Origin of the sequence: Streptomyces sp. NPDC018019 (genome assembly GCF_044327805.1) — a bacterium.
GTDB lineage: Bacteria > Actinomycetota > Actinomycetes > Streptomycetales > Streptomycetaceae > Streptomyces.
On sequence record NZ_JBIRGD010000011.1, the window covers coordinates 1 to 54,981 of the forward strand.

55 protein-coding genes and 2 pseudogenes (1 of these 57 only partly in view) are annotated in these 54,981 nt (G+C 71.0%); 25 read left to right on the plus strand and 32 right to left on the minus strand.

Translation table 11 applies throughout. From position 1 onward, the window contains the following. The 3 genes from ACH4FX_RS19505 to ACH4FX_RS19515 form a co-directional block, all read right to left on the minus strand. A partial coding sequence (locus tag ACH4FX_RS19505) for an ArsR/SmtB family transcription factor (RefSeq protein WP_398480527.1) occupies positions 1 to 248 on the minus strand: 248 nt, incomplete at its 3' end. A gap of 713 nt (positions 249 to 961) precedes the next feature. Further along, positions 962 to 1,465, minus strand: a complete 504-nt coding sequence (locus ACH4FX_RS19510; RefSeq protein ID WP_398480529.1) for a hypothetical protein — start codon at positions 1,463 to 1,465, stop codon at positions 962 to 964. Then, a complete protein-coding gene (locus ACH4FX_RS19515; RefSeq protein WP_398480531.1) occupies positions 1,462 to 2,142 on the minus strand; it encodes an alpha/beta fold hydrolase in 681 nt (226 codons plus the stop codon). Before ACH4FX_RS19515 ends, ACH4FX_RS19510 begins: the two co-directional genes overlap by 4 nt. A 532-nt stretch (positions 2,143 to 2,674) precedes the next feature. On the opposite strand from ACH4FX_RS19515, the gene ACH4FX_RS19520 reads away from it, so the two are divergent. After that, a complete protein-coding gene (locus ACH4FX_RS19520; protein ID WP_398480533.1) occupies positions 2,675 to 3,100 on the plus strand; it encodes a hypothetical protein in 426 nt (141 codons plus the stop codon). Positions 3,101 to 3,362: 262 nt separating this feature from the next. On the opposite strand, the gene ACH4FX_RS19525 is transcribed toward ACH4FX_RS19520, so the two are convergent. The 6 genes from ACH4FX_RS19525 to ACH4FX_RS19550 all read right to left on the minus strand — a co-directional run bounded on the left by ACH4FX_RS19525 (position 3,363) and on the right by ACH4FX_RS19550 (position 9,389). Next, positions 3,363 to 4,412 (minus strand): response regulator transcription factor, encoded by a 1,050-nt coding sequence (locus tag ACH4FX_RS19525; protein WP_398480535.1) that lies wholly within the window; start codon positions 4,410 to 4,412, stop codon positions 3,363 to 3,365. Positions 4,413 to 4,739: 327 nt separating this feature from the next. Beyond that, entirely contained in the window at positions 4,740 to 5,081 is a 342-nt protein-coding gene (locus ACH4FX_RS19530) for a hypothetical protein (protein WP_398480536.1), read from the minus strand. A gap of 233 nt (positions 5,082 to 5,314) precedes the next feature. Continuing rightward, entirely contained in the window at positions 5,315 to 6,595 is a 1,281-nt protein-coding gene (locus ACH4FX_RS19535) for an MFS transporter (protein WP_398480538.1), read from the minus strand. A gap of 203 nt (positions 6,596 to 6,798) precedes the next feature. Beyond that, complete coding sequence (locus ACH4FX_RS19540; RefSeq protein WP_398480938.1) at positions 6,799 to 7,950, minus strand: oxygenase MpaB family protein; 1,152 nt, start codon at positions 7,948 to 7,950, stop codon at positions 6,799 to 6,801. A gap of 58 nt (positions 7,951 to 8,008) precedes the next feature. Beyond that, positions 8,009 to 9,082: a polyprenyl synthetase family protein gene (locus tag ACH4FX_RS19545; RefSeq protein WP_398480540.1), complete on the minus strand. Its 1,074-nt coding sequence runs from the start codon at positions 9,080 to 9,082 to the stop codon at positions 8,009 to 8,011. Then, complete coding sequence (locus ACH4FX_RS19550) at positions 9,075 to 9,389, minus strand: polyprenyl synthetase (protein ID WP_398480542.1); 315 nt, start codon at positions 9,387 to 9,389, stop codon at positions 9,075 to 9,077. The genes ACH4FX_RS19545 and ACH4FX_RS19550 overlap by 8 nt, the downstream gene beginning before the upstream one ends. A 375-nt stretch (positions 9,390 to 9,764) precedes the next feature. Between ACH4FX_RS19550 and ACH4FX_RS19555 the strand changes: the two genes are divergently transcribed. After that, on the plus strand, positions 9,765 to 10,598 hold the full coding sequence (locus ACH4FX_RS19555) for a hypothetical protein (protein WP_398480544.1): 834 nt from the start codon (positions 9,765 to 9,767) through the stop codon (positions 10,596 to 10,598). A gap of 116 nt (positions 10,599 to 10,714) precedes the next feature. On the opposite strand, the gene ACH4FX_RS19560 is transcribed toward ACH4FX_RS19555, so the two are convergent. Together ACH4FX_RS19560 and ACH4FX_RS19565 are read right to left on the minus strand one after the other, a co-directional pair. Then, positions 10,715 to 10,879 (minus strand): DUF6506 family protein, encoded by a 165-nt coding sequence (locus ACH4FX_RS19560; protein ID WP_398480545.1) that lies wholly within the window; start codon positions 10,877 to 10,879, stop codon positions 10,715 to 10,717. Positions 10,880 to 11,000: 121 nt separating this feature from the next. Further along, positions 11,001 to 11,606 (minus strand): annotated as a pseudogene (locus tag ACH4FX_RS19565) (helix-turn-helix domain-containing protein); the annotation flags it as partial. Between the two features lie 49 nt (positions 11,607 to 11,655). Here ACH4FX_RS19565 and ACH4FX_RS19570 point away from each other — a divergent pair. Both ACH4FX_RS19570 and ACH4FX_RS19575 read left to right on the plus strand, forming a co-directional pair. Further along, positions 11,656 to 12,096, plus strand: a complete 441-nt coding sequence (locus ACH4FX_RS19570) for an SAM-dependent methyltransferase (protein ID WP_398480547.1) — start codon at positions 11,656 to 11,658, stop codon at positions 12,094 to 12,096. Positions 12,097 to 12,123: 27 nt separating this feature from the next. After that, a complete protein-coding gene (locus tag ACH4FX_RS19575) occupies positions 12,124 to 12,441 on the plus strand; it encodes a DUF664 domain-containing protein (RefSeq protein WP_398480548.1) in 318 nt (105 codons plus the stop codon). A 223-nt stretch (positions 12,442 to 12,664) separates the two neighbouring features. Here ACH4FX_RS19575 and ACH4FX_RS19580 read toward each other — a convergent pair whose 3' ends face one another. The 4 genes from ACH4FX_RS19580 to ACH4FX_RS19595 form a co-directional block, all read right to left on the minus strand. Beyond that, positions 12,665 to 13,654 carry a phospholipase gene (locus tag ACH4FX_RS19580; RefSeq protein ID WP_398480549.1) on the minus strand — a complete coding sequence of 330 codons (990 nt, stop codon included), beginning with the start codon at positions 13,652 to 13,654 and terminating at the stop codon, positions 12,665 to 12,667. Positions 13,655 to 13,781: 127 nt separating this feature from the next. Next, positions 13,782 to 14,590, minus strand: a protein-coding gene (locus ACH4FX_RS19585) for an IS5 family transposase (protein ID WP_398480551.1) whose coding sequence is annotated in 2 segments (ribosomal slippage) — positions 13,782 to 14,240 and positions 14,243 to 14,590 — 807 coding nt in all. Because the reading frame shifts where the segments join, the coding sequence is not laid out codon by codon here. Between the two features lie 107 nt (positions 14,591 to 14,697). Next, positions 14,698 to 14,937: a hypothetical protein gene (locus ACH4FX_RS19590; RefSeq protein WP_398480553.1), complete on the minus strand. Its 240-nt coding sequence runs from the start codon at positions 14,935 to 14,937 to the stop codon at positions 14,698 to 14,700. A gap of 227 nt (positions 14,938 to 15,164) precedes the next feature. Continuing rightward, complete coding sequence (locus ACH4FX_RS19595; protein WP_398480555.1) at positions 15,165 to 15,353, minus strand: hypothetical protein; 189 nt, start codon at positions 15,351 to 15,353, stop codon at positions 15,165 to 15,167. 308 nt (positions 15,354 to 15,661) lie between these two features. Here ACH4FX_RS19595 and ACH4FX_RS19600 point away from each other — a divergent pair, with 308 nt between their 5' ends. The 4 genes from ACH4FX_RS19600 to ACH4FX_RS19615 all read left to right on the plus strand — a co-directional run bounded on the left by ACH4FX_RS19600 (position 15,662) and on the right by ACH4FX_RS19615 (position 17,837). Continuing rightward, positions 15,662 to 16,171, plus strand: coding sequence for a DUF4232 domain-containing protein (locus ACH4FX_RS19600; protein WP_398480557.1), 510 nt, complete (start codon positions 15,662 to 15,664; stop codon positions 16,169 to 16,171). Positions 16,172 to 16,401: 230 nt separating this feature from the next. Continuing rightward, a complete protein-coding gene (locus ACH4FX_RS19605) occupies positions 16,402 to 16,956 on the plus strand; it encodes a hypothetical protein (RefSeq protein ID WP_398480559.1) in 555 nt (184 codons plus the stop codon). A 345-nt stretch (positions 16,957 to 17,301) separates the two neighbouring features. Continuing rightward, the gene (locus ACH4FX_RS19610) at positions 17,302 to 17,598 is read left to right on the plus strand and encodes a hypothetical protein (protein WP_398480561.1); all 297 of its coding nucleotides are present in this window, start codon (positions 17,302 to 17,304) and stop codon (positions 17,596 to 17,598) included. Beyond that, positions 17,598 to 17,837, plus strand: a complete 240-nt coding sequence (locus ACH4FX_RS19615; RefSeq protein ID WP_398480563.1) for a hypothetical protein — start codon at positions 17,598 to 17,600, stop codon at positions 17,835 to 17,837. The genes ACH4FX_RS19610 and ACH4FX_RS19615 overlap by 1 nt, the downstream gene beginning before the upstream one ends. A gap of 115 nt (positions 17,838 to 17,952) precedes the next feature. Here the strand turns inward: ACH4FX_RS19615 and ACH4FX_RS19620 are convergent, their stop codons facing one another. Together ACH4FX_RS19620 and ACH4FX_RS19625 are read right to left on the minus strand one after the other, a co-directional pair. Continuing rightward, positions 17,953 to 18,660: a B3/4 domain-containing protein gene (locus ACH4FX_RS19620; protein ID WP_398480940.1), complete on the minus strand. Its 708-nt coding sequence runs from the start codon at positions 18,658 to 18,660 to the stop codon at positions 17,953 to 17,955. Positions 18,661 to 18,927: 267 nt separating this feature from the next. Then, positions 18,928 to 19,764, minus strand: coding sequence for an EamA family transporter (locus ACH4FX_RS19625; RefSeq protein ID WP_398480565.1), 837 nt, complete (start codon positions 19,762 to 19,764; stop codon positions 18,928 to 18,930). A gap of 115 nt (positions 19,765 to 19,879) precedes the next feature. On the opposite strand from ACH4FX_RS19625, the gene ACH4FX_RS19630 reads away from it, so the two are divergent. The 3 genes from ACH4FX_RS19630 (at position 19,880) to ACH4FX_RS19640 (ending at position 21,856) form a co-directional block, all read left to right on the plus strand. After that, positions 19,880 to 20,464, plus strand: coding sequence for a helix-turn-helix domain-containing protein (locus ACH4FX_RS19630; protein ID WP_398480567.1), 585 nt, complete (start codon positions 19,880 to 19,882; stop codon positions 20,462 to 20,464). A 212-nt stretch (positions 20,465 to 20,676) separates the two neighbouring features. Continuing rightward, positions 20,677 to 21,162, plus strand: coding sequence for an OsmC family protein (locus ACH4FX_RS19635; RefSeq protein WP_398480569.1), 486 nt, complete (start codon positions 20,677 to 20,679; stop codon positions 21,160 to 21,162). A 190-nt stretch (positions 21,163 to 21,352) separates the two neighbouring features. After that, on the plus strand, positions 21,353 to 21,856 hold the full coding sequence (locus tag ACH4FX_RS19640; RefSeq protein ID WP_398480571.1) for a peptidoglycan-binding protein: 504 nt from the start codon (positions 21,353 to 21,355) through the stop codon (positions 21,854 to 21,856). Positions 21,857 to 22,013: 157 nt separating this feature from the next. Here ACH4FX_RS19640 and ACH4FX_RS19645 read toward each other — a convergent pair whose 3' ends face one another. After that, positions 22,014 to 22,763: an SDR family oxidoreductase gene (locus ACH4FX_RS19645; RefSeq protein WP_398480572.1), complete on the minus strand. Its 750-nt coding sequence runs from the start codon at positions 22,761 to 22,763 to the stop codon at positions 22,014 to 22,016. A 311-nt stretch (positions 22,764 to 23,074) separates the two neighbouring features. Between ACH4FX_RS19645 and ACH4FX_RS19650 the strand changes: the two genes are divergently transcribed. Next, the gene (locus ACH4FX_RS19650) at positions 23,075 to 23,875 is read left to right on the plus strand and encodes a helix-turn-helix transcriptional regulator (protein ID WP_398480574.1); all 801 of its coding nucleotides are present in this window, start codon (positions 23,075 to 23,077) and stop codon (positions 23,873 to 23,875) included. A 310-nt stretch (positions 23,876 to 24,185) separates the two neighbouring features. Here ACH4FX_RS19650 and ACH4FX_RS19655 read toward each other — a convergent pair whose 3' ends face one another. Beyond that, a complete protein-coding gene (locus ACH4FX_RS19655) occupies positions 24,186 to 24,989 on the minus strand; it encodes an alpha/beta fold hydrolase (RefSeq protein WP_398480576.1) in 804 nt (267 codons plus the stop codon). A 142-nt stretch (positions 24,990 to 25,131) separates the two neighbouring features. Between ACH4FX_RS19655 and ACH4FX_RS19660 the strand changes: the two genes are divergently transcribed. From ACH4FX_RS19660 to ACH4FX_RS19675, 4 genes and pseudogenes are all read left to right on the plus strand, one after another. Then, the gene (locus ACH4FX_RS19660; protein WP_398480578.1) at positions 25,132 to 26,016 is read left to right on the plus strand and encodes a helix-turn-helix domain-containing protein; all 885 of its coding nucleotides are present in this window, start codon (positions 25,132 to 25,134) and stop codon (positions 26,014 to 26,016) included. A gap of 254 nt (positions 26,017 to 26,270) precedes the next feature. Further along, entirely contained in the window at positions 26,271 to 26,933 is a 663-nt protein-coding gene (locus ACH4FX_RS19665; protein WP_398480580.1) for an ATP-binding protein, read from the plus strand. A 50-nt stretch (positions 26,934 to 26,983) separates the two neighbouring features. After that, a complete protein-coding gene (locus ACH4FX_RS19670) occupies positions 26,984 to 27,715 on the plus strand; it encodes a PhzF family phenazine biosynthesis protein (protein WP_398480582.1) in 732 nt (243 codons plus the stop codon). Next, positions 27,706 to 27,974, plus strand: a pseudogene (locus ACH4FX_RS19675) (YbhB/YbcL family Raf kinase inhibitor-like protein); the annotation flags it as partial. The gene ACH4FX_RS19670 and the pseudogene ACH4FX_RS19675, both read left to right, overlap by 10 nt. Before the next feature lie 230 nt (positions 27,975 to 28,204). On the opposite strand, the gene ACH4FX_RS19680 reads toward ACH4FX_RS19675, so the two are convergent. Then, complete coding sequence (locus tag ACH4FX_RS19680) at positions 28,205 to 29,131, minus strand: LysR family transcriptional regulator (protein WP_398480584.1); 927 nt, start codon at positions 29,129 to 29,131, stop codon at positions 28,205 to 28,207. Positions 29,132 to 29,201: 70 nt separating this feature from the next. Between ACH4FX_RS19680 and ACH4FX_RS19685 the strand changes: the two genes are divergently transcribed. Further along, positions 29,202 to 29,933: an SDR family oxidoreductase gene (locus tag ACH4FX_RS19685; protein ID WP_398480586.1), complete on the plus strand. Its 732-nt coding sequence runs from the start codon at positions 29,202 to 29,204 to the stop codon at positions 29,931 to 29,933. A 216-nt stretch (positions 29,934 to 30,149) separates the two neighbouring features. After that, positions 30,150 to 31,130 (plus strand): DMT family transporter, encoded by a 981-nt coding sequence (locus ACH4FX_RS19690; RefSeq protein ID WP_398480588.1) that lies wholly within the window; start codon positions 30,150 to 30,152, stop codon positions 31,128 to 31,130. Positions 31,131 to 31,189: 59 nt separating this feature from the next. Here ACH4FX_RS19690 and ACH4FX_RS19695 read toward each other — a convergent pair whose 3' ends face one another. The 7 genes from ACH4FX_RS19695 to ACH4FX_RS19725 all read right to left on the minus strand — a co-directional run bounded on the left by ACH4FX_RS19695 (position 31,190) and on the right by ACH4FX_RS19725 (position 37,542). Next, positions 31,190 to 32,428, minus strand: coding sequence for a nitric oxide synthase oxygenase (locus ACH4FX_RS19695; RefSeq protein WP_398480590.1), 1,239 nt, complete (start codon positions 32,426 to 32,428; stop codon positions 31,190 to 31,192). After that, positions 32,425 to 33,675 carry an MFS transporter gene (locus tag ACH4FX_RS19700; RefSeq protein ID WP_398480592.1) on the minus strand — a complete coding sequence of 417 codons (1,251 nt, stop codon included), beginning with the start codon at positions 33,673 to 33,675 and terminating at the stop codon, positions 32,425 to 32,427. The genes ACH4FX_RS19695 and ACH4FX_RS19700 overlap by 4 nt, the downstream gene beginning before the upstream one ends. Next, positions 33,672 to 34,421: an NUDIX domain-containing protein gene (locus ACH4FX_RS19705; RefSeq protein ID WP_398480594.1), complete on the minus strand. Its 750-nt coding sequence runs from the start codon at positions 34,419 to 34,421 to the stop codon at positions 33,672 to 33,674. The genes ACH4FX_RS19700 and ACH4FX_RS19705 overlap by 4 nt, the downstream gene beginning before the upstream one ends. A gap of 41 nt (positions 34,422 to 34,462) precedes the next feature. After that, complete coding sequence (locus ACH4FX_RS19710) at positions 34,463 to 34,957, minus strand: LOG family protein (protein ID WP_398480596.1); 495 nt, start codon at positions 34,955 to 34,957, stop codon at positions 34,463 to 34,465. 7 nt (positions 34,958 to 34,964) lie between these two features. Next, on the minus strand, positions 34,965 to 35,297 hold the full coding sequence (locus tag ACH4FX_RS19715; protein ID WP_398480598.1) for a hypothetical protein: 333 nt from the start codon (positions 35,295 to 35,297) through the stop codon (positions 34,965 to 34,967). Positions 35,298 to 35,306: 9 nt separating this feature from the next. After that, positions 35,307 to 35,927 carry a GTP cyclohydrolase I gene (locus ACH4FX_RS19720; protein ID WP_398480600.1) on the minus strand — a complete coding sequence of 207 codons (621 nt, stop codon included), beginning with the start codon at positions 35,925 to 35,927 and terminating at the stop codon, positions 35,307 to 35,309. A 226-nt stretch (positions 35,928 to 36,153) separates the two neighbouring features. Further along, positions 36,154 to 37,542, minus strand: coding sequence for an STM4012 family radical SAM protein (locus tag ACH4FX_RS19725; protein WP_398480602.1), 1,389 nt, complete (start codon positions 37,540 to 37,542; stop codon positions 36,154 to 36,156). Between the two features lie 169 nt (positions 37,543 to 37,711). On the opposite strand from ACH4FX_RS19725, the gene ACH4FX_RS19730 reads away from it, so the two are divergent. Beyond that, the gene (locus tag ACH4FX_RS19730; RefSeq protein WP_398480604.1) at positions 37,712 to 38,845 is read left to right on the plus strand and encodes a DUF1152 domain-containing protein; all 1,134 of its coding nucleotides are present in this window, start codon (positions 37,712 to 37,714) and stop codon (positions 38,843 to 38,845) included. A 604-nt stretch (positions 38,846 to 39,449) separates the two neighbouring features. Beyond that, entirely contained in the window at positions 39,450 to 39,683 is a 234-nt protein-coding gene (locus ACH4FX_RS19735; protein WP_398480605.1) for a hypothetical protein, read from the plus strand. Between the two features lie 69 nt (positions 39,684 to 39,752). On the opposite strand, the gene ACH4FX_RS19740 is transcribed toward ACH4FX_RS19735, so the two are convergent. Beyond that, positions 39,753 to 41,234: a GXWXG domain-containing protein gene (locus tag ACH4FX_RS19740; protein WP_398480607.1), complete on the minus strand. Its 1,482-nt coding sequence runs from the start codon at positions 41,232 to 41,234 to the stop codon at positions 39,753 to 39,755. Positions 41,235 to 41,521: 287 nt separating this feature from the next. On the opposite strand from ACH4FX_RS19740, the gene ACH4FX_RS19745 reads away from it, so the two are divergent. Genes ACH4FX_RS19745 through ACH4FX_RS19755 form a run of 3 tightly spaced genes read left to right on the plus strand, consistent with a single transcriptional unit; the run spans position 41,522 to position 45,304 of the window. Further along, positions 41,522 to 43,060 carry a prenyltransferase/squalene oxidase repeat-containing protein gene (locus ACH4FX_RS19745; RefSeq protein WP_398480609.1) on the plus strand — a complete coding sequence of 513 codons (1,539 nt, stop codon included), beginning with the start codon at positions 41,522 to 41,524 and terminating at the stop codon, positions 43,058 to 43,060. A gap of 1 nt (position 43,061) precedes the next feature. Continuing rightward, positions 43,062 to 44,462, plus strand: coding sequence for a cytochrome P450 (locus ACH4FX_RS19750; RefSeq protein ID WP_398480611.1), 1,401 nt, complete (start codon positions 43,062 to 43,064; stop codon positions 44,460 to 44,462). A 50-nt stretch (positions 44,463 to 44,512) separates the two neighbouring features. Further along, positions 44,513 to 45,304, plus strand: a complete 792-nt coding sequence (locus ACH4FX_RS19755) for an SDR family NAD(P)-dependent oxidoreductase (RefSeq protein WP_398480613.1) — start codon at positions 44,513 to 44,515, stop codon at positions 45,302 to 45,304. 31 nt (positions 45,305 to 45,335) lie between these two features. Here ACH4FX_RS19755 and ACH4FX_RS19760 read toward each other — a convergent pair whose 3' ends face one another. Both ACH4FX_RS19760 and ACH4FX_RS19765 read right to left on the minus strand, forming a co-directional pair. Then, the gene (locus ACH4FX_RS19760; protein ID WP_398480615.1) at positions 45,336 to 45,878 is read right to left on the minus strand and encodes a DUF1707 domain-containing protein; all 543 of its coding nucleotides are present in this window, start codon (positions 45,876 to 45,878) and stop codon (positions 45,336 to 45,338) included. Positions 45,879 to 45,911: 33 nt separating this feature from the next. Further along, positions 45,912 to 46,532: a TOPRIM nucleotidyl transferase/hydrolase domain-containing protein gene (locus ACH4FX_RS19765; protein WP_398480617.1), complete on the minus strand. Its 621-nt coding sequence runs from the start codon at positions 46,530 to 46,532 to the stop codon at positions 45,912 to 45,914. A gap of 212 nt (positions 46,533 to 46,744) precedes the next feature. On the opposite strand from ACH4FX_RS19765, the gene ACH4FX_RS19770 reads away from it, so the two are divergent. Beyond that, a complete protein-coding gene (locus ACH4FX_RS19770) occupies positions 46,745 to 49,909 on the plus strand; it encodes an ATP-binding protein (RefSeq protein WP_398480619.1) in 3,165 nt (1,054 codons plus the stop codon). A 406-nt stretch (positions 49,910 to 50,315) separates the two neighbouring features. After that, positions 50,316 to 51,956, plus strand: coding sequence for a carboxylesterase/lipase family protein (locus tag ACH4FX_RS19775; protein WP_398480621.1), 1,641 nt, complete (start codon positions 50,316 to 50,318; stop codon positions 51,954 to 51,956). A 79-nt stretch (positions 51,957 to 52,035) separates the two neighbouring features. Here the strand turns inward: ACH4FX_RS19775 and ACH4FX_RS19780 are convergent, their stop codons facing one another. Both ACH4FX_RS19780 and ACH4FX_RS19785 read right to left on the minus strand, forming a co-directional pair. Continuing rightward, positions 52,036 to 54,306, minus strand: coding sequence for a catalase (locus tag ACH4FX_RS19780; RefSeq protein ID WP_398480623.1), 2,271 nt, complete (start codon positions 54,304 to 54,306; stop codon positions 52,036 to 52,038). Between the two features lie 401 nt (positions 54,307 to 54,707). Further along, positions 54,708 to 54,981 carry the final stretch of a glycosyltransferase gene (locus ACH4FX_RS19785; RefSeq protein ID WP_398480625.1) on the minus strand. Its footprint extends 470 nt past the window's final position, so the window shows 274 of its 744 coding nt (coding positions 471-744); its start codon lies off the right edge, out of view; it ends in the stop codon at positions 54,708 to 54,710.

Sequence of the window (54,981 nt, forward strand, 5' to 3'; positions counted from 1 at the left end):
CCGAGGCGTTCGTCGGCGAGCTCGTAACGGGTACGCCGGCCATCGGGCGTGGTGACGACCAGACCGCAGTCGCGCAGGCAGGCCAGGTGGTTCGACAGCCGGGTACGGGAGATCTCCAGGGCATCGGCGAGGTCGGCCGGGTAGGCCGGTGCCGTGCGCAGGGCGAGCAGGATGCGGCAGCGGATGGGATCGGCGAGAGCGCGGCCGAACCGCGCCAGCACGTCGATGTCAGCGGCGAGTGTCAGCACCCTCCGACAGTACACGATTCCCTGAATTCACATCTTCATGAATCGTTCGTTCCGGCTGCGTCTCACCGAGGTGGCACCGTAAGCAGGGCGGAAGCTGCTGGCCTGGGTGTCCCAGTTGTCGGCGGCCAACCGGCTCACGCCGGGACGCCGACGGGAGACGTAAGCCGGGAGCCTGGGGACTGCCCATCTGACCTGCCGCTGCGCGCGTACGTCAGGTCGGCGCCGCACCGATCTCTCCGGTGGGGTGGCATGACCGTGCCTTGTATCTGCAGAGGCCGCGCGCCGATGACTCCGTGTGACAGTTGAGCGAGCCATCTGCACATCACCGGGTGGAGCGGTCGCTGCGGTAGCTTCTTTGAGCGATGCGTGGCGCACCACATAGGTTGGCGTTATGAGGGGTGGTCTGACTGTGTGAGCATTCAGGCCCGCTCGCTTCTTGGGCCCCGCCAAATGAGAGGGCGGGCGCTATCTCCTCACCGCCCACTGCACAGCCCGGAGGTGCGCGGAGGCAGTGACGTCCGGTGGTGTGCGGTTGCAGGCGCCGTACCTGATTCCCAGTCCGCGGTGTGTACGCGCTGCCGTCGCGCGGGTGCCGTGGCCGGGCCCGCTCGCGTGAGGCGGCCGGGCCCCGCGGTCACCTCGCGACCAAAGCGCCGCTGGTGTTGGCGACGCACCGGGCCCAGCATGGCTGTTCGCGCCACCGCTCGCGAGCGTCAGCCGTCGTCGTCCGGATCGTCTCGGGAGGCGCGCTGCCCCCGCGTGAACGCGAGGATACTGCCGACGACGGCGATCATGGCGATGGCCAGGGCGATGCTGATTCCACCCTCGGTGTCCCAGTACACGTCTTCCAGGCTGATCAGCAGTGCCGCCTCGTCGACGACCAGGGCCAGGCCCACCCCGTAGGCCAGCCCCAGCCAGGCGCGTGCCCGCGCCGAACGTTCGGCCAGGCTCGCCGCGCCCACCACCGCGAGCAACAGGATTCCCCACACGTAGTGGTGGAGGTGCACTCCGCCGGCCTGCACGTCGCCGATCCCGGCCACATCGATGTGGATGAGCCAGGTCAGCAGGCGCATTCCGCCGAAGGTCAGGGCGAACCCCCACCAGGCCAGGACGAAGCCCCGGCGCTTCGGGGAGATGCCGGGCAGCAGTCGCAGCCAGGGCGAGGGCCGCTTGGTGTGCCCGGCCGGTGCGCGGCCGGATGTCTTCGGGGACTTCATCCGGGCTCTCCCACCGTGAACTTCTCGATCAGTACGGCCATGGCGTCCGGCGCGCTGTAGTGGGCCGCGTGAGCCACGCCCGGGACGTCCTCGGCGTGTCCGTCGGCGACCAGGTCTGCCACGCGCCGCGTCCAGGTGCCGGAAGCGATGGTGTCACCCGTTCCCCGTACGACGAGCGTGGGCGCGCGGACCTGGGACAGGTTCGCCTCGAACGACTCGGCCGCGTCCCGCAGCGCGTGGTGGAAGGAAGCGGCGCAGCGCAGGGGGCCGGTCACCAGATAATCGAACGCGGCCAGGGGAAGCAGGCCGACGGGCTCTTTGGGCACGTCGGCGACGAGCCGTCCGAACTGGCGCCAACCGCAGATCCCCGGTTCGAGCGCCGGGCCGACCAGCACCAGACGGCTCACCAGGTGCGGATGGCGGGCGGCCAGAGCCGCGACCACCTGGCAGCCGACCGAATTGGCCACCAGCACACTCGGCCCCAAGGACCATTGCCGGTGCAGGCGGGCCAAGGCATCGGCGAGCTGTCCGACATCGGGCGCACGGCGTGCGGCGGCCCGAGAACGTCCGTTGCCGGGCACATCCGGTACCACCACGCTCGCCCCGCCCGCGGCCAGCCGTCGCGCGAGCGGCACGAAGTACCGCCCCGACAGGCCCAGGCCGTGTACGAGCACCATGGCTGGGCCGCCCTCATGTGGCGCAGGCCCGTACCTGCGAGCGAAGAAACCGGCGTGCGTCATGTGATCCACGTGCCCACCATCGCCTCCCGCACACCCTGGGGCCAGCTCGGCACGCAGGCTGGTCAGCCTGCGGGTGTCGGCCAGATGCGCGATACGGCCATCGGCTGGAAGGCACCCCGGTCTCCCTGGGCGATGCCGTCGGGCTGATGCTCGTCGGGTCGCTGGCGAGGCCTGCATCTTCTTCCCGCCGCTGCGTTGCGCATCGTCAGCATCGGGCGGCGACAGAGCACTGACGTCTCCCCGCTCCTCGAAGACTCCGCCGCTCGGCGCCGCCGCGCCAAACGAGCCCCGTAGGCGGGAGTTACGTAACGCGCTACGTAGATCACATCGGAACGGCACGGAGCGGTCATGCCCGGACGTAAAGTCGACGGCGGCAGGCAGCAGCGGCGCTGAGCGGCACGGCCCTGAAGCGGAATCAGCCCCGCAACGCGAAGAACACGCAAGAGGCACGTACGAGCAAGGGAAACAAATGACCAGGATGACGAAGACCGGGACGAAGACGCGAGGCGGCCGCATGGCCGTGGTCGGTGCACTGGGTCTGGCCTCGGTGGCACTGGCCGCCGCACCGGCGTTCGCCAAGGGCAGTGTCGAGATCACAGCGCCGCACACGGCGCAGGCCGGCAAGACCTTCACGGTCACGGCGCACGGCGACGACGACGCCTCCCAGTACCTGCAAATCTGCCTGGAAAACCACAGCGGCGGTCAGGCCTGGCAGCGGCTGACCTGCGGCACCGTGGTCGACGTCGGCGCCGATGCTCAGGTCACCGCACACGTCAAGGCCGCGCACAGCGGCGTCCTGCAATACCGCGCGGTGGTGTACGGCCTGCTCACCCCCGACGACCGCCACCCCATACGCCAGCGGACCTCTGCACCGGCGACGGTCAACGTTCGCTGAAACCGGCAACGTCGCCCGCGGGCAGCCGACACAGCCACACCACAGCATGGGCCCCGGGGCGCTATGGCTGCCGCCGGGCCCCTGCTGGCCCGTACGCCAGGACGCCCGGATCAGGTCGGAGCAGGTCGGGCCCCCGCCCCCGCCAAGCCGGTCCGCGTCTACCGCGCCATCTGACCACCGCGCCGCCCGGGGCGGCAGCGCGGCCGACGCGGTGGGCGCCCAGTGGTTGGGCTGGGCTCCGCTCCGTCCACCCGGCCGGCCCCTAAAGGCTGGCAACGAGTTCGTCGCGTCCGCTCGCTCCGACCTTGCGGTAGATGGCCTTGAGGTGGTCGTTGACCGTGTGCGGGGACAGGCGGAGTTGTCTGGCGATGCGTTTGGTCGGCATGCCTTGCAGGAGGAGAGCGAGAACGGCCTGTTCCCGGGAGGTGATGCCGCACCAGACGGAGAGGGTCGGCAGCAGCGTCGCGGCCGTGGCGTGTTGGTACGTGACGACGACGGCACCGGGCTCGTCCCCACCGAGGTGCTGTCCGTGGACGCTGATCCAGCCGTTCTTCGTGGCGATCCGGCTTTCCACCGGCGTCCGGGCTCGGCGGGTCAGAAGGGATATGTTCCGGGTGACGTTCCTCAGATGCTCGGTGCTCTCCACCGTCCCGCCCGCCACGGGAGCCACCGGAGTCAGCTGGCGCAGCCACTCCCACACGGTGGGGGTGACGGACCGGATGGCATTGTCGGGGCCGATGACGACGACTCCGGGCGGCAAGCTGAGCCGCGAGGGACACAGCGCCTTGTCCGCCATGAACCGGCGTACGGCCGCGGCGAGCGGTGCGGAGAGCGCTTCGGCTCGTGCCGCGTCGGCCTTGGAAAAAGGCTTGGTGTCCTGCCTGCGTAACAGTACGAGGCCACCCAGCGAGTATCCGGATGCGGCCAGGGCGATCCGCATTTCGCTGCCGAAGCCCTCGGCTGCCATGCCGTTTAGCCGCTGGCTGGCGCGGTGAGCGGTCATTGTGGTGTTGAGCAGCCCGACGCGAGCGGGTCCGCGGAGGAGCTGAGAAAAGGGGTGGGGTTCAGTGCTGAGTGAATCCACCTCCTCCAAACGGTTGTTGAAGGCCGAGCTATAGCCGCCTTCCGAGGTGAAGAAGCACGCGGCGTCGCCGAGCGGGTCCACGCCCGCCAGCATGTAGCCGTCGTGCGGCAAGACACGTTTGAGCTGATGGGACAGCTGGCGACCCAACTCAGGGACGTCAGCCACGTGCTGTGCCTCTGCTACGAGCATGTGCCGAAGCTGCTGGGTGCATTCGAGCCTTGCGGTCACTCTTCGAGCGTAGCCCGAGGAGAGCGGCTGAGGAGGCTGACCGAGGAGAACGACCGAGGGCACGAGCTGCGAAGGCCGGCCGAAGAGAGCGGCCGAGACGGGATGGTGACGCAGCCCACCGGCGCCTGGGCCGGCCCGGGACCTCGCCCGTCCCCCCGTGTACGGGCGAGGTCACCAGCGGCTCCGGAGACCAGCGCAAGGCCACCAGGACCGCGACCACCGGGGGCAAGACCGCCGAGGTCAAGCCCGCCGGGGCCTCCGGCTAGTGCGTACGGAGCCGCGGGCAGGGAGGCGTACGCATCAGCAGCACGCCACCCCGGCCACCGGTCAACCGATGTAGATGCTGGCCCGGATGAGGAGGTCGTCGTCCCAGTCGACCTCCCCGCGGAGCAACATGTAGCCGTCGAAGGGGACGACGTTATAGGTGTGCAGAGTCGCCGACCCCAGAAACGGGGTATTGCTGCCCGGCTCGCACTCTGTGAGAGACACCCACAGCAGGCTTCCGGGAACAACCGGAATATTGATTCGCTGATTGAAGATGCGATGCGCCCGGAAGAAGGCGTACCACGCTCCGGAGGCGGCGGCTTCCGCAGTGTCCGGAGCGTACTCCGTCTTGACCGCAGTCACAGCAGTGGACTCACTCGCCTGTTCCGACCCCTTGGTTTCCATCTTTCCCTTACCTCGCTTCCGGGCCGGGCGGCCCATTCGTGCGGCGCTTCGCGGTGCCGGCCATCCGGCCCGTGTGCGCCTTCAAGTAAGAGAGTGACTCACGCGCAGGGAGCGGAGTATCCCGAGAATTAGGGGGTGGCCCGGCTGTGTACAGCACGGACCGGTAGTCGCCGGGTACGGAGCCGAGGTAGTCGTGTCCGGTCATGTGGCGCCAGGCCGGGGGTTCATGCCGTTCATCGGCGGCAGGCGCTGGCGGCGACGGCGGGCAGGAGGACGAGGGAGAGGATGCCGCCGGTGAGGGCGAGGGCGGGGTAGCTGGCGGCGGCGACCATGATTCCGGAGGCCATGCCGCCGGTGGCGCCGGCGATGGCGATGGAGACGTCGACCAGCCCCTGGGTCTTGGCCCGGGTGGCGAGCGGGACGACGTCGGTGATGATCGCGGTACCGGAGACGAGACCGAAGTTCCAGCCGATGCCCAGGAGGGCCAGGGCGAGCGCGAGGAGCGCGACGGAGTCGCCGGGCGCCGCCGCGGCGAGGAGGCCGGAGGCCAGCAGCGTACTGCCGGAGGCGGCGGCGATCTTCGCGCTGCCGTAGCGGTCGACGAGCCGGCCGGTCAGCGGGGAGGGCAGGTACATGGCGCCGATGTGGATGGCGATGACGAGGCCGGAGGCGGCGGTGCCATGGCCGTGGTCGTGCATGTGGACCGGCGTCATCGTCATGATCGCGACCATGACGAGCTGGGTGAGGACCATGACGAGCGCTCCGAGGACGACGCCCCCACGGTTTTCCTCCGTGACGGCGTCGGGGGCATCGGGGGCGGACGGAACGTTCGCGGTGCCGGATTCCTTGGCCTCGGCCACGGTACGGGCCAGGAGGTACGGGTCGGGCCGCAGCCAGCGGGCGAGGACGAGCGCGGCCAGCGCGTAGGCGGCGCCGGAGAGGATGAAGGGTCCGGCGAGGTAGGGGATGCCAAGGTGTTCGGCGAAGCTGCCGGTGGGGGCGGCGAGGTTGGGGCCCGCGACACCGCCGAGTGTGGTGGCGACCAGGACGGTGGAAACGGCGCGGGCCCGGTGGCCGGGGCGGGCGAGGTCGGCACCGGCGTAGCGGGCCTGGAGGTTCGTGGCGCTGCCGGAACCGTAGACGAAGAGGGCGGTGAACAGCAGGACCGGGTTGTCGAGGACGGCTGCGACGAGGACACCGGCTGAGCCGATGGCGCCCGCGAGGTATCCGACGGCGAGTCCGGGGCGGCGGCCACGGGCCTGCGAAATGCGGCCGACGGCGACGGCGGCGAGGGCGGACCCGGCGGTGAACAGGGCGCTGGGCAAGCCGGCGAGGCTGGTGGAGCCGAGCATGTCCTGGGCGAGCAGGGCACCGACGGTGACGCCGGCCGCGAGACCGGCGCCGCTGAGGACCTGAGAGGCGACCAGGACACGCAGGATGCGGCGTTGTGCGTGGGCGGGATCGGATATATCAGGTATAGCGGCCGTCGTTTCGGTGGGTGCAGTGCTGGTCATGGCTCTTCCTGGTCGGTGGGGTCGGTGGGCTTGTCGTGCGCGAGGTGGCGGGCGGCCCCGCACCGGCAAACTGCCGACTCTCCTCTCCCTCCCCTCCCCCGCGGCATGAGGCCGGAAGGGCCCCCATAACCAGCGCCCCGGTACGCGAACGACGCCCGGCCGATGCTCGGCACCCCGGATTTCAGCCGGGCGAGGCCCATGTATCAGTCCGTGCCCGCTGGTGTCGGCGCAGGCGGTACCCAGCGCTGGTTGCGACGCTGCTGTGAGCGCACTCCGTAGTCGGTCTTGAGTTCCTCCGGGATGGCGTATTGCATGACCCGGCCGCGGGTGAGGGAGCCGAGTTCGAAGGCGGTGAGCAGGTTGCCTGCCTTGTCCAGTGCCCATTCTCCCAGCGGGCTGCTGTCCTCGATGGTCTCCAGCACACCGAGGACGATGGGGACGGCCTTGGCTGCCGTGTCCCAGGGACTGCGCGGGATCTCCAGCCAGTCGGCGATGGTCGGGCCGACCAGGAACCGGATGGTGGCCGGGACGATCGGGTCGAAGAGGGTGCCGGGGACGACGTCCTCGTACATCCGCATCAGCTGGTTGTTCAGACGTACCCCGTCCTCGGACGGCCCCAGGTTGCGGGTGAGGTAGATGTCGGCGTACGCGCGGGCCTCGGTGAGGTTCTTCGGGGCCGACTCCATGTCGCAGCCCAGGATGGCCCCGACGACACGCCAGGCGTAGTAGTACGCCTCCGCCCCCTCCTCGCTCATGTGGATGCCGAGGCGGTGCATCGCGTCCAGGACCAGGATCGAGAAGCAGATCTGCCCGCCGATCATGTCTTCCTGGCACAGCGGCGTGCCGTAACGTTCCGTGTCCCAGCGGCCCGTCTTGGTCAGGTGATGGCGCACCGCGGCGTGCAGCAGACGGACCTTCTGGGCGGCCGGGATGAACTTGCTGCCCTCTTCGAAGGCGTTGGTCTGCATCAGGTAGGTGACGAACTGTCCCGTGTTCGCCATCCGACGCGACGGATAGTCCATGGAGTGCGTGGAGGCGAGCAGTTTCGCCACGCGTGGTACGGCGTAGGTCGCCGGCATGGCGGCGAAGGACAGGCCGGTGTTGATGTGCGCGGCGTTGTCCATGAAGAACAGCCGCGCGCGCTCCATGATGTCCCAGTCCACCCACTTGGGCGGCATGCCGGTCGCTTCGAGGTAGGAAGCCGCCGAGGGCGGCAGCCCTTCCGGCAGCTTGTTGCCTGCGGTGGTGAAGAAGCGCATGAGGGTGTTGAAGTCTCGCACCTCTCCGCGGTCGAACATGGCCGCGACGGTTGCGTCGGCGAGCGGGTCGCCTTGCATGCGCAGCTCGTCCAGCATCGTGTCGGTGTACCGCGCGGCGGTCTCAGTAGTCACGGGTTCCTCGTTTCTCGTGCTGTCACAGGGACCGGTCGGTTGCCGAGTCCGCCAGGGCGCCGAGTGCCGCGCGGGCCGGCGGCGGCAGCGCCACGGAGTCCAGCGCCGCACGGGCCCGCGCGATCCGCTCCTGGATCATGTCTTCGATGCGCTGCCGGGCACCGCTGCGCTCCATCAACTGCCGTACGTGTGCTGCATCGGCCTCGTCCAGTGAGGGTTTGCCCAGCACCTCTTCGAGCTGCCGTTCCTCGTCCGCGGACAGCAACGAGGCGGTCACTGCGAGCAGCGCGGTGGGCTTCTTGTCCCGCAGGTCGTCGAGGTTCGACTTGCCGGTCTCGACCGGGTCGCCGAAGACGCCCAGCAGGTCGTCGCGGAGTTGGAACGCCTCGCCCAGCGGCATCCCGTATCCGGTGAAGGCGGCGAGCACACTCGGGGACGCGCCGCCGAGTGTCGCGCCCATGTGCAGGGGGCGCTCCACCGTGTACTTGGCCGTTTTGTACCGGGCCACCTCCAGTGACTCGGCAACCTTGGGTACGACACTTCCCGTCCGCAGGACCTCCAGGAATTCGCCCGCGACGGTCTCGCGCAACAGCGATGACCACAGGGGCACCGTCCGCGCCACGTACGCCCCGGGCAGACCACACGTGGCAAAGACCTGGCCCGCGTACCCCATCAACAGGTCACCGAGCATCATGGCCAACGCGGCGGAACGGTCCTGGCGCGAGCCGTGGGGCGCCCCGGCCGGGGTGCCCCAGGTGCCGGCGCCGCCCTCGGCGAAGGCGGCATGGGCCGTCGGCACTCCGTGCCGCAGGCGACTGTCGTCGATGATGTCGTCGTGGGTGCATGCGGCCGCGTGCACCAGCTCCATGGCTGCCGCGGCCTTGACCACGCCCTCGCAGTCCGGCTGCCCGGCGGCCCGCCAGCCCCAGTACAAGAACGCGGCGCGCAGCCGCTTCCCGCGGGTCAGCGACACACGCAACTGCGCGCACAACGGGGCGAGTTCCTCCGACACTCGGAGCAGTTCGCTCTCCTCCTCGTCGACCAGCCGGCGCAGGCACGCATCGACTCTCCTCTTGAGCTCGTCGGCGTTATTCATGCGGCCTGCCGGCCCGCTTCACTGCCCGGGAAGCCATCAGCTCCAGATAGTTCTCGGTCTCCGGGGTGATGCGCCGGGAGGCGAGCTCTCCGCGGGTACGCAGTTCATCGACTCCGTCGGCGAAAAGTTCCCGCATGTCGGAGCGGCGCAGCAGTCCTTGGCCCCGGTCGGCGACCTGACGTACGTGATCGAGCACGAGGTCGGCGACGCCGACTGCGAGAAGGAAGGCTTGTTCGAGCCCGGCCGTGGCTTTCCGGCCGGTTGTTCCGGCGGGTGCGGTGTCGCTTTGTTGTCCCTGTTCAGACATTTCCGGTGCTCCTGTGCGGATCAAGTCCTGTGGGGAGCCATCAGTGAACCGATACGGCACCGGTCAGGTCCGGTCTTTGGGCGCTCCGTCCCCCTCGCGAGGTCATCGTTTCCTACGAAAGAGTGACGATCAGCCCAACGTGTGGTCAGTGTCGGTTTGACGGCCTACGGCGGTTGGTGCGATGGCTGCGAGGACCGACCGCTGGCTGCTGATGACGTGCTCAATGCGGTGCTCGATGCGGCGCGAGCTGCGAGCTGCGAGCTGCGAGCTGCCTCATCGTGAGATTCGTGCGGTAGTGGCGGCCAGCGGCAGCCGCCACGGAACCGGGAGCGGTTCGAATGGCAAAATGGCGGTTTCTGATCGAGGAGATGCACCATGACCGCCCGCCGTCCCAGCCTTCTGTACGTTACCGATCTGGCCTACCAGGCCCGCGGGCGGCGTTACTGCGACGAGGACATCTTCCTGTCGTCCCGTCTCCGCGCGGACTTCGACGTCGCGTTGTGCCACCCGCTCGACGCCGCGGCCCTGATGGGCCGTTTCGATGCCGTCGTTGTCCGCAACAGCGGGCCGGTGCTGCACTACCAGAAGGAGTACGACGCCTTCCGCGAACAGGCCGCGATGCTCGGAACCCGGATCTACAACCCGCTGACCGGCCGGGCCGACATGGCGGGCAAGCAGTACCTGCTGGATCTGACCGCGGCCGGGTACCCCGTCATCCCCACCGTCGACCAGCCCCAGGCCCTGGAGCGTCTGCCTGCGAGCGACCGGTACGCGGTCAAGCCGAAGGCCGGGGCGGACTCCATCGGCCTGTCCTTCGTCTCCCGGGAGGAGCTGGAAGACCTCGCCTACGGCGGCATCCTGGTCCAGCCACGCATCGACTTCCGCTACGAGGTGTCCTTCTACTACGTCGACGCCGCATTCCAGTACGCCCTCCACGCTCCCGCCCCCGACCGGCGCTGGGTCCTGGAGCCGTACTCGCCCACGGAAGCCGATCTGGCCTTCGCCCGGAGCTTCATCGACTGGAACACGCTCGACCACGGCATCCAGCGCGTGGACGCCTGCCGTACCCAGGAGGGCGACCTGCTCCTGGTCGAGCTGGAAGACCTCAATCCCTACCTGTCCCTCGACCACGTCAGCGAACAGACTCAGAACACTTTCGTCACCAGCGTGACGGATTCTCTCCATCAGTTCTTGATGGCCACGGCCTGATCGACACGTGGATACGTGGATACGTCGATACATGGTTACGCAGACACGTAGGTAGAGAGACAGGTGGACAGCTCAGGGCCGGGCAGGGACCAGGCCTCTGCCCGGACGGGCCGGGGTCAGCCCGTCCGGGGCGGGAAGAGCGCTGCCATGCCGTCGATCGACTCGGGGCCGTACCCGACGGAGCCGACCGGCACGCGGGACTGGGTGGCCTCGATGACCTTGGCCGTCCACACGGGGCCGAAGCCGCCGCACAGTTCTATGAGCTGGACGCCCTCGTCCACCAGGGCCGCCGCCACCTCGGTCGGAGCCGGCCGACGCAGTTCGGCGCCCGCTTCGCCTACCCCGTCGCCGGCGAGCTGAGTTCACTGTCGGCCGCCGCCGTGGGGCGCCCGGTCGGGCGCCGCGTAGATGCGCGCGCGTCCCTTGCGGGCCGAACAGGATGAGGGTCTCGACCGAGCCGCCGTCGGCGCTGCCCAGCCAATGCGGCAGGGACGTGTCGAACTCGGCCGCCTCGCCGGGTGGCAACATCAGGTCGCGCTCGCCGAGCAGGAGCCGAAGACGGCCGTTGAGCACATACAGCCATTCGAAGCCTTCGTGGGTCTGCGGGGTCGGTTCGAGGGGTTCCGGCCGGCCCGGAATGATCATCCTGAACGCCTGCGTACCGCCTGGCCGCCGGGACAACGGAACGAAGACCATCCCGAACCGCCGGACCGGCTTCAGATGGATCCGCGGATCCCCTGTGCGCGGGGCGCCGACGAGATCGTCCCAGGGAACGTTGTACGTACGGGCCAGCGGCAGCAGCAACTCCAAGGTCGCCCGGCGCCGTCCACTCTCCAGCCGGGACAGCGTGCTCTCCGACACGCCGGTCACCGCCGCGAGGGCAGCGAGCGTGATCCCGCGTTCGCGACGCGGTGCGCGCAGTCGGGGCACCACGGAATCGAGCACATCGTCCGATTCGCGATCCCCTCGCCCACCTTGCCAGAACTGCAAGAAGCCGTGCCAGAACATGGCGGGCCGGGCAAGACTGTGACGCGTTTCCCGGCCGAAGGAGCCCCTGATGAGCACCCCCACTGCCCTCACGTTCTGGGACGGCGTCTACGCGTCCCGTCCACCGGCCACCGACCCGCTTCCGAACGTCCGGCTCACCGAGACGGTCCCGGACCTGGCACCCGGCGACGCGCTCGACCTCGGATGCGGCCATTACCTGCACACTCCCCTGGCACTGGACAGGGCAGCCGTCCTGCGCACAGCCGCGCGCTCCTTGCGCCCGGGCGGGCGGCTGCTGGTCGTCGACCACGCTGCGACCGCTCCGTGGTCGTGGGACCAGGCCCCCGAAGTCCGGTACCCCGGTCCGCGGGAGGTCGCCGCGGACATCAGTCTCGATCCGGCGACATGGACGGTCGAGCGGGCCGAATCGCCCCGCCGGATCGCGACCGGGCCGGGCGGGCACACCGCCGAGGTCACCGACCACGTCCTGGTCATCCACCGCACCGGTTGAACCTGCCGGCTCCCGCAAGGAGGCACCATGCCCACCGCTCCCAGCCGCAACCGCCGCGGCGACACCCCGCCGCCCCGGACCGGAAACAGCGAGGCCGAGGTTCTGCACGGCTTCCTCGGCTACCTCCGACCCACGGGCGCCGCGAAGGTCGACGGTGTCCCCGAACCGCAGGTGCGAACGCCCGCAGTCCCGTCGGGCACGAACCTGCTCGGCCTCCTCGACCACCTCACCTACGTCGAGCGGGCCACATTCTTCGGGGAGCGGGTCACCGACTGGCAGGCCACCTTCCACGCCGGTCATGCGGACGTCCTCCGCGAGCTGATCGACGGCGCGACCGGACGCTGACGCCATCTGCCTCCGTGCTCGGGCGTGAGCGTAGGGCCGCACAGCAACTGGTGTTGTGCGGCCCTATTTGCCGGCGGCATACCGTATCGCCGAAGCCTTTGAGCGTATGGGCGGTGAAACCGTCGGCCGGAATGCCGGCCGACGGTCCGAGGGGGCTACGGGGCGCAGGTCGGTACGGTGCGGGGCCCAGGGCAGTACGGCGCCCCCGGCCCGAGGCAATCTCTTACCGGAACAGGCGGTCACCGCTGTTCGCCATACGGTGGGTGCCGCTGTGGCTGTTCACCCAGTCACGGAGATGCTTGATGGCGTTGGCGCACTGCCAGCCGTTGTCGTACTCGCGCTCTCCCGTGAAGTTGCCGTAGCCCGCGATGATGCCGTCCACCCGCGCATCGCCGAGCAGTTTGTCGACGTACCACGGGTCGTTATAGGTGGTCGTCCAGGACAACGTGGCCGCGAGCCGCCCAGCAGAACGGTCCGCAGCGCCCTTCTTCAGTTCAGCGCACGTGTTGTAACCGGCTTCCGTGCAGTTGCCGAATCCCTTGGCGATGTTGTTGTCGCCGTAGTCCATCACCCGACGGCCGGTCGGAAACCCGGAACCGGAACGGTTGAATGCGTTCTGGACCTGATCGCGGGTCCCGGTCGTCGTGATGCCCTCCAGTTGGCCGAGCTTGCCTTCCAGGCTCTTCCAGCCCCTGCCGCCGACGTCCGGGGTGTTGCCACCGTGGTACTCGTAGAAGCCGTAGAGCACCTGGATCCCGGCGGCCGTCAGCCTCTGGGCCTTGTCGCGCAGGCCGGCGACGCTGCACCCGCGGTTCTGCGCTTCTCCGCAGTAGTTGGGGTCCTTGATGTCCAGCCAGACCAGGGCCAGTCGGCGCCCGGAATTGGCGTTGGAGACAATGCGGTCCAGCATGCTGTCGAAGCTGGTTCCGTACCGGTTGTCGCCGGCCGAGGAGCAGTCGTGCCAAGCGCGCCATTCGTTCGGGTTCCACCAGGCGCAGACGTCGATTTCGATGGCGTTGGCGCCGTGGTTGAGCGCGGCGTCCACGCCGTCCAGGGTGTTGACCCGGTGCGCGATGGCGTAGATCGCGTGCCGCTGATCGGCTGCTGCCGCCGGAGTCGTACTGAGGGCGGTGGCCCCGACGAACCCGCACAGTGCCGCTATCAGCGCCAGTACCGTCCGCAGGCCGGCGCCCTGTCGAAGGTGAGTGGTCAAGAAAGGTACTCCTTCATGTCCGTTCTGTCCGTCGCGAAGCTATCGCGCCCGGCATGGCTTCCATGACGCATTCTCGGACTGCTTACGACGCCAAATGGCCATTTTGCACGCCGAGTTAGACGTTGTTTCAGTTGGTGAGCTTGCGATAGCTGATGAGTGCTGCGGCGATGCCGACGAAGGCGAGGAAGTGCTCGGCCTTGCGCTCGTAACGGCGGTGCAGGCGGCGGCAGCCGGCCAGCCAGGACACGGTTCTCTCAACCACCCAACGGTGGCGGCCCAGCCGCTGTGAAGACTCGGCACCCTTACGGGCGATGCGGTGACGGATGCCCCGCTCACGAAGCCACCTTCGCAGATGAGGGTAGTCGTAGCCCTTGTCGGCGTGCAGCTTGGCCGGCCGTCGGCGGCGAGGCCCGCGGCGGGAACGGATGGGCGGAATGCCACGCACCAGCGGCTGCAGGCCCAGGCTGTCGTGCGTGTTGGCGGCGGAGATGCCCAGCGACAGCGGCAGCCCGTTGCGGTCGGTGATCAGGTGGATTTTCGATCCGCTTTTGCCGCGGTCGGTCGGATTCGCTCCGGTCAGCGGCCCCCTTTTGCCGCTCTGAGGCTGACGGAGTCGATCGCGCACCGTGACCAGTCCAGCTCGCCGCGGGCGCCCAGCTCGTCGAGGAGCACCCGGTGGAGCTTTGCCCAGACACGGCCCCGGCTCCAGTGGGCGAAGCGCCGGTAGACGGTCGGCCAGGCCGGACCGAAGACCGGCGGTAGCTGCCGCCAGGTGCAGCCCGAGGTCGCCACGAAGATGACCGCGGCCAGCACCTCACGGTCCCCGGACCGCCGCCGGCCACCGCCCTGCGGACGCTTGACCTCCGTGGGCGGCACCACCCGCCGGAACAACTCCCACAACTCATCGGCTACCAGCCGTTCCACCAAGCCCACCATGAGCGGCTCAACGACTCACCAGCACCAAAGGAAACGCTGTCTTAGAGGCGACAGACCGGACGCGACCACTAGATAAGGCCACCGGGCAGCCTGGCCCGCGCCGAGTACTAGCGCACCCAGATCTCGTAGAAGGAGTTGCCCTTGTTCACGCAGTCGACCTCGCTGTACATTCCGGTGTCGATGTAATCCTGACGCGCTTCACTTTCGCAGGCCTGCTCTGAGGAGTACCTTCCGCCGCCGGCGACCTTCCAGTCGCCGGCGGAAGCAGCGGTCGCGGTCAGGGGGATGCTGATCACTGCGGCACCGACGGCGAGACCGACAGCGACACGGGAACGCCACGACTTCATACGGCTCTCCTTGCTCGTTCTTCGAGTTGTCAGCCTTCGAGTTGTCAGCGGGTTCGCTTCCGAGCCGGTTTCGCTCAAAGAAGCCTTGCCTGCCGTGGCCGACGCTACGTTCGGGCGCAGCCGCCCCGCACCGTTCGTACGTGATCTACGTAGCGCATTACGTAGTCCCCGCCTACAGAGGCCTCCCCGGCGCGGAAGGGGCACGTCGGCCGACCGCGTACCGCCGCCTACCGCTTGAGGGCTCGGTACCGCTTCAGCAGTGCCGTGAGTTTCGTGGGGTCGGCTCCCCTGTTCAGCTCCCTGACCAGATCGTCCGGGCACAGCTCGTAGAGGTCGCCCCACCAGCGCTGTCCCCGGTTGTCCCAGATCCGATAGCCGCCGGGCGCGCCTCGGGCGACATACCGTCTTCTGGCCACGCTTCTCTCCTGTCTCCGAACTTAAGTACGGTAGCGCGGCCGACGGAGCTGCTTGGAACGTGCGAGAACGGCCACTGCGGCGCGCCCAAGAGACAGCATCAGCCCCAGGGCAACGTGCCTGCGCCCGCCCCCTCGTGCCGACCAAGATCGATTGTCAGTGGCGGGTGAGAAGGTGGAAGCAGTGAAGCGAGGTGATGTGGTCACACGTCCGAATTCGGCCGTCGTCGAAGGGGGCGACATTCTTCGCGGAAGTGGCGGGCAGGGATCATGGTGTCCAAGTGGCCCTAGAAACAAGGCAAGGAACGTTCATGATGCGTACCAACCGGACGATTGCCATCGCCCTCGCCACCCTCACCCTGGCGGGCGCCGCCGGTGCGGGAGCCGCTCAGGCTGCCCCGGCGATGGCCAGTGACACCGCTCCTTCCGCCTGCCGTCCGGCCAACCACATCGCGAAAATCACCACGGCGCCCAGCAGCTCCGGGCACCGCCACTACCGCGTGACCCTGACCGCACCGCGCGGGTACGAGCCGTGCCGACTGGCCGGTTCGCCAACCGACGTCCGGTTCTCGAACCACGGGTCGCAGATCGATATCTCCGCCGGCCGCTACGGCGACCAGAAGACCACGGTGCTCTTCGGTCCCGGCCACCCGGCACACTTCGACGTCCAGGTTCGCAACAATGGCCGCGCCATACCCGCCACCGAAATGTCGTTCACGCTCCAGGCACCGGACGGGGAGATTCCTGGCACGTCCGTCGCCCAGGGCAGCTTCACGGTGGCTGCCGGCACGCTCATCGGCCCGATCCAGAGCGGCGCTTAATCCCGCACAGGGCAGGGAGGTTGTCCAGCGGCAGCGGCACTGCCGCTGGGCAGCACCGCGTCGATTCGTGTCCGGGCTTCGTGTTCGGCTGACCCGCCGATCGGCGAGATGCGTAAGCCCCCGCATTGCGACATCGCGCCACCCCGACCGGGCTTACACCGGTTGCAGCCCCGCACCTCGCGGGCGAAGGCGGCCCTGCCTGGCGAGGCCCTGCGAAATGGAGCTGCCCGGTGGGCGGCATGATGCGTGGCATGGATCAGGGGGATGCAGCCGTCTGGGCTGCGGCACTGGGGATCGCCGGAACGCTGGCGGGCGCGCTCGGCGGCGCGCTCGTCCAAGGCCTGGCGGCCCGGCGGCAGGTGCGGGACCAGGAAGCCGTCGACATCCGGCATCGGTTGCGGGACGAGCGGCGCGCCGCTTTCGCGGCCGTCCTTGATCGGTGCAGCGAAGTGGAGACCACGTTCGGCCCGATCATCGCCGCTCGTGCCCGGCCTGACTGGGATGACGATGCCGACCACCGGGAGCTGTGGGCTCCCACCAACACCGCCTTGGACGCACTTCAGCGGGCGGTGACGACCGTGGCGATCACCGGCCCGGACCGTATGGCCCTGTTGGCCGATGCCATCCATGAGGAAGTCAGAGCCAAGGCGAACAGCATGCGCCTTCCCGCGGCGGATTTCGCGCAGCGTACCCGCATGTTCGTAGAGCACAGCGCGGCGTTGGAAGAAGCGCAGCGCGACTTCATTCAGGAGGCCCGGGCCGTACTCGCCGCCCCGGTGCGCTGACGAGCGCGTGGCACTCCTCGCCGTCTCCCCCGGTCTACGACCTGGGCCGCCGCTGCACGCGGCGTAGCGTAGGCGTAGGCCGGATTCAGCCGGTCCGCGCAATGTCGCGACTGGGGCACAGCCGGCTGCAAGCCGCATGGTCTGTCCGCACAGGGCAGTCGCCCGGAGGGCGGTTTCTCTGCGCCACTCCGGTGCCCCGTTCCCTCAACCGGCGCCCGGTCCCGCTCCGGAGCAGCGTCGATGGCCGGTGCCGTGGCGCCTGTCGTCGTCGCTGCTGCTGAATCACGGTCCTGCGCGTGGGCACCGGCGACCTTACCGCTGCCCGCAGGCACGCTTACCGGTTAGGTGGTCGCGGCTGACGGAAGCGGCGGTTATGCGGGCACGGTCTCGTACGGCGCGGGTTCCGCAGTGGGTGGCCGCGCCGTGCTGTGGAAGAACGGAAAATTCACCGACTACGGCAATCTGGCCGATCCCCCATACGAGAACTGGGTCAGCATCGTAGGGGTGAACACCACCGGCACTGTCGCCGGAATCGCCTACCGGCAGGCCGACGGATTCCCGAGTGCCATCCGTAGGTCTCGTACGATTCGGGCGACCCGTCGCGAAGCGTGCTGTGGGATCGCGACGGCCAACCGCGCGTGATGGCGCGGGGCGACGATGTTTGGGGCATCAATCGGGACGGTCAGATCGTCGGTCGCACCGACGATTCCAGCTGGCACGAATTCGGCGTATGGCTGCTGGCGACGCTCCGTTCCACGTGCCGCTGGGCCCCCGACCGCGGGCTCGCACTCGCTGTTTCCAGCGACGACGGCACGATCGCCGGCCGGAGCTGGAAGATTCCCGGCGGCCGGGACGAACCGACCGTCTGGACCTGCCGCTGAGCGGGCTTGCAGGTTTGCGCCCGAGCCTGCCCGGGCGCAAACCTGCCGGTAGGGCGTTGCAGACCGAGCAGGGAAGCTTCGACCAGTAGTTGGGGGCGTCCATGCCCACATTCGATCAGACGTCGATGGTGGGGTGGGTGGGGCTCAGGTAGTGAATGGCGGTCTGCTCGGCGTGGGGGGCGAGCAGGTTCTGCAATTCGATTGCGGCGGTCTTGAGAAGGTGGCCGTCGCGGGTGCCGTGGAGGGTTTCGAGGGCGAAGGCGACGCGGTGGGAGTCCTCGGTGACGCGGGTGCGATGAGCGTCACGGTGGTTCCAGTGGCGGGTCAGGACACCGGTGGCGTCGGCGTAGATGATCTCGCCGGGCTTGGGGTGCTCGATGGTGTCGGGTTCGCCGAGCGGGGTGAAGGACTCGGTGCCGTCCGCGTGGCGGATGAGGACGTCGCCCGTGACGTGGTCGAGGTCGAAGGCGCCGGCGGGCAGGCCGTGGCGGACGGAGACGGTGTTGTAGGAGTCGACGGCCGGGTTGATGCGCGGCAGGGAGCCCTTCTTCGTGAAGCGGCGGCCGAGCGCGTCGACGCTGGGGCGGATGCGGCGGGGGTTCGTACCGAAGGAGCGGTAGGCGGTGTGCCACGCCTCGATGCGCGGGTCGGACTCGTCGGCGGGCTGCCAAGTGCCGTCGGCCAGCTGCTGCTCCAGATCCTCCAAGGCGGCGGTCGTGTCGGGCCACGGTTCACGGCCGCGCAGGCAGGTGGCGGTGACCACGGTGATGAGGGTGTCGGGGAAGGCGTCGGCGACGGCGGGGGTGATGTGGAAGGTGGTCATGGGTGGGGTTCCGGTTTCTGGGTGGGCGCGGGTGGGGTGGGTGAGTCGGGTGTCAGTCACAGTCAGGTGTTTGGTGGATTGCCGCGGTTCAGGTGGTGGTGGCGTAGAGGGTGTTGGGAGTGGCCGGGTCTGGGTGCGGTCGGGGCCTGGGAGCGGCCGGGCAGGGGGCGGCGACCGAGTGGACGGGCCTTCGGCTTCGTCCAGGGACGGCGTCCCCGCGTTGGACGACCATGCTGGACTCCTTACCAGGCGACGGTGACGCGGGGCTCAGGTCAAAGCGAGGAGGCTGACGGCCACGGCAGCGGTGCCCAGGCCGATGAGCTGGCCGCGGTGGATGCGTTCGGCGAGTACGCCGCGGGCGAGCAGAACCGTACCGGCCGGGTAGAGGGCAGTGATCACGGCCACGATGGTGAGATCCCCGCTGCGGGCGGCGAGCAGGAACAGCAGGTTCGCCAGTGAGTCCAGCACGCCCGCGGCGGCCGACATCGCGTACGCCGGCCTTTCCGGTCCGAGCCTGCGGCGCATGAGCCCGGCCGCGGTCAGGGTGAGCGCCGAGGACACCGTCCTGCCGATGATCAGCGGGGCCATTCCGCTGTCGGACGGCGCCTGGTGCAGAAAGATCAGCTGAAGGGCGATGGCGGCGCCCGCGCCGAAGGCCAGCAGCAGCGCCGTACGGGAGGGACGCGCCGAGCCCGTACCGTGTCCGGCGCTGACCAGGACCACCGCCACCAGCGCGAGGGGCAGGCCGATCAGCCCGGCGGTGGCCAGGCGTTCTCCCTGCAGCAGGCCTGCCACGATGGGCAGCATGGCGGACACCAGCGCGGTGACGGGCGAGAGCACGTTCATCGGGCCGATGGCCAGGGTGCGGTAGAGCAGGGCGAACGCGGCGGCCGAGGCGACGCCGGAGGCGGCTCCCCAGACGAGGGCTCCGGCGCTGAAGGAGGCGCCGAGGAAGGGCCAGAGCAGCAGCTCGATCACGAGGGACGCAGGCGCGGCGATCATCACGGTGCGCAGTACATGCGCTTTGCGGGCGCCGAGGCCGCCGAGGAAGTCGGCGCATCCGTAGGCGAGGGAGCTGCCCAGGGCCAGCAGCAGAGCGATCACAGTGCGTCCTTTACTATCAATGGAACGACTGAACCGTACAACGCACCGACCGGAAGTTGTCAACGGAACGACTGCGCGGTGCATTCCATTGGTCCATTGCAAGGATGGTGATCGGATGACCGAGACGGCCGCGGCCCTGCGGACACTCGCGCACAACGTCAGGGCGGCCCGCACCCGTGCGGGCCTGTCCCTGGACGAACTCGGCCGGCGCGCCCAGGTCAGCAAAGGCGCCCTGGTCGGCCTGGAGAAAGCCCAGGGCAACCCGAACTTCGCCACCCTGGTCCGGCTGGCCGACACCCTCGGCGTCTCCGTGTCCGCCCTGCTGGAAGGCTCACCCGAAGGCCGTGTCCGTATCGTGAGCGCCGACTCCGTCGCGCCGCTGTGGACCGGACGCCAGGGCAGCGAGGCGCGGCTCATGCTCACGACCTCGGGCCCGGCCCCGGTCGAGGTCTGGCGCTGGCGGCTGGAACCCGACGAGGAGTACCCCAGCCACCCCCACCAGGCCGGGGTCGTGGAAACCGTCAGCGTGACCGCCGGCCGCATGACCCTGGTCATCGACGGCCTCGAGCACCCCGTCGCAGCCGGTCAGACCGCCACCTTCGACGGTGACGCCCCGCACGCCTACCGCGGCGCGGGCGCCGAGACCTGCCACCTGATCATGACCGTCCACCTGCCGCCGGGTCCCGCTCCCGCCAGCTGACCGGTCGGCCGACCGGGCGACCGGGCTCCCCGCCGACCGGCCGATGGCCTGCCGTACAGGACCGACGCGCTCGCCCGTGGGCTCCCGTCGCCCGCGCCGCATGCCCCATGCGCCCCGTGGCCCATGACGGCCGATACCCCCGGGCATGGTCATGACGATCTGGCGACGCCGTTTCGGTGATTGCCGAAACGTTTCGGCCCTACCGTACGACCTTGAGTGCGCACGCTTACGCCACCCATCTGCGCTGGGACGGCTCCACTGCCGCCGGTGTCCGCTCCTACTCGCGTGACCACGTCGCCATGGCACCACCCGCTGGAGAAGTAGCCCTGAGCGCGGACCCGGCCTTCCGCGGCAATCCTGAGCGGCTCAATCCCGAGCTGCTCGTGGTCATGGCCGCCTCCTCCTACCAGATGCTGTCCTTTCTCGCCGTCGCCGCCCGCGCCGGCGTCAATGTGCCGGCCTACGACGACGAAGCAACCAGCCATCTCGACCTGACGGTCGAGCCCGCCCGCCTCGGCGCGATCCACCTCGCCGTCACCGTCACGGTCGCTGCTGCCGGAACCAACGGTAAGGACGGAGCCGACGGGCCCGACGAAGCCGAGGTCCGCGAACTGGCCGAGCAGGCGCACCGGGAGTGCTACATCGCCAACTCGCTGTCGGTGCCCGTCGAAGTGACCACCACGGTCGTGACCGCCTAGCCGATCCCCTGCACGACCTTGAGGTCACTGTCACTCCTGAGGGCAGCCCTCAGGGCCGCCCTGCACGCGCTGTCTTCCCCTTCAGCGCGGGCCCGCGTGTCGCACAAATTCACGCTCTTCCCGGGCCGGACCAAACACCCCAGAATCAACTCAACAACCCAAAAAACAGGGGGAAGACATGCGACCAGGCATGGTCACGAGGACCGTCGTCAGCCTCTCCGCCGTCGTCGGTATCACCGCCGGCGGCCTGGCTGGCGCCGCGTCCGCATCCGCGTCCGCCCAGCCCGCCCGGTCCGCGCAGGTCACGGTCAGCACGGCCGGCACAGTCGGTACGTTCGGCACAGTCAGCAGGGCCGACGCCAGGAACGTCGCCCCGCTCGCCGTGAACAACCTCGGACTGAGCCGTACCGAGGCCAGGTGGGTCCAGTGCTGGATCAAGAAGTACTACGGCTACAACGGCGCCCTCGACGGGCAATTGGGCACCGGCAGTTGGAAATCCATGCAGCGCTTCCTCAAGAGGCACTGGGGTTACACCGGCAACATCGACGGGATTGTCGGTTCGAACACCATCAAGGCACTGCAACGCAACCTGAAGCGGTACCACGGTTACACGGGCAGCATCGACGGCATCGCCGGAGCGAAGACCAGGGCCGCGTTCAAGGACTTCGCGGCTGACTCCAGGCGGCACTGCTGATCCGTTCCGCAGACGCGTCGTCCGAGCGGCGCCCTCGATCGAGGGTTGCGCTCGGGCGGCCCGGCCCCCTCGCTCGACCTTGCGGAACCGATCCGCCGCCCCGGCCCCCGACCCCGACCCGGCACCGTGCCGACGCCGCCTCGCCTCCGTGCCGCCGTCACCGCTGCGCGGTGGGCCTCACCACGATCTCGTTGACGTCGACCCGGTCCGGCTGGGTGACGGCGTAGGCGATGGCGTCCGCGACCGTTGTCGGGTCGAGTGCCATGGCATCACGGCGGGCCAGCAGCGCGGCGCGGGCGTCGGGGTCGGCGACCGCGTTGACGAAGTCGGTGTGGACGAAACCCGGGGAGACGATGGTGACGCGCAGGTCGTCGACCTCCTGCCGCAGTCCTTCGCAGACCGTGCGCACGGCCGTCTTCGTCGCGGCGTAGACCGACTGACCCGGGACGGTGCGGTACGCCGCGGTCGACGCCACCGTCACGAGGTGTCCGGTTCCCTGCCGTCGGAAGATCGGCAGCGCAGCGGCGATGCCGTGCAGTACGCCGCGCAGGTTGACGTCGATCATGTCGTCCCACTCGTCGACACGCAGGTCCTCCAGCGGGGAGACCGGCCCGATGCCGGCGTTGTTGACCAGCACGTCGAGCCGGCCGAACGCGGCGACCGCCGTGTCGAGGAGGCGGACGAGATCCGCACGCCGCCGCACGTCGGCCGGCATGCCGACGGCACGGCCACCGCTCTCCCTGATCTCAGCGGCGAGTTGCTCGACGCGATCGCCACGCCGGGCGCCGAGGACGACCGACGCGCCGCGCCCCGCCAGGGTGAGGGCGGTGGCCCGGCCTATCCCGGCGCTGGCACCGGTGACGGCGACGACCTGGCCGCGGATCTGTGACGTGTCTGTGTCTGCCATGGGTCTTCCTCGGTTGTCTCGCCGGCCGCGGAGCCGGTGCTGCGCTCCGCTCGGATGGCGCGGGGCGGGGCCGGTTCTGCATGGGGCTCGGTTGGTACGGGGCGGAGCCGGTGCTGCACTCGGCTCGGGTGGTGCGGGACAGGGCCCACGCCGGGCTCGGACGCGCGCGTCCCGGGTGGGCCGGAACAGGTCCGGGCCGTGCCATCGCCGGCGAACAGCCCAGCCGTTCCCTGCCCCGGAACTCAAGTCTCCGCTACCTTCAGCCTGGTATACAGAGCCTGTTTATTCTGGAACCGAGAGTGCCATCCACCATGCAGCAACAGCAGGATCAACGCGATGAGCTGGGCGCTTTCCTCCGCAGCCGCAGAGAGCGGATCACCCCTGACCAAGTGGGGCTGCCGCGCACCGGCCGACGCCGTACGCCGGGACTGCGCCGGGAGGAACTCGCGCTGCTCGCCGGGATCAGCGCCACCTGGTACACGTACCTTGAGCAGGGCCGCGACATCCGCGCCTCGGACCAGGTGCTCGACGCCCTCGCCTCGGCGCTGCGGCTCGACCGCCACGAACGGGACCACCTCTTCCGGCTCGCCGGTCATTCCCCGGCTCCCAGGGCCGGGGAACCTGAACCGATCGCCCCCGAGGTGGCCGCCGTCCCGCTGCTGCTCCAGCCGCAACCGGCCTACCTCATCGACAGCACCTACGACGTGCTCGGTCACAACCAGGCGGCCGAGGAGCTGTTCCCGAACCTCGCCGCGGCGGCGGACCGGCCGGCGAACTTCGTCCGCTGGATGTTCCTCGAACCCGCGGCCCGGGACGTCGTGATCGACTGGGAGCCGGAGGCACGCGGACTGCTCGCCCGGCTGCGGACGCTGGCCGGACGCCACCCGGGCGACCCCCGGTACGCGCGGCTGATCGACGAGCTGAAGGCCGGCAGCTCACAGGTACGGACCTGGTGGCCGCAGTACGACGTGCAGGTCCGGCGCGGCGGACGCAAACGGCTGCGGCAGCGGGGCGGCGAGGTGACCGAGTTCGTGTACACGGCGTTCCACCTGGCCGAGCAGCCGGAATTGACGTTGGTGATCTACTCCGAAGCCCGGGAGCCGGCCGGCTGAACTCCACCGACGGCCCAGGAGCGCATCACCCGTTGGCGGCCCGGCAGGACGACGAACCCTCGCACACCGCGGGGCACCACACCACCGCCGCCTCCCTCCCCCGCTACCGGTGTACGGGAGGCCGCGTCCGCGCTGACGGTGGCGCGGACGCGCCCCGGGGGCCGGGTCCCCGTAGGGCGTGGCGTACACAGGGCTGCCCCTCTCGGAGCGCCAACTGTCCGCGACAGTACCGGCGTCGTGGGTGCCCAACTCGTCCGCCAGGGCCCGCGACCGGCAGGGCTACATGCCTGTCTCGTAGGGCCGGCCGCGGTCAGCTTCGAACGGCCGTGAGGAATTCCCGGAGAGCCGTCGCGACGGCGGCGGGGGCTTCCGCGGGCAGCAGGTGGCCGGCGTCAGGGACGGTCTCCAGGGTTGCGTGCGGGATGTGGGGCAGGAGGTGTTCGCGCAGGACATGCGGCGGCTCCACCGCATCGTTCTCCGCGGCCAGTACGGTGACCGGTACGTCGATGTCCCGTGCGGCGTGTGTGATGTCCTGCGCGATCCCGCGCAAGGGCCATGCCCGCCGGGCCTCGGCTCCGGAGGCGAGGCTGTCGCGTATCGCGGTGTCCCGCACCGTACGAGGCAGCGGTGTGGCGGTCAGAACGTGGTCGAGGGCGTGCCGTACCGCCTCGGGCGAGTCGTAGGCGTGTGACAGGCCCTCGCGGTACTCCTCGGTCACCAGGGCGGGCGGCTGCGGCGGCGCGGGCGCGACGAGTACCAGCCCGAGCAGTCCGGCCGGCCGGCGGGCCGCGAGGAGCTGGCTCACCTTGCCGCCCATGGAGTGGCCGACGAGGACGAACGGTCCTGGTACGCGCGCCTCGGCCACCCGGGCGAGATCGTCGGTGAGCCGGTCGAGGTGGTACGGGCCGGGCAGCGCCTGAGAAGCACCCCAGCCACGCTGGTCGAAGCGGAGTGTCGCCTGCCCGGGCGGCAGGTGGTCGAGCACACCGTTCCAGGTGTCGGCGGAGCCGCCCCAGTAGTGGACGAAGACCAGCGTCGGCCCGGTGTTGCCCCTCGCCCGTACGGCGAGGGAGCCGCCCGCCACGGCAAGGGTGGTTGTTGTTTCCGGCATCATCGCGCCTTTCCTGTGGGTTACGGAGAGCGCTTCCCGGCGCTCCGCGGAAGCCGCGGACCGGTAATCTGACCTGTCCGTCAGGCTCAGCTCCGACGGTAGGAGCGGGATCGTCCGCCCGGTGGCGGAAAGGAGCACGTTCTTTGTGGAAAACGGACACGGTGCCGTGCGGCAGCTGCGCTATCTGCCCGCCGTCGGATCGGCGTACGGAGTGGAGGTCCTCGATTTCGCCGCACTGCGTTCGATGGACGTCCACCGCCGTCGTACCCAGCCGCAGCGGCCCGACTTCCACGTGTTCGCTCTGGTCGGGTCCGGAACCGGCACCCATGAAGCGGACTTTCAGCACTTCCGGCTGGAAGAGGGCAGCGCCGTGTGGATCCGGCCGGGCATGGTGCACCGCTGGAGCGACATCGACGCCTGCGACGGCCCGCTGATCCTCTTCCGGCCCGCATTCCTGTCCGGCTTCACGGCGCCGGAAGCCGGCACGCCGACGTGCTGGCACCTGGACCATCGCCGGCTGGCCCTCGCCCTGCTGGCCGCCGAACACCTCGGCCGCGAACACAGCGCGGCAGCCCGCACACCACACCTGGCCTCACCCGCGGTGCTCTCGCACCTGCTGGCGGCCCTGATCCTGCGTGCCCTCCCCGGCGCACCGGGCTCTACCGGAACGAGGCAATCCGGCGACCGGCACACCGATGTGTTCCGCACCTACCGGGCCGCCGTCGAAGAGCACTTCACCGACCGGCACCAGGTGGCCGACTACGCCCGGGCACTCGGCTACGACGTACGCACGCTCACCCGGGCAACGCGTGCCGTCACCGGCACGGGCGCCAAAGCCTTCCTCGACCAGCGCATCCTGCTCGAAGCCAAGAGACTGCTCGCCCATACCGACCTGCCGGTCAGCGGCTGCGCCCGGCGCCTCGGCTTCCGGGACACCGGCAACTTCACCACCTTCTTCAGACGCCAGGCCGGCATGCCGCCTGCCGCCTGGCGTGCTGCCTACGGCACCGCCGGCGCACGCGGTCTCTGACACCTCGACGAGCGCCTCCTGTAACTTCCTCCCCCTTCGCAAGGATGATCGAGCGGCGCGCGCCGATGTGCGTGCCGCTCGGCTCATCAGGAGGGACATCCTTGGCTTCCGTACGCATTGGCCGTGAAGACGACCGAGTCGAAGGTCCCCACCACAGGCTCAGTTCGCGCCAGTGTCAGGCGGAACATTCCAATGTCAGGCGGAGCTTCGCTGAAGCAGCCCAATCGAGAGCAGGCGGGTCAGATAATGGCCGGATGGAGAATTTCCGGCGTTCTTGGGTCAACACCACACACGATTGGTCCGCCCACGTCGATGTGGCCCACCTCGCGCGCATCCAGCAGAATCCGGACGAATTCACACCGGGCCGCCCCTGGCATCTTCTCCTTGAAGTGCTCGCCCATTCCGCTGACGAAGCGGCGAGCAGGGGCGGAGGGAACTGCCTGGTCACGTTCCATCCGGACGGCTCCCTGTCCGTGCGAGACGACGGCCGGGGCACGGACACGCGGGTGGACGAGCACCACCGGCTGGTCAAGAAACCGGTGATATCGACAAAAGACCTGCGGTTCTTTGATTTCCCGGATGCCGAACTGCTTCCCGACGGGCACCCCAGGCGCGGGATGTCCGTTGTCGCGGCGCTCAGCGAATGGCTCGTCCACACCAACCGCCGCCGGAACGGGGCCTGGACGCAGCGTTACGAATACGGCATCCCGACGTCCGGGCTGGAGCCCATTGAAGCGGATGGCACCACGGGGACACTCGTCCACTTCACAACGGCAGAGCCGCAGCGTCCCATCGCCACACCGACGCAGGAGCAATTGCAGCAACTGGCAAAACCCTGGCCTGCTCTGAGAGTTGAGATCGACGACCGGCGTGCTGCCCGAGAGACACAGCAGGAACCCACCGGAACGCATCTGTGATGCGGCATGATCACCTCAGACACACGCCCCACCGCACACGAGGAGACGGCATGGTGGACTGCTTACTGGCACACGCTTTCGTCGACGACGACGGGGAGTTCGGGAATCCCGTACTCGTGGTGATCGAACCGGACGGCGGCGGGCTCTCCGGGGAACGGCGCCAGGAGTTGGCCGACCGGCTCGGCATTCCCGCGGTCGCCTTCGTCCGCTCGCCGCCCGCGAAACGTACGGTGATCTCCATCCACGGTTCCTACGGGCTGCCGATCCGGTTCGGCGGCCACCCCGTGCTCGGCACGCTCGAAGTCCTCCACCACCTGGGCCACACGGTCGAGGAAATCGTCCCGGAGGCCGGGCCGGTGGCCTGTCGGCGCGACGCGGCCGGCATCTGCCGGCTGACCGCCCCCGCCGCCTGGTCCAAGCCGTGGCGTCATCTGCGGATGGCGTCCGCCGCGGAGATCGACGCGCTGACCGGACTGCCGGACGGGGAGGACTTCACGCAGGTCTGGGCGTGGACGGACGAGGAGGCCGGCGAGGTTCGCGCGCGGCTGTGGGCCCCGCGGATCGGAAAGGGCGAGGACGAGGCGTGCGGCAGCGCGTCGATGCTGCTCACCCTCCAGCACGGGCGTCCGCTGCGGGTCCTGCACGGCCGGGGCTCGGTCATCCGCACCTCCCCGGCCGGCGACGGCCTGGTCGAACTCGGCGGCCGGTGCGCGGTGCACCCGCCCGCCGCGGAGGTGAGCGCCGAAGTGGAACGGGCCTACGCGACACGCGCCACGCCGTGACCATCTACGGCCCCGATGCCTCCACCGGTCCGGGTTCTGGCACCGGGCGGTCGCGGACATCCCCGCCGCCGTGACCGAACTGCCCGAAGGTGTCGGCGAGGGAGACCGGCCCGGGCCTGCCCGGGGCGCCTTCCAGTTGTCCGATGCCGTCCGCGCGGCCCGCTTCATAGGCGCCGCCCCGCCGGCCGGGTGCAGCCCGCACCGCTACTTCGTCGTGGTGCACGCCCTCGACGTCGAGTCCATCGGCGTACCGGCCGACATGCCGAGGGCCGCGGCAGCTCAGCAGTCCTTCGGTGGGGAGGGGGTGGCAGGCCGTTGCCCGGCCGGGGTGTGGGCGTGGGGCGGGCTTGCGTGCCGGGTGGGCGGGGGCTCGGCGGGAGCAGGCCGGCTTCGTACGCGGCGATGGCCGCCTCGACCCGGTTGCGTGCGCCCGACTTCCCCAGGACCGAACGGCCAGCCCGCCCAGGCCAGGCATCTGGACGTCCAGGGTCACCGGCACTCGGCGCACACCATGGCCGGGCCGTTCCCGCGTCGTACGACCTCCGTGGCGGCCTCGCCGAACGCGCGGATCCGGCTGGTCTCGGTCGCCGAGCGCCAGATCAGGCCGTACTCCAGCGGTGCCGCGTCGGCGATCGGTACGTAGGTGACGTTGGGGCGGGCGTAGTAGCGGATCTCGTGGGCGGCCGTCGGGTGGACTCCCTGGCCCGCTCCGACGAGGGCGAGGAGTTCCTGACGGGTCGCCACCGCCGTACCGCGGGCGATGGCCTGGCCGCCGGGAGTGGTGCGCGGCAGCAGGTGGTCGAGCCAGTAGTCGGGGACGGGGCCGGAGAGGCTGAGCAGCTTTTCCGTGACCAGGTCGTCGAGGCTTACGGAGGCGCGGCGCGCGAAGCGGTGCCGGCCGGCCACGGCGAGGACCCGTGTGTCGGATATCAGCACGGGCCCGGTCCGCAGGTCCGCCTCCGCCACCGGGTACTGGGCGAGCAGCAGGTCCAGTGCGCCCGAACGCAGCGGCCCGTGCGGGTCGTTGAGCGGCGTCTCCTGAAGCAGGACTTCGCCGGCTCCCGGGTTCCGCTCCCGGTATACGGAAGCGGCGGCCAGCACCAGTTCGCCCGCCAGCGGGCTGCTGAAACCGACCCGCAGGGGTTCGGCCAGGCCGCGGCCGGCGGCAACGGCCCGCGCGAGGCCGGCCTTGATGAGGTCGTAGCCGGGCCGTACGTCCGCCAGGAACCGCCGGCCGACCGGCGTCAGTTCCACCCGGCGGCTGGTGCGCACGAAGAGCGCGGTGCCGATCCGCCGCTCCAGCTGCTTGATGCTCTGACTGACCCGGGCCTGGGACACGTGCAGCCGCTCCGCGGTGCGGCCGAAGTGCAGCTCGTGCGCGAGGGTCAGGAAGATCTCAAGATCGCGGCGTTCCATAACCCACAGCTTATCGATCGTTTCACGGTTCGGCATTGTTCCGGCTCCGGCGGCCGCCGAAGCTGGAGCCATGAACACGGAGATCACCAAGCCCCTCGCCGTCATCACCGGAGCCAGCTCGGGCATCGGCGCGGCCACCGCGCGCACCCTGTCCGGGCAGGGTCACCCGCTGCTCCTCCTGGCCCGCCGGGCCGCACGGCTGGACGCGCTCGGCCTTCCGGACACCCTCGCCCGGTCCGTCGACGTCACCGACGCCGACGCGGTGTCCGCGGCCGTGCAGGAGGCCGAGGCGCGGTACGGGCCGGCCGACCTGATCGTCAACAATGCCGGTGTCATGCTGCTCGGCGAGGTGGCCGAACAGCCGGCCGACGAGTGGCGGCGCATGCTCGACGTGAACGTGACGGGCCTGCTGAACGGCGTGCGGGCCGTACTGCCGGGCATGGTCGGGCGCGGGCACGGCACGATCGTGAACGTCGGCTCCGTCGCGGGCCGCAAGAGCTACCCCCACCACACCGTCTACAGCGGCACCAAGTTCGCGGTGCACGGCATGTCCGAGAGTCTGCGCGAGGAGGTGGCGCCGCACGGGGTGCGCGTGGTCACGATCGCGCCCGGCGCCGTCGAGACGGAGCTGCTCTCGCACACGACCGACGCGGCCATCAAGGCCGACTACCAGGCGTTCAAGGACGCCATCGACATCCTCACCCCGGAAGACGTGGCAGCCGCGATCAGCTACGCCTACCAGCAGCCGCAGCGCGTCACCCTGCGCGAGATCGTCCTGGCGGCCACGGCGCAGGCCGCATAGGTGCGCGGACACCGTGATGTTGTCGTAGGAGGCGACAACCGGACAGGGCCTGTGCGGCGCGGCGTTGGGAGCTTTCCACTATGGGGGCCCGGCGCATCGAGTCGTTAGCGTCGACGGCGGGAGTCGTCCGGGCCCCGGACGCGGCCGGACGCGGTCCGTGTCGCGCTGTCCGTGCGGTACGTCGAGACGAGGGGTGTGGCCAGGGTGGACGCCCGGTTGAGCGGCATCGTGCCGGTGCTGGCGGCGGCGGTGCTGTGGGGCACCGTGGGGCCCGCGCAGCTCATCGCCGATGCCCAGGTCTCTCTGGTGAGCCTGGGGGCGTGCCGGATGCTGCTGGGCGGGGCGGTGCTCGGCCTGTTCACCGTGCGGGCCGCGGGGCTGCGTACGCTGTGGCGGCCTGTCGCCCGGTGGTGGATGCTGACCGGTGTCCTGGTGACGGCCGTGTTCCAGGTCTGCTTCCTGGAGGCGGTGGACCGTACGGGGGCGGCGCTGGCCACGGCGGTGACCTTCGGGACCGTACCGGTCGTCACCGGGCTGGGCGCGTGGTGGCTGGAGCGTGAGCGTGTTTCCGTCATGTGGTGGTGCGGCACCGCGTGTTCGCTCGCGGGCATCGGGCTGCTGCTGGTGCCGGACGCGGCGGCCAGGGTGGACGCGACCGGCGTGCTGCTCGGCGTCGTGGCGGGCAGTAGCTTCGGTACGTACATCGCGACGACCAGACAGCTCGCCCGGTGCGGTGCCGACACCACGGCCGCGGCGCCGATGAGCGTGCTGTGCGCGGGGATCCTCCTGTCGCCGTGGCTGTTCGCGGCGCCGGACGGGCTGTCGGCGCCGCGTGCGGTGGTGCTGATCGGCTGGCTGGCCCTGGGCACGACGGCGCTGGGCTATCTCCTCTTCGCCCGCGGCGTCACCCGGATCAGCGCCGCCACGGCGGGCACGCTCAGCCTCGGTGAACCACTGGTCGCGACGGTGCTGGGCGTCGCGCTGCTGGGCGAGCGGCCGGGTGTGGTGGCGGCGTGCGGGGCGGCGCTGTTGCTCGGTGGTCTGATCGTGGTCTCCCTGCCGGCACGCGGCCGGACGGCGCCGGGCGGGGAGGAGGCGGCCGTTGCCGCGAGCGGGGCGGGCGGGACGTACGAGGCCGGGAGCCGGGGCGGCGGGACGCCGAAGGCCGGGGTCAGACGGGCGCGCGACGAGCCCTGAGCCGCCGGGGCCGAAAGGGCGCAGGAGCCGCAGGACCTGGCGGCTTCGTCGGGTCGTGGTCAGTCCTGGGTGCACGGGGCGTCGTGGGGCAAGGCATCGCCCGGGCAGCCGGTGCCGGCGGGCGGATCGGGCCGGGGCGGTTGCGGCGAGGCGGTGCAGGCCGTGTCGGCCGGTGCCTTCGGCTGATAGACGAAGGCCGGGTGGCGCTGCTCGGTGTCGTAGTAGCGGTGGAACACCGGGGTGGCGGCGCCGGAGATCGGCGGCACGATCCACGACCAGTCGGCGCCGACGGCCCGCCCGGCCCGTTCCTCGCGGGCCAGGTGCGCCAGGAAGCGGCGCGATTCGGTGTGGTGATCGCTGATGGTGACGCCGGCCTGCTCGAAGGAGTGGAGCACGGCGAGGTTCAGTTCGACCAGGGCGCGGTCCTTCCACAGCGAACGGTCGCGGGAGGTGTCCAGGCCGAGCCGGCGGGCGACGACGGGCAGCAGGTTGTAGCGGTCGGTGTCGGCGAGGTTGCGGGCGCCGATCTCGGTGCCCATGTACCAGCCGTTGAAGGGGGCCAGCGGGTACCGTACGCCGCCGATGTCCAGTCGCATGCTGGCGACGGCCGGCACCGCGTACCAGCGCAGGCCCAGCCGGGCGAACCACGCGTACTCGGGGTGTTCGAGCGGCACTTGGAGCACGGCGGAGTCCGGCAGCTCGAACCACCGCGGTTTGTCGTCGCGGCCGTGGACGATGAGCGGCAGTACGTCGAAGGGGGTGCCCGGGCCGCCGGGCCAGCCCAGGTTCCGTGCGGCGCTCGTGATGCCGGCGCTCACCGGGTCGCCGAGGACCGAGCCGTCCGGGCGGGTGTAGCCCGCGTAGCGTATGAGCTGGTCGTTCCATATGCGCGGGGCGGGCCGCCGGGGCAGGTCGGGGGCGAAGACGGTGAGGCACGGCCGTATCCGTCCGCCGTTGGTGGCCTGTTGCAGGTGCCGGACGGTTTCCTGCGCGATCCGGTCGGCGCTGTCCACGTGCCGCCGGTCGCGCACGATCAGCGACTGCCAGTACAGGCGGCCGATGCAGCGGATGCTGTTGCGCCAGGCGACCTTTGCTCCGAACAGCAATTCCTGTGCCGTGTGCGTGTAGGTCCCGGTGCGGGAGATCTCCGCGGCCACCTCCGCCAGCCTCCGGCCGGGCGAGCCGGTGCCGGGGTTCTCGCGGTGGTACAGCGTCACGAACTCCTCCGCCAGCGCGCGGACCGTGTCCGGCCCTGCGTGGTCGGCGCCGGCGTGGCAGCGCCCCTCCCCCGGCCTCACGGCGCTTGCCTGTGCCGGGTGCGGCGGCGCAGCGCCGAGAGGGCCCACAGCGCGGTCGTCGCCGCTCCGAGCGCCGCGCCGAGCCCCGAGACCCCGGGCCAGCCCAGCCGGGCGTAGGCCACGGAGGCGAGCGCCGATCCCGCGGCCCCGGCCAGGAAGTACGTCGTCATGTAGGCCGCGGTGAGCCGGGACCTGATCTCGGGTGCCAGGCGGTAGATCTCGCTCTGGTTGGTGATGTGCAGGGCCTGGGCCGCGAGGTCGAGCACCGCGATGCCCAGGACCAGGACCGGCAGCAGGATGCCGCCCAGCCCCAGGGGGACCCACACCACGAGCAGCAGTACGGACGAGATGCCGGTCACCCGGTGCGCCAGGCCCCGGTCGGCGAGCCGTCCGGCGCGTGCCGCGGCCAGCGCCCCGGCCAGGCCCGCCAGGCCGAACAGCCCGATGACGCCGGGCGAGTAGCCGTACGGCGGGGCGGAGAGCAGGAAGGTCAGGGCGGTCCACAGCACGCTGAAGGCGCCGAAGGACAGTGCTCCGTAGGCCGCTCGCAGCCGCAGCACCGGTTCCCGCGCGAACAGTCGGAACACCGAGACCACCAGCTGCCGGTAGCCGGGCGTGCCCGTCTCCTGGTACCGGGGCAGGAAGAGCGCTGCCGACGCCGCCAGGAGAGCCATCAGGCCCGCGGCGCACCAGTAGACGGCGTGCCACCCGGCCCACTGGGCCAGGGCGCCGGCCACGGTACGGGCGAACAGGATGCCGCACAGCAGTCCGGCCATGACGGTGCCCACGACACGTCCGCGCTGGTCGGGGGCGGCCAGGGAGGCGGCGTAGGGCACCATCACCTGGGTGGTGACGGAGCACAGCCCCACCAGCCCCGCGCCCAGGAACAGGGCGGGCTCCGACCGGGCGGTCGCCATGAGCAGCAGGCTCGCGGCGCAGGCCGAGGACAGGATGACGATCAGCCGGCGTCGTTCGAGCAGGTCGCCGAGGGGCAGCACGAGGAGCAGGGCCGCCGCGTAGGCGCTCTGTGCCACGGTGACCAGCAGGCCGGCCTGTCCTTCCGGCAGCCCGAGGTCGCGGCCGATGTCGCCGAGCAGCGGCTGTACGTAGTAGTTGTTGGCCACGGACAGTCCGGTGCCGACGGTGAGCAGCACGACCACGCCGCGTCCCAGGGCGGATGCCTGGCTGTGCGGTGTGGTGTGCGGGATGCCGGGTGTGGTTGTGGCTGCTGTCTTCTTGCGGCTCACCGTGGGGGGCTCTCCTTAGCCTGTGCTGCGGCCAACTGCTGTTCGATGCCCCGCCCCTGCCAGCGGGGACGGACCAGGGCCGGGCCCTCCGCCGCCGGGCCGCTCCCGTGCGGGGCACCGGTACAGCCCACGAGGAAGCCTCCCAGCGCCGCCACGAGCGTCCGGCGGCCGGGTCCGTCCGCGGGGTGGGTGGTGGGCACACCCACCGTGCCACCGGCCGGGGCGTGGGCTTGCCACAGGCGCCGGATCTCCCGGCTGTCCGCCTCGGTCGCCGCCCTGACCCGCGGTACGGCCGACCGGTCGGGCGGCGCGGCGGGCAGCACCTCGCGCAGGATGGCGGCGTGGTCGAAGGCGAGGTGCCGCTCCGCCCCGGCGTCCGGGAAGCCGTAGGGAGGTACGGGCAGCGGCTGCCACCACGCCGCCGCGGCGTCGTCACCGCCGCGCACCTGCTGCCGCTGGGGCAGCAGCACCGCGTGCACCAGGCTCACATAGCGCCCCCGGGGGTCCCGGTCGGGCGCGGTGCGCCAGGTCAGCGGTACGAGATCCGTGGCGGTGGCCCGCAGCCCGGTTTCTTCCTCCAGTTCGCGGCGGGCCGCCGCCGTCGCGCCTTCGCCGGCGCCGACCTTCCCGCCGGGAAGTGCCCACCGTCCCGCGAACGGGTCCTTGCCCCTGCGGACCAGCAGGAGGTGCCAGCCGTCGTCGTGGGCGAGCACCACCAGGTCGACGGTCAGGACGGTGGCGCTCATCGGGCACTCCCTGCAGTTGTCCGCGCGCCGGCCGTCCGGCGTCAGGGGATCGGGGCGGCGCGGAAAGCGGTCAGGCGCGCGGCGAGTTCGTCCGGGGACGCGAGGTACTCGACGCCCGGCAGGCGCGTGCTGTGCTCCCCCACGGCCCATACGGTCTTCTCGGCGTCCACGGCCACGATCATCTCCTGGAGGGCCCCGTGCGAGCCCGGGACGGCGATCATGGCATGGACGACACTGGCCAGCACGATGTTGCGGCCGTTGGCGGTCAGGCCGGTGTCCAGCTGGAGGTCCACCTCGGCGTGCGGCTGCGTCGTACGGTTCGAGAGGCCCGGCAGCAGGCCGAGCACGCGGCCCCCGTGCTCCTTCGCGCCGCGCGCCGCCGCCTCCATCGCGCCGCCGAGACCGCCGGTCACCAGGAGGCAGCCGGGCTGCTGTGCGACGAGCGCACCGACCTCGCGGGCCAGTTCGTACACCGCCGGGGGGCAATTGCGGCCCTTGCCGACCACGGCGATGAGGGTGTCCGGCCATTTCTCCACTGCGTGCTCAGCTCTCCTTCTTGCGCAGGCCGAGGGCGAAGAGCGCGTCGACAAAGCTGATCAGCCGTCTCTCCCGGCTGATCTTCGGCGAGTTGCCGGGCTGCTCCCCCTGGGACTCGTACGCGTGCATACGTTCTTCGGACATGGCGACCAGCCTGCGGCCGATCTCGCGGAACTGCTGCTCGCTGATGCGCCCGCCGTCCAGGGCGGCGGTGCATCTCTCGTACGCCGCCAGCGGACCCACGGTGTGGACGGAGCAGGTCTGCAGCGCCTGACGCATCTGGTCGGCGAGCCGACGCACGTCCTCGTCGGCCACGGACGACTGTGCTCCCTGGTCCATGTGGCTCACCTACCTCCCCAGGAAGGCCGGTTTCTCCGCGACGGCACTGGCCCACAGCGGCGACCAGTAGCGCTCCTCGCACAGTACGCCACGCCGCTCGATGACCGTGACCACTTCCTGGCTCGGGGCGTTGGTGCGCAGCGCGATGCAGCAGTGCGCGCTGCGCAGGACCAGGGCGATGCCCTTCGGCTGGAGCCGTGCCTCCAGGAAGTTCACCGCGTCGACGACCAGGCGCTCGTTCAGCTGGGGCTGGCGCGCGAGGTAGTTGAGCCCCTTCTTGAGTTTGGAGTAGCCGGCCACTTTGCGGTCCGGTACGTAGCCGACGTGGGCCACCCCGAAGGCGGGCGCCAGGTGGTGTTCGCACAGCGAGACGTAATGCACGTCGTTGACCAGGACCAGGTCCTGCATCCCGGGGTTGTCGAAGACCTTGAAGTCCTCTTCGATGTCGATGTCGCCCGGATTGATCGACTGGGCGTACAGCTCCGCCACCCGGCGCGGGGTCTGTGCCATCACCTCTTTCTTGTCGCCCTGGCCGAGGCCGCGCAACAACTCGCTGATGGCGTTTTCGATCACATCCACGTCCACCGGCTTGGGCGGAAGCGGTAAATGGGGCTGCTGGGGTTCCGCCATGGTGCACCCTTCCACGTCCTTGCGGTCCGCTGTCCGGCGGAACTCCCAGGACTGGTCAGTTGGAGCGTTACATGGAACAACCGTTTGACAGGCTAGGCCGATTCGTAAGCGAGTCAACCAGTGTGGAGTGAAAACACGTCAGTTTTGGGTGTGGCGCCCGCGCACAGGTGTGCCACGGCGGCATGACCCCCTCGCGTGGCTCTGTGCGGGGCGCCGGCCGGTCGCGCTACTTGTCCCGGTAGCTCGCCATCGCCTCGTTGACCCGCGGGGAGAAGAAGAGCGGGCCGATGGCATCCGCCCAGGCCATCCCCTCCGGGGAGAGCCTGAGCACATCGGGCTCACCTGTGTCGAGCCACTGCTTCTCGCGGAGCAGGGCGAACTCGGCGGGGAAGTCCTCCAGAGGCTCGGTGCCGAACAGCTTCCGGTAGTCGGTGACCGGCAGGCCGACGGTCTCCAGGAGCCACTGAAGGACGTACATCCGGCGCCGTTCCCCGTCGTCCATCTGGAAGGCCCACTGCGCCCGGCGGAAGTCCTCGGAGGGGGTGGCGATGTAGTCGTCGATGATGCGCCGCACCTCCGGCACGGCCACCGCGTAGTCGGTCGTGTAGTGCAGGGACGTGGTGAACGACCGGGCGCCGACGCCGAGTCCCACCATGCCGGCCTGCTGGTTGTACTCGCTGATGCTCGCGTCGCCGGCACCGTCGCCGCCGGGGTTTCCCAGCCGCTGGAAGACCCGCATGGACGTCTGCCGGTACCCGGCCGCCAGCAGGTGGTCGCGGCCGTACCGGTACAGGCGCAGGCGCTGTTCGTCCCACTGCCTGCCGTCCTTGTCGTGCCGGGCGCTCAGCCCGGTCAACGGGCGGACGTACAGCGGGTACAGGTAGATCTCCTCCGGCTCCCAGGCCAGCGCGGCGTCCAGAGAAACGCGGAAGGAACTCTCCGTCTGGCCGTCGATGCCGTAGATGAGGTCGATGTTCAGGACGGGGAACCCGGCCTCGCGCAGCCGGGCCAGCGACGCCTCCACCTCCGCGCGCTTCTGCGGCCGTACGGCGGCGCGGGCCTCCTCGTCGATGAAGCTCTGTACGCCGATGCTGAGCCGGGTGGCGCCGCGCTCGGCGAGCACCGCGAGCCGGTCGGCGGTGGCGGTGGCCGGGGAGGTCTCCACCGACCAGGGGACGGCGCCGAGGTCGGCGCCCATCACGTTCTCGCAGATGTCACAGAGGCGGGTGAGCTCCGCGGCGGTGAGGTAGGTGGGGGTGCCGCCGCCGAAGGCGGACATCAGGAAGCGCGCGGACCGCCCGCTCGCGTCCAGCGCTTCGCGGGTCACCCGCGCCTGCCGGCCCAGCGTGTCGAGAAACGCGCTGGTGACCTCTTCCGGAGCGCCGGTGCGGGTGAAGAGATTGCAGAACCCGCAGCGCATCTCGCAGAAGGGAATGTGCACGTAGAGCGAGAGGGAGCCGAGTCGTTCGGTCCGCCATAACTCGCTCAGCAACGGCCCGTTCGCCAGCCGTCGGTATGCCTTTTGGTGGGGGTAGACGTAGACGTACTGCTGGTAGGGAGTCTGCGGGGAAACCGGCCTGCCCGAAGTCGGCTGAACCGGAGCAGAGGCGGTCATGGACAACACCTTCCCTCTTCCGAGAGGGGAACGGAAGTACGACTCTCACGGCACGATAGCGGTATGGGGCACGAATACGTAGACATAGGTGCGGCGCCGTCTCCCGGATGCGGCCCGGTCACTTGGGCCGCGCCCCGCACACCTGTAACGCCTCAAGGAGGTAACGGTATTGACTGCCAGACTTCTGATCGCCGCCGGAGGCGGCGGGGACGCCATCACCACCGCGATGGTCCACTCGGCTCTGCACGGTGCGGACGCTCCTGCTCTCATCCTGACATACGCCTGGGAACGCCTGGTGATCGATCCGGTGCCCGGCCCCCGGCGGCGGACGGACTTCACAGGCACCGAACGCGTCGGCGATCGGGTACACGTGGTCACTCCCGCGTCGGCCCCCGTCCCGCCCGCGGGTTCGCTGCTGCCGCGCCTCGCGGCCGACCTGCGGCCCGCGCTCGGCCTCATCGACCCGTACGAGGGCGCGGTGGGCCTGGCCCGCCAGATCGCCCAGGCCGCCGAATACTGCGGCGCCGACCGCGTCGACATCGTCGACGTGGGCGGGGACGTGGCGGCCGACGGCTGCGAACCCACCCTGCGCAGCCCGCTGGGCGACGCGCTCGTCGTGGCGGCGTGCCGGCGCACCGGCCTGCCGGCCGCGGTGCACATCGCCGGCCCGGGACTCGACTCCGAGGTGCCCGAAGCCGTACTGCTGCCGCGCCTGCACGACCCGGAACTCACGCTCACCGCCGCCCATACGCACGGAGTCGGCAAAGTTTTCACCTGGCACCCCTCCGAGGCGAGCGCCCTCCTGGTGGCCGCGGCCCGCGGCGTCCAGGGGGTCTGCGGCACCCGCGACGCGCCGGACCCGGTCGTGCTCGGCCCCGCCAGCGCACACGTCTACCGGCTCCCCCTGTCCCGGGTCCTGGAGATCAACCGGCTGGCCCGGGCCCTCGACGGCACCACCGACCTGGCACAAGCCGAGGAAGCCAGCCGCTCCGTGTGCGGTTTCTCCGAAGTCGCCCGGGAACGCGAGCGCGCAGAGCGGCAGCGCACGGCTCTCGGCTGCGCGCGGCAGCAGGACAGTGCCCCCGAGGACGCCGCCTCCCTCTACCGGCGGTTCGTCGAGTGGGAGCAGCACACCGCGGCCACCGGCATCGAGTACGCCACCACCCGTCGTTTCGCCGAGGAACTGGGCCTTTCCAAGGAGACACTGACGACCCTGCGCAGCCACTTGGAGAACACCGCTCCTGCACGCTCGGTACCGCCTCTGTGGCAGTTGCACCCCGACGGACGCCCTACCCCGGCCTGAGCCGCGAGGGGGGTCCGTTCCGGTCGGATCCGCGACGCGCTCGACACGCTGATGATCCCGGTCCGGGCCCACCGCGGCTACGTGTGTTCCGGGGACTCACCGCCCGGTTCGCCCGCTGACTCGGCGCGCTTCTCGGCGCCCGTCTCCAGGTAGCCGGGGTCGTCGCCGCCGACCCGTCCCACAGAGGTTCCGCCGGGTGTCGTTCCCGTCGTGCTGTGCCGGTCCGGCGCCTCGTCGTCCGGCCGGCCGCCCGTCTGCTCCGGCCTGCCTGACTGGACCTCGGTGAGGGGGCGCTCGCCCGACCTGTCTCCCAGGTGTCCACGGACCCACGACCACAGAGACATCGTGCCTCCGATCAGCAGGGAAATACCGACGCCGACGGCGTACCCCTTCCTGGCGGTCCCACGCGCGGCGAGAGAGCCCGTTCGCCTCCGGCCTGTACGCGCATCCGCCTCCGGCGTTCCGGCCATCCCGGTGTGGCCGGATGGCGCCGGAGCGGCGGTACCGGGCACGGTCCGCGGCGCTTGGCCGCTCACAAAGGGGTACCCGCTTCGCGCCCCCTGCTACGACACACGAGATGGCGGAAGCGAAAGGACGGTTGACCATGTCCAGCAGCGCCGAAACCGGTGAGGCCACCGGCACGAAGGACAAGAACTACAACCTCCTGTGGTTCACGGAGACCTGTCTGAACAACGCCCTGCGGATGGAGACCTACATCCAGGACGCGGAGCGGGAGAAGGACACCGAACTCGTGGAGCTGTTCCGCAAGGCGCAGGCAGACAGCCGTAAGGGCGCTGAGTTGGGCAAGCAGTTGCTGCGCAGCCGGCTCGACAGCTGACGGACGGGCCTGCGGACGGCCCCGGGCCACGGCCGGCCCGGGCGCCGTTCAGCTGCTGAGGCCCACGGCTCACCCGCCGTCCCCGGAAGGCCGTGGCGCCGGCCCGGGTGCGGCGGGTACGCGGGTGAGGTGGAAGTAGAAGTCCGCGGAAGCGCCCTTCTTGACCATCACGCCCAGCAGGACGTCGTCGGTGAGCCGGCGGAAATGGTCGATCACGGGCAGCTGGTCGTAGACCATCGCCGTGGACTGCTTGCCGCGGTGGACGACCTCGTGCAGCGTCGCGAGGCCCAGCTCCTCGTACGAGTACACCGCGCCGTCCTCGTCGCGGCACAGCAGCGGCTCCACGTGATCGGCGTCGGCGAACCGTTTGCCGTACCACCGCATCTTCGCCAGCAGCTCGGCGTTCTCACCGGAGCACTCGAACCCGCCGCCCTGCCAGGTGCCGATGAGAAAGTCCGTGTCGACCGGTTCGAGCCGGTCGAAGAGGTCCGCCAGCTTCGCGGTGTCGTACTCCCCTCCGGACGCGATGGTCTCCAGGACTTCCTGCTCGGTGCTCATGGGCGGGACGGCCTCCTCCGGGTGCGGGACGAACGGGGTGCGGCCGGTGCCGTCCGCGAGCGGGGTGCTCGCCGTGGGGCCGGGCCGTACGGGGTCGAAGCGGTGGTACATCCGCGCATGCCAGAGCACCACCCGCTCCAGGGCCACCGCCGAACCGTACCCGGCCGCCGTGAGCGGAGCCAGGGCCCGCCGGCAGTTCTCGATGCCCGCTTCGGCGCGCTGGTACGCCTCCTGTTCACTCAGGCCGAGGGACAGCGCATCGGTCTTGCCCTCGGCCTGTTCCCGGTGATGGCCGCGCAGATCGTTGAGCAGGCGGATCGCGAGGGCGGCCTGGCGCAGCGCACCGAGCAGGACGGGCAGACGCCGGGACAGGCCGGGCTCGTCCATGAGGGCCCACAGGGCGGTGACCTGCTGTTCGACGCCGATGGTCCAGGCACCGTCCCGTAGGTACTCCGCCAGCGGGAGCGCGCGGCCACCGGCTTCGGCCGCCTGGGCTCTCTCGCGTTCGCGGTGCATGCCCGTGAGTGTCTGACACATGCTTTCGCGCCAGACCGCGACCAGTTCGGGACAGCCGTCGCGGTGCAGGGCATGGACGATTTCCGCCAGAGCGGAGGCCACGGGATCGACAGGGTCTTCGTGGCTGTCGTCCTGGGGACCGGCGGGCTCCGCGAGGATGCGGTGCCAGGCCCGTACCCGGGCCGATGTCTCCTCCGGGCCCGCGGTTTCCGGAGTGTCCGGCGCGTCCAGGACGTTGTCGATCGCCATCAGCCAGACCGTGAGCCGCGAGATCTGGTGACAGGTCTCCGACGGCAGCCACGGGGTGAAGAACGCCGTCTGGAGGCACATCAGGGGGACGAGCGCGGGGTCCACGGGCAGCCCGTGCTCTTTGAGCCAGATTTCCAGCCGCGGCATGTTCTGTAACGCGGCGGAGCATGTCTCCGCTATGGAGTTGATCTCCCGGGGAGGATGGGCCGTCGGCCGTGAGGTGTCCACCCCGTCAGGCTACGGGCGCGCCGGCCGCCGTCCCCTCCGGTGAGCCGCGCATGCCGGGCAGCGGAACCAGGAGAAACAGAGAACAGATGTCAGAAGGCTGTGCGTTACCCCCCATACCGGACACATCCGTATTCGGCACTCCGACCTCGGACGCCCCTCTGCCGTTCACGGCATCCGCACCGCAGGCGCCCTCCGTACCGGACGCGCGCTCGTCGGCCGCCGCAGCGGGTGTGCGTCGGGCGCCCGTCCCGGACGCACGCCCGTGGACCGGGCGACTCGCAGCGCAGGTGGACCGTGCGCTCGCCCTCGCCACCCGGCACGTCCTCGCCACCCAGCGGGACGACGGCTCTTGGCTCGCCGCCCCCGCCCCACGCATCACCGAGACCGCGCTGTGCACCGTGGCCCTGGCCCGTTCGCCGCACGCCGGTGCCGGCCGAGCCGCCGAGCGCGGCAGGGCGTGGCTCGCCGGCGGCGCCACCCCGCAGGACCACCACCCGGTGGCCCACGCCGTGGAGGCCGCGCTGCTGTCCCTGGCCCTGGACACCGGCGAGCCCATCGACGTGCGCCACCCCTCCTTCACGGACCGGGCGCTGTCGGCCCGCTCCCGGCTCCTCCAGGCCATCGCCCTGCACACCGGCCGGGCGGTTCGTGGCGGTGACGGACCGGCCGCGCTGCGGACGCTGCTGGCCACCGCGGTCGCGGGCCGGGCACCGCTCAAGCGCTGGAGCCGGGTCGAACTCTGGTCCCTGCACGCTCTGGTGGAGAGCTACTACGGCAATCGCACAGCCGCCCAGGACGCAGCCCGTGTGATCGCCGCCGAGCAGGCCCCGGCGGGCGACTTCTTCGCCAATCCGGTCACCACCGCCCTCGCGGCACTCGCGCTCCAAGCCGCCGCCCCGGGTACGGGCGCCACCCGGCGCTGTGTCGCCTACCTGCTCGACAGCCAGCTCCCGGACGGAACCTGGCGCTTCGCGACCAGCGACGTCTGGGACACCACCCTGACCGTGCGTACCTTCCACGGCACGGCGGCCTTCGACCGCCACGGGCTGCCGGCCGCCGTCGCGTTCCTGGTCGGGGCGCAGAACCCGGACGGCGGCTGGCCGTACCGCTCGGGCGTCGAGTCCGACAACGACACCACCTCGGCCGCCCTGATCGCTCTGAACGGCGTGGGCGACCTGCCCGGCGCGACGGTACGGGCCGGGTTGCGCCACCTGGCGCGGCAGCAGCGGGCCGACGGGCTCTGGCGCACCTGGCAGTCCGCCGGTGACCCGCCGGTGGACGACGTGGTCGCCCATGTCGTGACCGCGTTGGACCAGTACTCCGGCCGGCACCAGGTGCCGTTGGCCGCGGCACGGGACTGGCTCACCGGACGGCTCGACGCGCAGGGGCGCTGGCACGCCGGGTGGTACGAGGGCCTGCCGTACGCCACCGCCGAGGTGCTGCCCGCTCTCGGCGCACCCGGACACGCGGGCGCGGACGGCCACCCCGCCGCCCGGGCCTTGGCCGGGACCCGGAACCCCGACGGCGGCTGGCCCGTCGAAGCCGGCAGCCCGAGCACTCCCGCCGCCACCGGGCTGGCACTGGCGGCCCTGGAACGCGGCGGGCTCCTCGACGAGGCGTGCTGGGGCCCGGGACTCGCCTACCTGGTGGAGACGCAACGCGAGGACGGCACCTGGCCCGACGTGCCGCTCATGCACGGCCCGCGACCGCTCCTCACGCACTTCCCCACCCAGACCCATGCGTTCGCCGCCCACGGCCTCGTCTCCGGACGACGTCGCCTCGGCACCGCGGCGGAGACCGGTGCCCGGACCCACGATGAGAGCTGACATGCAGCCGGACACGCCGAACGCGGCAGCCCCAGCAGGCACGGCGGAACCGGCACGGGCACGCACCGGCGCCCGCGCCCCCACCGCCCCCGGCCGCCTGCCGCTGGTCGGCCACGCCCCGCGCCTCCAGCGCGACGCCCTGCGCTTCGTCCGGGAGCTGCGGCACCACGGGCCGGTGACGAAGATCCGCATCGGCCCGCGGCCGGTGCACGTCGTCAACTCCGCAGAACTGGTGCGGGAGGTGCTGACCGTACAGGCCCGCGCCTTCGACAAGGGCGCGATGTTCGACGCCTTGCGGGTGCCTCTCGGGGACGGGCTGATCACTGCCGCCGGCGACCGCCACCTGCGCCACCGCCGGATGATGCAGCCCGCCTTCCACCACGACCGGATCGGCCGCTACGCCCGCGTCATGTCCGAACGGGCCCTGGCCCGGTCCGGCGCCTGGGCCTCCGGCACCACCGTCGACCTGGTACCGGAGATCCACCGGCTGACCCTCGACATCCTGCTGCGCACCCTCTTTGCGGAACCCCAGGACCCTGAGCTGCACCCCGCCGTCAAGGACTGGCTGTCCGTGAAGTACCACTCGATGCGTCTGGCGCTGTCCCCGCTGCACGCCTGGGCGGAACGTCTGCCGCTGCTGCCGGGGTGGCGGCCGCCGGACGCCGGTCCGCTGCGGCGCCTGGTGGCGGTGCAGCGCCGGATCATCGGGACGTACCGCGCCGACGGCCGGGACCGCGGCGACCTGCTGTCGATGCTGCTGCTCGCGGGCGGCCGGGAAGGGGCCCTGTCCGACACCGAGGTCACCGACGAACTGATCACCCTCTTCCTCGCCGGGACCGGAACCGTCAGCGCGTCCTTGGCATGGGCGCTGCACGAGGTCTCCCGGCGTCCCGACGTCCAGCGCGGGATCCACGACGAGCTCGACACCGTCCTGGGCGGAAGTCCCCCCGGCTTCGGGCATCTGCCCGCGCTGACCTTCACGCGGCAGGTGCTGACCGAGGTGCTCCGGCTGCACCCGCCGTCGTGGCTGCTGATGCGCCGCGCGGTACGGCCGGTCGTCCTCGGCGGCGTACCGCTCTCCCCCGGCGCCGAGGTGTTCTTCAGTCCGTACGCCCTGCACCACGATCCGCAGCCGTACGGGAATCCCGACCGGTTCGACCCCGAGCGGTGGCCGCGCGATGCCGCGGCGAAGGCGCCGCGCCACGCCTATCTGCCTTTCGGAGCAGGCAGCCGGCTGTGCCTCGGGGAGGACTTCGCCTGGACCGAACTGACGCTGGCACTGGCCGCGTTCCTCGCCCACCGGCGTGTGACGCCGGACGACTCCGCCCCCGTACGTCCCCTGGTCGGCACCGTCCTCCGCCCGGACCGCCTGCTGCTCACCGCACACGCCCGCAAACCCTGATACCTGACCGACCTCTTACCCTCGCCCACCCCTCCCACCAGGAGACACTCATGCCACCGCACACACCGCAGCTGTCGGGCAACGGAACGCGTCCGGACGGCCGGCTTCGAGGCCGGGGCGCCCTGGTGATCGGCGGCGCCTCCGGGATCGGCGCGACGGGTGCGAGGCGGCTGGCCGCGGAGGGAGCGGCGGTGGTCGTCGCAGACCTCGACGAGACGGGTGCGGCCCGTGTGGCGAAGGAGATCACCGCGGAGGGCGGCACCGCCCTGCACCGGCGAATCGACGTCACCGACCCGGACAGCGTCGCCCGCGTCGTCTCGGAGGCCGCCGCCCTGCATGGCGGCCTGCGGATCGCCGTCAACAGCGCCGGCGTCAACGGCCCGCTCAGCCCACTGGCCGAACTCCCACCCGCCGACTTCGACACCGTGCTGCGGGTGAACCTGTACGGCGTCTTCCACGCGATGCGCTGCCAGCTTCCCGCGATGACCGCCACGGGTGGCGTCATCATCAACCTCGCCTCCATCGCGGCGCACGCGGGCTTCCGGGGCCACGCCGCCTACGCCGCCGCCAAGCAGGGGGTACTCGCCCTCACCCGGACGGCGGCCCGCGAGTACGCCGACCACGGCATCCGCGTCCTGTCGGTGTCACCGGGCGTCGTCGACACTCCCATGGTCAGCGCGCTACCGCCCGGCGCCACCGACGACCTCCTCGCCGCCGTCCCGCTGCGGCGCACCGCGCAGCCGTCCGAGGTCGCCGCCTTCATCGCGTTCCTGGCCTCCGACGACGCCTCGTACCTGACGGGCAGTGATCACGTGGTGGACGGGGGGTACTTGGCCAAGTAGCAGCCGACGGGGGCACCGTGGAGCCGCAGGCTCAACGGCGTGCGTGGCGGATCTTCACCCGTCCGAATCCCACCGTCCCCGAGATACGGATCTTCGGCCCGCCCGGGCGGACTTGCGACGGGGACTTGTAGCGCAGGTCCTTCCAGCCATTGCGCAGTGCCTCTACGTCGACGATCGCGTCATGGGGCACCGTGATCCTGGCCCCGCCGGTGCCGAGCTGCAGCTCGATGTCGACGACCGGATGCCCGATGACCGCGCGGGACAGGTCCAGGTGCACCTTTCCGAACGCGGACTCGATCTTGAGGTGCCGGGGTACTCGCCATGCGCCGCTCCGTCGGATGCGTCCGCCGGCCGCGGCGATCGTCGACGTGGTGTCCGCCTTTCCTTCCGGGAGCGAGGCCAGGGCCGATGCGAGCTCGCTGCCGGTCCTGGCGGTGAGCACCCGGTCGAGACGTTCGTCCATCTCCTCGTGGGAGATGCGCTCATCGGCGTATGCGGCCTTCAGGCGCTGCACAGCCGTCTCGCGGTCTTCCTCGCTGAGGAGCGCCAACGGATTTTCCTGCGGAGAGGTCACCGGTTCACTTTAATGCGCGGGGTGCGGCAGTACTCACAAGCTGGTGAGGAGATCGTCGAGCGGGGACGGCACCTGTTCGGGGGCGAGGGCTTCGACGAGGAGGCGGCCGTAGCGGATCTTGCGGCCTTTCTTCGTGCCGAGGAAGCGCCGCAGTTGCTGTTGCCGGGTTCTGCCGTGCTGCGCGGGCTGGTTCAGGAAGGTCTGCCAAGCGCGGAGGTCGCCCCCGGCCCGGACGATTTCCTCGGCACTTGCCGTGCCGAGCGCGCGGATGAGTTCTTCCTCCAAGTCCCGCACGCACACGAAGAAGTCCCGGCGCGCCGCCCGTGCCCGCTTCAGGCCCCGGTCGTAGAAGCGCTGCTCGTTCTCGTCGCACAGTCCGGCCAGGCGCAGGCCGAGGCCGGGGGGTCCGAGGAGTTCGGCGTAGCGGCCGATGCTCATCGCGCCGCCCATCGACACGACGCACACCCCCTCGGCGGTCAGGTCCCGGCCGCGCCGTGCGGCCAGCGCCTCAACGGCCGCGAGGTCGCTCGGGCCTTCCAGCAGCACCGCCGTACGCACTCCCAGGCGTACGGCCAGGTCGCTCGCCGGGCCGCCGGGACCGCCGGCCGCCCAGCCGTTGACCGCGTCCCGGAAAGCTCGCATGTCGTCCGCCATGGAGCGAGTTTGCCCCGCTGGCGCCGGCACGGCACAGGATTTTCCACGGCCCCCGGGAGTCCCTGCACCCGGGAAGGTGACTTCCCCGTGTAACGCGTCTCGCCCTCCCCCGCCGGGGCTATCAAGGCACCGACGGCGCACTCGGCGGCGTACCGCTGACGCGGCGCATGGCCGGGTGCGGCGGTGTCGCAGATCCGGGGTCGGGAGGACGAATGGAAACCGCGCTGATCGGGCGGGAGCAGAGTGTGCGGGTGCTGCGGTCCCGGCTGGAGCGGGCGCGTGCCAGTCACGGCGGGCTGGTGCTGGTCACGGGTGAGGCCGGCATCGGCAAGACGTCCCTGGTGCGCAGCGCGGTGGAGGAGGCGCGGGAGCGTGGCGGCATGCTCATCGTGCACGGAACCTGCTGGGACTCCGACGGCACGCCCGGTTTCTGGCCGTGGACGCAGGCCGTGCGGAGCCTGCGGCGCGGCGCAATGGCCGGGGAGTGGGAGCGGGCGGCGTCGGCTGCCGGTGAGGCGCTCTCCGTTCTGCTGGGTGAGGGCGCGGGTGCCGGGGACGCGCTGCGCTTCGAGCTGTTCGACGCGGTGACCACCCTGCTGACCGTCCTGTCGCAGAGCCGCCCGGTGACCGTGGTGCTGGAGGATCTGCACTGGGCGGACGCCGCGTCGCTGAGCCTGCTGGAGTTCACGGCACAGCACGCCTGGTTCGAGCGGCTGCTCGTGATCGGGACGTACCGCGACGTGGAGGTGCGGCGGCCGGACCACCCCCTGTTGCCGTTGCTGCCGCGGCTGGCGGCGAAGGCCACCACGCTCGCGTTGACGGGCCTGACCCCACCGCAGGTGGAGGAGCTCGTCGCGCGTACGGTCGGCGCCCGGCCGGACACGGCCACGGCCTCCGGGATGTACGAACGCACCGGCGGCAATCCCTACTTCGTGGAGGAGACGGCCCGTCTGTGGGCCGCCGGCCAGTCCATGGCGGCCGTCGCGCCCGGGGTCCGCGCCGTGGTGCACCGGCGGCTGTCGCTGCTCGGCGAACCCACCATGCGGCTGCTCGGCGCCGCCTCCGTACTGGGCCGCCGGTTCGAGCGGGCCACGCTCGCCCGCACGGCCGGGACACCGGAACCCCTCGCCGCCGGGCTGCTCGGCGAGGCGGCGGCAGCCGGGCTGCTGGAACCGCCGGCGGCCGACGCGTACGTCTTCACCCACGACCTGGTACGCGAGGCCCTGTACGACGGGCTGGCGGAGGACCGGCGCCGCCACCTGCACGCCGCCGCCGTACGCGCCCTGCGGGAGACGGCCGCCGCCGGGGACCGGGCGCGGCCGACCGACCTCGCCCGGCACGCCTATTTCGCCGGTCCGGACCTCGACGCCGATGAGGCGGTGGACATCCTGGTGGCGGCGGCCCGGCACGCGGTGAGCAGGCTGGCCAGTGAGGAGGCCGTGGGGCACTACCGGCGCGCGCTGGAACGGCTCGGAACCGGCGACCCGCACCGCCACGTACTGCTCGCCCTCGACCTCGGCGCCGAACTCCAGCTGCTCGGCGAACACGAACGCTCCTGGCTGGTGTACGAGGACGCCGCCGCGCTGGCGTCCGCGGCGGGCGACGCCGGACTGATGGGCCGGGTGGCCCTCGCGCTGCACAGCGCGGACGGCCGGGGCGACGGGACGGGGCTCAAGTCCCGCGCGCTGCGCGAGGCGCACCGCGCGCTCGTCCCCAGCTCTCACGCCGGGGGTGGTGCTCCCGGTGCGGGACCCGTGGAGGAAGTGGCCCGCCGCGTCGTGGCGGGCGCCCGCGCCACCGGTGACGACGATGCCCTGCACCTGGGCTTGTGGGCGCGTCTGCACGCGGTGTGGGAGCCGGGCACGGCCGCGGAGCGGGTCCGCGTGGCCGGGGAGCTGATGGAGGTGTCCCGCCGCCGGGCCGATGTGTGGATGGAGCATCTGGCGGCGTCGATGCGCTGGGTCGCACTGCTCGAACTGGACGACCCCGGCTTCCTGCGGCAGTTCTACGACATGGTGGCGGGAGCGGACGCGTGCGGGCTGCCCCGGACCCGCATGATCTCGGTCATCGACCGCAGCGTCGTGTACGCGTTCATGGGCCGCTTCGCCGAGGCCGGCGATCTGCTCGCCCAGACCCTGGCTCTCAGCGGCACCCACGCCAACTACTACCAGTACTTCATCGGCCACCACCGCTGGGCCCTGTCCCTCCTCCAGGGCAGCTTTCCGGAAGCGGAGCGGGCCCACCACGGGATGCCCGGCCGCAACCACCTGTACAGCCAAGTACTGACGGCCCTCACCACGTTGGAGCAGGACGCCTCCTCCTGTGCCCCGGTGCCGTGGCCCGGAGACGGCCCACCCGGCGACAGTGTGCTGGAACGCGGCATCGCCCCGCTGCGGGTCCGTTTGCAGGCACAGAGCGCAGCGGCGTCCCGGGACCCCGCGCGCTGCGCACCGGCACACGCCGCCTTGGAGCCGTACCGGGGTCAGTGGCTGGTCTCCCTGTTCGGCTGGGACATCAGTGGCCCGGCCGCCCTGTGGACGGGTCTGCTGCACGCCGCCGAGGAGCGCTGGGACCCTGCGGTACGGGACCTGACCGCAGCCTGGCGGTCCGCCGACCGGCTGCACGGCCGCCCCTGGTCGGTGCGCGCCCGTACGGAACTGGCCGGTGCCCTGCTCGGCCGTGCGGGTCGCGACGACGAGGACCGGGCCACCGTGCTCCTGCGCGAGGTTGGGGCCGAGGCCCGCGAACTGGGCATGACGCACATCGTCGACCGGGTCCGCAGCCTCCGCCCCTCCCCCGCCCCGGCCCCTCGCGCGCAAAGCCCCCAGCCGGAGCGGGAGTTCGTACGCAACGGCGCCGTGTGGCGTCTGCGCTACGCAGGCCGCACCGTTCACCTACCCGATGCCAAGGGGCTGGCCGATCTGCATACGCTGCTCGGCCGCCCCGGCCAGGACGTGGCGGCCGTCCGCCTGCTGTGCCCGGACAGTGCGCCCCTGGCAGCGGCGGCGGGCGGACTCGGCAGCGATGCTGTCCTGGACGAGGAGGCGAAGTCCCGCTACCGGCGGCGCCTGGAACTGCTCGACGAGGAGATCGACAGGGCAGCCGGTCGCGGCGACGACCGTACAGCCGCAGCGTACGACCACGAGCGGGAAGCGCTGCTCGCGGAACTGCGCAAGGCCGCCGGGCTGGTCGGTCGCTCCCGCCGCCTGGGCGATGAGTCCGACCGCGCTCGCAAGAACGTCACCGCCCGCATCCGGGACAGTATCCGCCGCCTGAAAGAGCACCACCCCGAACTCGCGGCCCACCTCCAGGCGGCCGTGTCGACCGGCACGATGTGCCGCTATGCACCGGATCACGAGATGCGGTGGCGCTTGTGAGCATGTCGGAAAAGACCGCCGGACGGCCGCCCCGCACCCCCGTGTCGGGGCGGCCGTCCGGCTTTTCCACCGGCGTCCGTACCGGTTTCGGGGCGGCGGCCTGGGTGGTGGTCGCCGGGGGCCGGAGCCGGGTGCGGTCGATGTCATGGGGCCCCCGGGGTTTGGCCGCCTCCCGTGAAGCGGCTCTGCCCTTGAGGCGCGTGCTGCGAACTGGCAGGTGCCAGAAGCGATCACGCGCCTTCAGGAGAGACGGCGATTCGACCGGATACGCGTGCGCTGCGTCACCCGTGGGGGTGACCGCGTGGTGCGTGCCCGAGGGCGTACGTGTCCGGGCGGGTGTTGTCGCCGTTGCCGTGTCGGCCGGACCGGCCGGCCAGGTCATCTCAGTGACTGAGGAGAACGTGCCATGAGGATGCGGACAGGGCCGGGGAAGCTGGCCGGGGCCGTGCTGGCGGGGTCCTTGCTGGGCGCGGGGGCCGCCGCCTCGGCGGTGCCCGCCGGGGTACGGCCGGGAGACGGGGCGGTGGCCGAGCGGGTGACCGTACGGACCGATGCCGGCCCGGTGCGGGGCGTGCGGTCCGCGCGGCACCGCGTCTTCCAGGGCATCCCATACGCCGGAGCGCCCAAGGGGGCGTACCGGTGGGCGGCTCCGCGGCCGGTCCGGCCGTGGGCGGGGGTCAGGGACGCCACCAAGCCGGGCCCGCTGTGTCCGCAGGTGCCGTCCCCGTACGCGCAGGTCTCCAGCGAGGAGGAGGACTGCCTGATGCTGAACGTCACCGCGCCCGCCGCCGCACGGCACCGCCCATCCCCCGTACTGGTGTGGATCCACGGGGACGGAGCGGTCGGTGGCGGCAGCTTCTTCGACGCGCGCCGGCTCGCCGATCGCGGCGTCGTGGTCGTCACCGTCAACTACCGGCTGGGGATCTTCGGCGGTTTCGCCCACCCGGGCCTGAAGGGGTCGGGGACCTTCGGTCTCCAGGACCAGCAGGCCGCGCTGCGCTGGGTGCGGCGCAACGCGGCGGCCTTCGGCGGTGACGCGGCGAACGTGACCGTGGCGGGGTCCTCGTTCGGCGCCTCGGCCATCACGGGACATCTCACCTCGCCCGGGGCGCGCGGCCTGTTCCACCGGGCCGTGCTGGCGAGCGGCGAGGGCATGATGGACATGCCGGCCGGGGCGATGGGCCCGGACGTGCCCGGCTACCCGTGGTTCGTCTGGCGCACGGCCCGGGAGGCCGAGGAGATCGGCGCGGAGATGACGTCGTCGCTCGGGTGCGCGGCGGCCGATCCCGCCCGGACCTTGCGGTGTCTGCGCGCCCTGCCGGTCAAGAAGATCCTCGCGGTTCCGTACATCATGAACGCCTTCCAGATCTTCGCCCACGGCAACGAGACGCTGCCGCGGCTGCCGGCCCGGGCGCTGCGCGAGGGGCGCTTCCACCGTGTGCCGGTGCTCTCGGGGGCGACCCGCGACGAGCACCGCACATTCGTGGGGATGCGGTACGACGCCGTCGGCGAGCGGTTCACGGAAGGGGACTACGACCGGGCGCTCACCAAGGCCTTCGGCGACCGCGCGGAGCTGGTCCGTACGCACTACCCGCTGACGCGGTTCCCGTCCCCGGCCATCGCCTGGTCGGCCGTCGTCACCGACCGGATGTGGGCCCGGGGCACCCACGCGCAGCACACGGTCCTCTCACGCCGCGTCCCGACGTACGCCTACGAGTTCGCCGACCGGAACGCGCCCATGTACCTCCCGCTGCCCGGCCGCTTCGACTTCGGCGCCTACCACGCGGGCGACACGCCCTACCTGTTCGAGGAGCCGGAGGTGAGCAAGCGCTTCACCGCGGCGCAGCGGTGGCTGTCGGACACCATGACGGACCAGTGGGCCGCCTTCGCCCGCACCGGGACGCCCAACGGGCCCCGTCTTCCGGCCTGGCGTCCGTTCCGCGGCGCGAGCGCGCGTCCGTACACCCAGTCGCTGGCACCGGACCGGATCGGCCCGGTCGACTACGCCCGTGAACATGCCCTCGGCTTCTGGCGCCGGTTCCCGTAGGGGCGGCCCGTCGCCCCGCTCAGCCCGGGACCGGGCTGGTCACCAGCCGTGACCAGCCCGGTCGGGTGGCATTTTGAGCTCAGACCATGGTGCCGAAGCGATCCCACACCCGGTGGCTGCCCAGGAGTTGGGTGATGCGCTCCAGGGCGGCGGTCCCGCTGTCGCCGATCACGACGCCGGGGGCGTCGGTCGGGACGCCGGCCGCCGCGAACACGCCGTCCGCCCCCGCCCAGCCGCCGATGGCCTTCCCGTGCCGGAAGGCTTCGGCCACCAGGAGGCCCACCCGTGGGTCGGTGGTACCGGCCGGACCGGCGGCCGCCTTGGCGTCCCGCGAGCCGAGGGCGTCCTTGCCGACGCCGGGTGTTCCGACGACGAGGACGGCGTCGAACTCCACGGAGCGGGCGGTGGCGTACGTACGCTGCACCGTGACGGCGCCGCTGCCGGAGCCGAGCTGTCCCCCGGCCGGGGCGATGACGAGCGGGACCATGCCCGCTTCGAGGACGGACCGGCGTACCGCGCGCACGCCGTCGAGGTCGCCGTCCGCGTCGGTGACGATGCCGATGATCCGGCCGTCCACCGGCCAGGTGGCGCCGACCTGGGACAGCGCGGGGCTGGGCTCCACCGGGGCCACCGTCTCGGTGGGTTCGGGCGCAGGCAGCCCCAGGCCGGCGGCGACCTGGGCGCACAGCTCGGTGTCGATGTTGGCCAGGACCTTCAGGCCCCGCTCCTTGACGGCCTGCTCGTAACACTTGCCGAGCTCGAAGGTGTAGGCGCCGATGATGTGCTCGCGCTCCACCGGCGTCATGCTGAGCCAGAAGCGGCGGGCCTGGCTGAAGTGGTCGTCGAAGGACTCCGGGGCCAGCCGCCCCTTCCTCGCCGCCGGCACCTCGACCGGCGTCTCCACGTACGCGCCGGTGTCCGCGCCCGCCACGAACGGGCAGCCGCCGTCCAGCGAGTTGGGCCGGTAGGGGGCGACGCCCCGGTGTACCGCCGTCTGGTGCATGCCGTCGCGCAGCATGTCGTTGACGGGTGCGTGCGGGCGGTTGATGGGCAGCTGGGGGAAGTTCGGCCCGCCCAGCCGGGTGATCTGGGTGTCCAGGTAGGAGAAGAGCCGCCCGGCCAGCAGCGGGTCGTCGGTGATGTCGATCCCGGGCACGAGGTGGCCGACGTGGAAGGCCACCTGCTCGGTCTCGGCGAAGTAGTTCGACGGGTTGGCGTTGAGCGTCAGCAGGCCGATCGGCTGCACCGGGGCGAGTTCCTCGGGGACGAGGTTCGTCGGGTCCAGGAGGTCGATGCCCTCGAAGGTCTGCTCGGGGGTGTCGGGGAAGGTCTGGATGCCCAGCTCCCACTGCGGGTAGGCGCCGGCCTCGATCGCGTCGGCGAGGTCCCGGCGGTGGAAGTCGGGGTCCACCCCGTTGATGATCTGCGCCTCCTCCCAGACCAGCGAGTGCACGCCCAGCTTCGGCTTCCAGTGGAACTTCACCAGGGTGGTCTCACCCGCGGCGTTGACCAGCCGGAAGGTGTGGACGCCGAAACCCTCCATCATCCGGTAGGAGCGCGGGATGCCGCGGTCGGACATGTTCCACAGCGTGTGGTGGACCGCCTCGGTGTGCAGGGTGACGAAGTCCCAGAAGGTGTCGTGCGCGCTCTGCGCCTGCGGGATCTCCCGGTCGGGATGCGGCTTGCCGGCGTGGATGATGTCCGGGAACTTGATCGCGTCCTGGATGAAGAAGACCGGGATGTTGTTCCCGACCAGGTCGAAGACGCCCTCGGAGGTGTAGAACTTCGTCGCGAAGCCGCGGGTGTCGCGCACGGTGTCGGAGGACCCGCGGGAGCCGAGGACCGTCGAGAACCGCACGAAGACGGGGGTCTCCACGTTCTCCGCGAGGAACGCCGCCTTGGTGACGCCCGTCGCCGTCCCGTATCCCTGGAAGACACCGTGCGCCGCCGCGCCGCGGGCGTGCACCACGCGCTCCGGGATGCGCTCGTGGTCGAAGTGCATGACCTTCTCCCGCAGGTGATGGTCCTGCAGGAGCACCGGTCCGCGGGGGCCCGCCTTGAGCGAGTGGTCGGTGTCGTACAGCCGGGCGCCCTGAGCGTTCGTCAGACGGCTGTCCCGCTGTGCGACGTCGGCCTGGTCCGCTCCGGTGGGCTCACCGGTCGGCGAGACCGTCGCGGGGCCGCGCTGGTCCTGCTTGGGCGGCAGCGGCTCGCGCGGCTCGACCGGCTCGTCCACGGGGGGCGTCTCGGGGCCGGGCTTTCCGGGGATGCCCTCCTCCGGCCCGGTCGTACCCCGCAGGGCGTCGGTGACCTTGTCCGCGGCGTGCTTGAGCGGATTGTTGGGGTCCATCGTCAGAACTCCTTCACGTCGGGCGGGCCGTCGGTGGCGCAGTGCGCGGCCCGTGGAGTGGCGGATCCGGTCGGCGGTGTGGCCGACCGGCTCCCCGGCGCCCGCGGCGGCCATGGAGCGGGGCGGGTCACCGGGCGGGACGCAAACCGCCCGTAGAATGACAAAACTGGTCCTTTGCTCCAAGCTTTGTCATACGTGCCACATGCGTGCGTGATGTATCCGTGCGTACGGCCAGTCGTGCGGCACCTCCAGGGCCGTACGACTCCCCTTTCTCTGCTGCGGTACACCTCCTTTCCGCGGTGCGCCTTCCCGGGCCGGCACACCTCGCTGCCGCGGTACGGCTCCCTCGTGCGGGCACGCCTCCCAGGCGCCGGGCAGCCGGTCGCCGTTCATCCGCGGTGTCAGCCGCCGCCCGGTGCCAGGGCCAGCTCCCGCAAGTACGTGCCGAAGCCGTGGACGGCGCGGGGGTCCGTACGTCCGGAGGTGAGGACCGGGCAGCGGTCCGTCCTGAGGATGCGGGCACCGGCGCGTTCCAGCGCGGTCACCATCGCGTGGTCCTCGCTGTGCGCGAGGGCGGGAAAGCCCCCCACCAGGCGGTAGGCGTCGGCCGTGACGCCCAGGTTGGCGCCGTGCACATGCGGGTGGGCCCAGGTTCGGTCGCGCCCCGGCCGCCCG

Bases quoted from the DNA above. Each gene is read 5' to 3' on its own strand.
- ACH4FX_RS19510 (WP_398480529.1), bottom strand. From the start codon at position 1,465: ATGAAGTCCCCGAAGACATCCGGCCGCGCACCGGCCGGGCACACCAAG.
- ACH4FX_RS19515 (WP_398480531.1), bottom strand. From the start codon at position 2,142: ATGGTGCTCGTACACGGCCTGGGCCTGTCGGGGCGGTACTTCGTGCCG.
- ACH4FX_RS19520 (WP_398480533.1), top strand. From the start codon at position 2,675: ATGACCAGGATGACGAAGACCGGGACGAAGACGCGAGGCGGCCGCATG.
- ACH4FX_RS19530 (WP_398480536.1), bottom strand. From the start codon at position 5,081: ATGGAAACCAAGGGGTCGGAACAGGCGAGTGAGTCCACTGCTGTGACT.
- ACH4FX_RS19535 (WP_398480538.1), bottom strand. From the start codon at position 6,595: ATGACCAGCACTGCACCCACCGAAACGACGGCCGCTATACCTGATATA.
- ACH4FX_RS19540 (WP_398480938.1), bottom strand. From the start codon at position 7,950: ATGCTGGACGAGCTGCGCATGCAAGGCGACCCGCTCGCCGACGCAACC.
- ACH4FX_RS19545 (WP_398480540.1), bottom strand. From the start codon at position 9,082: ATGAATAACGCCGACGAGCTCAAGAGGAGAGTCGATGCGTGCCTGCGC.
- ACH4FX_RS19550 (WP_398480542.1), bottom strand. From the start codon at position 9,389: ATGTCTGAACAGGGACAACAAAGCGACACCGCACCCGCCGGAACAACC.
- ACH4FX_RS19555 (WP_398480544.1), top strand. From the start codon at position 9,765: ATGACCGCCCGCCGTCCCAGCCTTCTGTACGTTACCGATCTGGCCTAC.
- ACH4FX_RS19570 (WP_398480547.1), top strand. From the start codon at position 11,656: ATGAGCACCCCCACTGCCCTCACGTTCTGGGACGGCGTCTACGCGTCC.
- ACH4FX_RS19575 (WP_398480548.1), top strand. From the start codon at position 12,124: ATGCCCACCGCTCCCAGCCGCAACCGCCGCGGCGACACCCCGCCGCCC.
- ACH4FX_RS19590 (WP_398480553.1), bottom strand. From the start codon at position 14,937: ATGAAGTCGTGGCGTTCCCGTGTCGCTGTCGGTCTCGCCGTCGGTGCC.
- ACH4FX_RS19600 (WP_398480557.1), top strand. From the start codon at position 15,662: ATGATGCGTACCAACCGGACGATTGCCATCGCCCTCGCCACCCTCACC.
- ACH4FX_RS19615 (WP_398480563.1), top strand. From the start codon at position 17,598: ATGGCGCGGGGCGACGATGTTTGGGGCATCAATCGGGACGGTCAGATC.
- ACH4FX_RS19620 (WP_398480940.1), bottom strand. From the start codon at position 18,660: ATGACCACCTTCCACATCACCCCCGCCGTCGCCGACGCCTTCCCCGAC.
- ACH4FX_RS19630 (WP_398480567.1), top strand. From the start codon at position 19,880: ATGACCGAGACGGCCGCGGCCCTGCGGACACTCGCGCACAACGTCAGG.
- ACH4FX_RS19640 (WP_398480571.1), top strand. From the start codon at position 21,353: ATGGTCACGAGGACCGTCGTCAGCCTCTCCGCCGTCGTCGGTATCACC.
- ACH4FX_RS19645 (WP_398480572.1), bottom strand. From the start codon at position 22,763: ATGGCAGACACAGACACGTCACAGATCCGCGGCCAGGTCGTCGCCGTC.
- ACH4FX_RS19650 (WP_398480574.1), top strand. From the start codon at position 23,075: ATGCAGCAACAGCAGGATCAACGCGATGAGCTGGGCGCTTTCCTCCGC.
- ACH4FX_RS19655 (WP_398480576.1), bottom strand. From the start codon at position 24,989: ATGATGCCGGAAACAACAACCACCCTTGCCGTGGCGGGCGGCTCCCTC.
- ACH4FX_RS19665 (WP_398480580.1), top strand. From the start codon at position 26,271: ATGGAGAATTTCCGGCGTTCTTGGGTCAACACCACACACGATTGGTCC.
- ACH4FX_RS19670 (WP_398480582.1), top strand. From the start codon at position 26,984: ATGGTGGACTGCTTACTGGCACACGCTTTCGTCGACGACGACGGGGAG.
- ACH4FX_RS19680 (WP_398480584.1), bottom strand. From the start codon at position 29,131: ATGGAACGCCGCGATCTTGAGATCTTCCTGACCCTCGCGCACGAGCTG.
- ACH4FX_RS19685 (WP_398480586.1), top strand. From the start codon at position 29,202: ATGAACACGGAGATCACCAAGCCCCTCGCCGTCATCACCGGAGCCAGC.
- ACH4FX_RS19705 (WP_398480594.1), bottom strand. From the start codon at position 34,421: ATGAGCGCCACCGTCCTGACCGTCGACCTGGTGGTGCTCGCCCACGAC.
- ACH4FX_RS19715 (WP_398480598.1), bottom strand. From the start codon at position 35,297: ATGGACCAGGGAGCACAGTCGTCCGTGGCCGACGAGGACGTGCGTCGG.
- ACH4FX_RS19720 (WP_398480600.1), bottom strand. From the start codon at position 35,927: ATGGCGGAACCCCAGCAGCCCCATTTACCGCTTCCGCCCAAGCCGGTG.
- ACH4FX_RS19725 (WP_398480602.1), bottom strand. From the start codon at position 37,542: ATGACCGCCTCTGCTCCGGTTCAGCCGACTTCGGGCAGGCCGGTTTCC.
- ACH4FX_RS19735 (WP_398480605.1), top strand. From the start codon at position 39,450: ATGTCCAGCAGCGCCGAAACCGGTGAGGCCACCGGCACGAAGGACAAG.
- ACH4FX_RS19750 (WP_398480611.1), top strand. From the start codon at position 43,062: ATGCAGCCGGACACGCCGAACGCGGCAGCCCCAGCAGGCACGGCGGAA.
- ACH4FX_RS19755 (WP_398480613.1), top strand. From the start codon at position 44,513: ATGCCACCGCACACACCGCAGCTGTCGGGCAACGGAACGCGTCCGGAC.
- ACH4FX_RS19765 (WP_398480617.1), bottom strand. From the start codon at position 46,532: ATGGCGGACGACATGCGAGCTTTCCGGGACGCGGTCAACGGCTGGGCG.
- ACH4FX_RS19770 (WP_398480619.1), top strand. From the start codon at position 46,745: ATGGAAACCGCGCTGATCGGGCGGGAGCAGAGTGTGCGGGTGCTGCGG.
- ACH4FX_RS19775 (WP_398480621.1), top strand. From the start codon at position 50,316: ATGAGGATGCGGACAGGGCCGGGGAAGCTGGCCGGGGCCGTGCTGGCG.
- ACH4FX_RS19780 (WP_398480623.1), bottom strand. From the start codon at position 54,306: ATGGACCCCAACAATCCGCTCAAGCACGCCGCGGACAAGGTCACCGAC.